This window comes from Pedosphaera parvula Ellin514, from assembly GCF_000172555.1.
Taxonomy (GTDB): domain Bacteria; phylum Verrucomicrobiota; class Verrucomicrobiia; order Limisphaerales; family Pedosphaeraceae; genus Pedosphaera.
Genome location: NZ_ABOX02000019.1, coordinates 57,672 through 115,342 on the forward strand (window position 1 = coordinate 57,672; position 57,671 = coordinate 115,342).

Sequence of the window (57,671 nt, forward strand, 5' to 3'; positions counted from 1 at the left end):
AATGAACGAGTAACGCGCTTGAGTCGAATCAAACAATGCGCTCCGCAGCAGCACAATCCCGGGCTCGCCCTGGAGTTGCTCAACAAGCGACTCCGGCGTATGCGCGGTGGTTATTTCATGGATGAGTGGACGCATTTAACTGGAAATTACATGCTCAGCAATTTGTGAAGCGCCTTGTCATTCTTCAACGGACTTACCAAGGCCAGGTTCAGGTGCTCCGGACGTAAGAACTCGCGGGCAACGGCACGGACTTCCGCTGGTGTGACCTGGCTGACACGACGTTTCATTTCCTGAGGTGACATGATTTTGCCATAACCCAGGAATTGTTCTCCCAGCCACATCATCCGATTATCGGTGCTTTCGAGACCGAGGTCAATTTGGCCAATGATGTAGTCGCGGGCGCGGCGGAACTCGGCCTGACCGGGAGCAGTGTCAGTCAATCGCTTCAGCTCGTGGATAATGAGTTTAAGAGCTTTATTCAGGTTTTTAAGATCCAGTCCCGCAGAGATGGTGATGGTGCCGGTATCCTCGAAATAGCTGGGGGAACTGTAAACGGAGTAGGCAAGGCCGAGATCCTCGCGCAAAACCTGGAAAAGGCGCGAACTCATGTTTTCTCCAAGAATAGTGTTGAGGAGGCGCAAAGCATGGCGTCGAGGGTCATGACGGGAGCAGGTGCTGATGCCGAGCGCAATCTGTGTCTGCTCGGTTTCCTTGGTGTGCAGCCGGATGCGCGGGGCCTGCTGGTCTTCGATGACCGGAACAAATTTGGGATGCGGGCCTTGGGGAAAGCGTGGAGCGATTCGTGAGACGGCTTTAACGATCTGCTTGTGCTTAAGCCGCCCCGCTGCAGCTATAACGGTGCGATTCGCGACGTAATTGCGTTTTAAATAATCAATAACGAGTGGGCGCGAAAGTCCGTCGAGAGTTTTTTCGGTGCCGGTAAGCGGGCGTCCCAACGGTTGACCCGGCCAATGAGTTTCGTTGAGCAATTCCTGGACGAGATGCTGCGGTTGGTCCAAATACATGGCCAACTCCTCCTTGATCACGCCTCGTTCCTTGTTGATATCCTCAGGGTCAAACCTGGAATTGAGGAACATATCGACGAGGACATCCAGCAAATCGTCAAAATGATCGTAACGCGCCCTGGAATGATAGCAGGTGACTTCTTCACTCGTAAACGCGTTCATGTAACCGCCAATTCCCTCGACATCCTCTGAAATATCCCGGGCGGTGCGTTTTTTGGTGCCTTTGAAGAGCAGATGCTCGATGAAATGACAAACACCGTTTAGTTCTGCCGGTTCATAACGCCCACCGACGCCTACCCACAGGCCCAGGCTGACACTGGTCATATAGGGCATTTCGGCGGTGACTACTGTAAGACCATTCTTTAGCTGTGTGACTTGATACATTTTTAAAGCCAATTCTCAAATTTCCAATTTCAAATTATCAGGCCATCACATTCAATGGTGCGGCCAGGATTTGCAAGTGATTGAAATAATAAACACCTCGACCAAACTATGAAAATGCCCTGGGAACGACTTCGGGTGGGCCGACTTGATTTTTGTAATCAAGAATGACATCGATGGCCTCCTGGGGATCGTCGGTGACCCGGAAGAGCTCCATATCGCCTTCGCTGATGAATTTGCCGGCATCCAAAGTGGCTCGCATCCACTTGATGAGCCCGGTCCAATAGGTCTTGCCAAAGAGTATTAGAGGAAAGCGCGGAATGCGCCGGGTTTGTACGAGTGTCAGCACTTCAAAGAATTCGTCGAGGGTGCCAAAGCCTCCGGGCATGAAAACGAAGCCGAGGGAGTACTTCACGAAACAAACTTTGCGTGCGAAGAAGTAATGGAAATTGATGGGAATATTAGTGTAGAGATTACCTTTTTGTTCGAGGGGCAGTTCGATGTTGAGGCCAATGGATTTGCCATGAGCCCTGGATGCGCCTCGGTTGGCGGCTGCCATGATGCCAGGGCCTCCACCGGTGATTACAGCAAGGTTGTGTTTGGCCAATCCCCGAGCCAGGGTGACCGTGGCTTGATAATAAGGATTCCTGGCTGGCGTTCGGGCAGAGCCAAATATGGTTACCCCCGGCCCCACCTGAGAAAGGGTTTCAAATGAATCCACGAACTCCGCCATGATGCGAAAGATGCGCCACGGATCTTCCTTAATAAAGGTAAGGGTCGTACTGTTTTCCATAAGACTACTACATTAGGGATGATGGCGAGTCGTCGCAGCTAAAATGTTGCATGCGAAGCAAATGAACTTCATCTTCACCAAAAAACTGTAACACAGGAACGGCCTTTGAAAGGCGGTCAACCCAGGAATTCCAATGAGCAAACCAGGTGCAAAGGTGGTAGTGGTTGGATCACTTAATGTGGATTATATCGCGTTGGTCGAACAGCTTCCATCTGCTGGCGAAACGGTTCCGGCAACTGAATTGATCAAGCGATTTGGTGGAAAAGGTGCGAACCAGGCCGTGGCGGCTGCGCGACAGGGCGCGAGTGTAAGCCTGATCGGTTGTGTCGGAGAGGACGACGAGGGCAGGGTGTATTGCGAATCTCTGGCAGCAGAAGGAATCGAGGTAACGGGAATTTCAACAACGCTTAAGTCTTTGACTGGCACGGCGCTCATCGCAGTTGATTCAGCTGCAGAGAATACGATCATTGTCGCAGCAGGAGCCAACGGAGAGTTGAAGCGCGCGGCTATAAAAGCACAACAGCAGCGGATTCAATCCGCGAATGCTTTGCTTTTGCAGCAGGAAATTCCGCTGGAGTCAGTCGTTGAAGCCGTACGCATTGCCAATCGTGCCCGTGTTCCCGTGGTGTTCAATCCATCACCTCTGCGCGAAGGTTTTCCCTGGGGCAAATATCACATTGAGACTTTGATTGTGAATGCCGGAGAAGCGGAGTCGATATTCCGGCTAAACATTAAAAATATTGCCAGGAACATTCCTACATGGCGACGTGCGCTGTTGAAACGTGCAGTCGGGCAACTGATCATTACACGCGGGGCGAAAGCCACCCTCTATGTAAACGCGAACGAACTTGAAGAAATTCCAACGCTGCAAGTCAGACCGGTTGATACCGTTGGAGCGGGAGATGCCTTTGCTGGCGCATTTACGGCTCATTCGGCAGGCGGAGCGGAAATAATCAGTGCGATTCAGCGTGCAAATTGTGTCGGTGCTCTCGCAACTTTAAAGCAAGGAGCACAGGAAGCCATTCCAAGCCTGAGAGCAACAGAAATGGCTTTTCGCACAGTGAGGCGGCTCTGCAAGTAGCGGATTAATCAGACTGAAGTGCGAGGATTATTTAAGTCGATAGAATTTACTACTATTTTGAGACACAGGCATGACGACCTCGTTCATCCCGACAATTACGGTTGGGGTCTGAGTGATCGATGTCCAACTCAGTGAATTTAGATCGGAATTTTGCTGCAACCCGAATCCAGTTAAGTAAAGAGGCCACCTTATGAGGACAGTGTTTGTACCAGAAGTGGCGATGGAAAGTGCCGGCTCAGGCGAATATACTTCCAACTCCTGCAATGAGTAGCCCTGGGAGTTGAAACCTTGTGTCGCTGAGATTTGGACGAAACGCCCGGACTCGTTTACGAGGATATCCTCCAAGCCTCCGGGTCCAGTGGTGGTGCTGTAGAGGTTGGTCCAATGGGTGGCATCGATGGAAGAAAGAATCTGATAGCTGGAAGCATAGTTCGATCCCCAACCTAACCGAACACGGGCAAGAGCCCTTACGGCTCCCAGATCCACGGCCATCGATTGTTGGCCGCCTGACAGGGACGACCATTGAGTTGTTGGATCGCCGTCAACGGCAGCAGAGCCGGGGGAATTTGCGCCCAGTATGGATGACACAGTAATCGGCTGGTGGAGAGCAATGTTGGCCACCCCGCTCGGAGGCGGCGGAGACGAAATGGCAAATGAACCCGCCAACCGGATGTCACGGGACGAGGCACCAACCATGACCTGGAAAGTGCCAGGAGGCACCACCCATTGATGCGCGATCGGATCCCAGCAGGCCAGATCCTCCCAAATCAGGGTGAAGCTTACGTGAGTGGATCCGCCGGATGATACAGGCACTTTCCTGAATGCCTTGAGTTGACGTGGCGGTTCGCCAGCACCTGGTGGGAATCCCAGATAGAGCTGAACCACTTCAGCCCCGTTGCGATTGCCGAAGTTCTGTACGTCCAATCCGATCGTTACTTGTCCCGAGGGATTCACCGCACTGATGGCTAAATTGCTGTACGTAAACGTAGTATAGGATAGACCGTGTCCAAATGGAAATTGAGGTGACGCATTGGATGCATCATACCAACGATAGCCGACCTGAAGTTTTTCTGAATAGCTTACATGACCATTGGTGCCGGGAAACTGCGCGATTGTGTTGGCAGGCACCTGGGTGGCATTTGCGGGAAAGGTCACCGGTAATTTGCCGGACGGGTTCACGTCTCCAAAAAGCACCGATGCGAGCGCGTTGCCGTTTTCCTGACCGGGATACCATGCGGCCAGTGCGGCGGGAACTTGACTGGCCCATGGCATGAGCGTCCCAGCGCCAACATACATTACTACGATGGTGCGCGGGTTGGCTGCTGCCACGGCGCTGATCAGGGCATCCTGATCGCCGGGGAGGGAGAGACTGGATCGGTCGGTGCCCTCGCCAGTCTGTTCGCCAACACAAACAATCGCGATATCAGATTGTTGGGCAAGTTGGACGGCTTCAGCTATGTGGCCGCCATCACCCACGCTGTAACTGGTGGTAATGGAGGGACCGGCGCGGTTGGTAATTGCATCGTACGGAAGATTGTAATAAGGCAGATACACTTGCGCTGAGCCACCTCCGACTGAGAGAACGTTGACGCTCGCCGCCGATCCAATTATTGCGATGGAGTGGATTGATGCTGTATTTAGCGGCAGCAGAGATCCAGTATTCTTTAGCAGCACGATTGCCTGGGCAGCCGCATCGTGCGCAAATTGTGTATGCGCGGCGCTGGTCACATCGGAAGCCAGATTGCCGCTCGTTGGATTATCAAAGATACCAAAGCGGAACATGGCGGCGAGAATGCGATGAACCATGTTGTCCAGCTGTGAAAGGGGGACAATGCCGGTTTGTATGGCGGTCTTCAGTGGAGTGCCAAACCGCGTGCCTAATGCCATTTCCATATCCAATCCGTTGATCGCCGCCGCATTCGGACTAAAGCTCGCTCCCCAGTCGGACATAACGAAACCGTCGAAACCCCACTGCTGTTTGAGCACGCCTTTTAGCAACGGGGATTGACAGACGTAATTGCCGTTAATTTGGTTAAACGATCCCATTACGGCACCCAGTCCCGAATGTATGGAGGCGCGAAATGGCGCGCAATAAATCTCCTGCAGGGTGCGCTCATCCACGTCCGAACTTTCTGTGCTGCGATCGGTTTCCTGCTCATTACCCACGAAATGTTTTGCCGTGGCGATTACGCCCTCACTTTGAATGCCTCGGACATCCGCGCCCGCAATGGCTGCAGAAAGGAATGGATCTTCACCGAAGCACTCAAAACTTCGTCCTCCTTGTGGTACACGTGCAAGGTTCATCATTGGCCCGAGCAACACATGTACGCCCTTGCCATGCGCCTCTGCGCCCATAACTGCTCCATATTGCCGGGCGAGGCCTGTATCCCAGCTCGCCGCCAAGGCAATCGGTGCCGGAAGGGCGGTTACGTTCATTGCCCCGTCGCCAACACCGGCTGGACCGTTCTGTAGATGGAGCGCAGGGATGCCAAGCCGGGTGTTGCCGGACACGTTACCGATGTAAGGACCATCCACACCGTGGACCATGCCAATTTTCTCATCCAGCGTCATCTGGGCGACGAGCAAGCTGGCTCTTTGGTCTGGAGATAGGGAAGTATCCATCCACGGAGTTGTTTGTGCTGACAGCGCTTGTGTCAATGCCCAGGTGCTCCCAAGCCAGCAGGCGATCCTTACAAAACGGCGAATACAAGGTACGTGCATTAGTTTCTCCCTCTGATAGTTGCTTGCCAGTTAGGGATGAACTTCTCCGATTCTCACGGAACAGATTGCGAGCGGAGCGGCACATTACGACGCCGCAGTATCTCTGTCAAATTCTCTGCCGGAAATGCAAACCGAGTTTAGAACTCTGAGAGAAGCGTTTGAGTTGGGCGAGTGCAAACTAAACTTATTCAGGATTGCGAACTCACTCGCAGTAATTAAGTTCTTCGCTTGCGAATGAAGAGGGATGAAAAGAACAAAAAAGGCGCGACCAGTTGGTCGCGCCTTTGCGGTTTAAATTAAGGACTAGGAGCAGCCGAGGCTTTCGCCGCAGTTGAGACACTTGTAGCAGGCACCATTGCGAACGGCTACGTGGCCGCAACTGGGACAGGTTGGGGCGTCCTGCTGGAAGTGGGCGACGGAGTCGCTGAGACTGGTGATCGCTTTGGTTCCGTGCTTGTGACCGTGACCATTGCCATTGGTTTCGGCGGGTTTCATATCCAGGATGTCTGTGTCTTCCGAGAGTGGAAGCTCAGGCACTGGCCGATTTATCTTTTTTTTAAGCTCTTCCAGAAGCCCAGGGATGGCGAGTTCCGGCTGGTTGCGAGTGGCGGTGTTCGCTTCGCGATAGCCGGGAATGAACTGGAAGGCCATCCAGCGGAAGACGTAATCGGTGATGGAGGAGGCATTGCGCACTTCCGGATTTTTGGTGAAGCCGGAGGGTTCGAAACGTTGGTGTGCGAATTTGCGAACCAAGGCTTCCAACGGAACGCCGTATTGGAAAGCGATGCTGGTGAGCGTTCCGATGCTATCCATCAAGCCACCGATGGTGGAACCTTCCTTGGCCATGGTGATGAACAGTTCACCCGGTTGGCCATCTTCGAAGAGACCAACAGTGAGGTAACCCTCATGGCCGGCAATGTCGAACTTGTGGGTGAGGGCAGTGCGGGTATCCGGCAAACGGCGGCGGAGCGGCTGGACCGCTTGTTCCCGCAGCTTGTTGACCTCGCTTTCGAGTTCCTGGATGCGATTGGAAAGCGTGGCCGCTTCGGCGGCAGCCTTCTCACCCGCAGTTGGCTCGGTGCTGTTCTTTTTCGTATTGAGCGGTTGAGAACGCTTGGAGCCGTCACGATAGATGGCAACGCATTTCAGGCCCATCTTCCAAGCCTGCACATAGGCATCGCGGATGTCTTCAACAGTGCATTCCTGAGGCAGGTTGACAGTCTTGGAGATGGCGCCACTGATAAATGGTTGGGCGGCGCCCATCATCTTCAAGTGAGCCATGTATTTGATGCTGCGCTTGCCCTGATAGGGCTTAAACGCGCAATCGAATACTTCGAGATGTTCCGGGCGAAGACCACTGCTCACAGCCTGGCCGTTATCCTGAACATCTTCAATGGTGTCGTATTTTTCAACGTGGGCGACAATTTTCTGAATGGCTTCAGTGCCATAGCCGAGGCGACGGAGCCCTTCAGGCACAGTGCGGTTGACGAGCTTGAGAAGACCACCGCCAGCCAGCAATTTGTATTTTACCAGGGCAATGTCGGGTTCGACACCGGTGGTATCGCAATCCATGAGGAAGGCAATGGTGCCGGTCGGCGCGAGCACGGTCACCTGGGCATTGCGATAGCCAGCCTTCTGTCCACGCTCAAGCGCACGGTCCCAGGTTTTGCGAGCTTCTTCCTTCAGGTAGTGGAATTCACGGCTTGGTTGAATTTGTTCGACAGCATCGCGATGGAGCTTAATGACTCCGAGCATCGATTCGACGTTATCCCTGGCGATCGGCTTGGAGACGTGCGCACAACGAGCATCATGATAACCTTTGAAAGCGCCCATGGAGGTGGCGACTTCAGCAGATTGTTCGTAAGCGTGGCCCGTCATAATGGCAGTAATGGCACCGGCCAGTGCGCGACCACCATCAGAATCATACGCCAGGCCGTAGCTCATGATAAGCGAGCCGAGGTTGGCGTAGCCGAGACCGAGGGTGCGGTAGATGTGAGAATTTTCGGCGATTTGCTTGGTTGGATAGCTGGCGTTATCAACGATGATTTCCTGTGCAGTGATATAGATCCGGACAGCAGCTTTGAAGCGTTCGACATCAAACACGCCGTCTTCGCGTTTGAACTTCATCAAGTTCAAGGAGGCGAGATTACAGGCGGTGTTATTCAGGAACACGTATTCCGAACAGGGATTTGTAGAATGAATCGGTTCGGTTCCTTTGCAGGTGTGCCACTTCTGGATGGCGTCGTCGTATTGCAAGCCGGGGTCGCCGCAAATCCAGGTGCCTTCGGCGATTTTGTGCATCAGCTTGTTGGCATCCTTCTTTTCCAAAGGACGGTTGCCGGTTACTGACTTCGTCCACCATTCGGTGCCTGCCTCGGCGGCCGTCATGAAGGCATCGCTAACCCGAACAGAGAGGTTCTCGTTCTGATACATGACGCTGCCGTAGGCTTCGCCATTATAGGAACCGTCAAAACCTTGCTCGATGAGCGCCCAAGCCTTCTTTTCTTCCTTCTGCTTGGCGTCGATGAATTCTTCGATATCGCCATGCCAGTCACGCAGAGTGTTCATTTTGGCAGCGCGACGGGTTTTACCGCCGGACTTCACCACATTGGCGACTTGATCGTAGACCTTCAGGAAGGAGAGGGGACCGCTTGGACGACCGCCGCCGCTGAGCTTTTCACGGCTCGAACGAATCGGTGAAAGATCAGTGCCGGTGCCGGAACCGTATTTGAAGAGCATCGCTTCGCTGTAGGCGAGATGCATGATATCTTCCATGTTGTCCTCAACGGACTGAATAAAGCAGGCACTGCCCTGGGGATATTCGTATTGAGTGACGGCACGTTCAGCTTCACCGGTCTTGCGATTATAAAACCAATTGCCGCGGCCCGAGTTCTTGCCGACGCCATACTGGTGGTACAAACCGACATTGAACCAGACCGGGGAGTTGAAGGCACCGTATTGGTTCACGCAAAGCCAGGTGAGTTCATCAAAGAAAACTTCACCATCAGTTTTGCTAAAGTAGCCGTCCTTGACACCCCAATCCGCAATGGTGCGGCAGATGCGGTGGATGAGTTGGCGGACAGAAGTCTCGCGCTCGGGAGTATGCTGTTCGCCGTAAAAATATTTGGAAACAACCACTTTGGTGGCTAAAACTGACCATGATTTGGGAACTTCAACATTCTCCTGCTTAAAAATTACTTTGCCGGAATCGTCGGTAATTTCCGCCGTCCGTTTATCCCATTCGATTTGATCGAAGGGTTTAACTTTTGCATCACTGAAAACCCGCTGAACGCGTAAAGATTTTTGAGTGCCGGAGGTACCTTTTGAGGTGCGACTGGTGGAAACAGCCGCTTGACGGCGGCGAGCGGACGAGGAGGAGGACGGGAGCAATTGATCACGAGCGTCAATCATGGTTTATTTGCCTTTCGAGTGTATATGTCTGAGACCAAGAACAGCGAATCATTGTATCCGGACAATGACCCGAGAAACTTGCATATTCCGGCCTAAAAATCGAGGTTTTTAGCCGTTTTTGTATCGGCTTGAAACCCCTTTCCGTAGGGGAATACTTTAAAGTTACCACTACCTGTTGTAGGGACAAGAAATTTTTCCAAAAATGTTACGACAACGTTATTTATGGGCTTTTTTGAAAGTTTTTGACCCGGTTTCGGGTGGTTCGGCTCGATTGACGAAGCGGAAATTCCTACCTTCGGGAACGATCCCTTGCGTGGTGCCTTTTTTGTGGATTTTCCCTGAGTTTCTTGAAGCGCCGGACCGGTTCCACGGTTTTGGGGCGGGGTTTGGGGACGAGGATAATAGGGCAGCCTTCGTAGCCAAATGCCTTGCGAAGTTCCCCTGCCAAATATTTTCTATAAGGATCGGAAAACAATTCGTCGCGATTGACGAATAGCAGGAAGGTTGGGGGTGCTTGCCTGACCTGGGTGGCGTAGAAAAACTTGAGGCGATGGCCCGCCGCACTGATAGGCTGACGATTTTCCACGGCATCATTCAGGGCGCGATTTAAAATGGATGTGGGAACTTTCTGCTGAAGCTGGTCAGCGACGTAGCGAACGGCTTCGAGCAGTCGGTCGAGATGGAACCCGGATTTTGCAGAGGTAAAAATGACGGGAGCGTAATCCAGAAAGAAGAGATGTTCCTGCACCCATTGACCGAACTCTCCCAGCGTGGTGAGACGGCGGACTTTGCGTTCGTCACGATCACGGGTTTTCGCATCGCGGCGTTCGATCTCCTGTTCGCGGGACTCACGGACGGACTCCTCCACGAGGTCCCATTTATTAACCACCACGATGCAGGCCCTGCGTTCTTCCACGATTTTATCGGCCACTTTTTTGTCCTGCTCGGTAATCCCTGCTTCAGCGTCCAGAACGAGAACACAAATATCTGCGCGCGCGATGGAATCCTCGGTGCGCTTCACACTATAAAATTCAACGGAGTCATCAACGCGGCGGGATTTGCGAAGTCCGGCAGTATCAATAAGTAAATAGGACTGGCGGATGCCGTCGGCTTCAACTTCAAAAGGAACGTCCACAGCGTCGCGCGTTGTGCCGGGAATAGGGCTGACAATGACGCGTTCAGATTGGGTAAGAGCATTGATGATGGAAGATTTGCCCACATTGGGGCGGCCAACGATGGCGAGTTTGAGCGGACCTTTCAGCTCGCTCTTTGTCTTGCCCTCCACTTCAGGTGTTCCTTCGAAGACATCCTCATCGACTTCCGCTTTCTCCAGGATTTCCCTGGGTGGAAGCAGGGCAGTGGCGGCATTCATCAGATCTACAATGCCTTCACCATGGATGGCACTGACGGGAAAAACCTTATCAAAGCCGAGCTCTGTGAATTCGAGGGCGGCAGCTTCAACCTTTTGCGTGTCAACCTTATTGGCGGCGACTAGGACTGGTTTGCCGGAGCGGCGCAATTTATCAGCGACCTCCTGGTCTAGCGGGACGATGCCTTCCTGAACATTCGCGGCAAGGATGATGACGTGGGCAGCTTCAATGGCCAGATCAACTTGCTCCAAAGCCGCCTTGGTGATGACGTCAGCGGCTTTTTCGCGGCGGAGGAGCCCAATGCCGCCGGTATCGACAAGGGTAAAGGCGTGGCCACCCCATTCGACCTCGGCGCTTACGCGATCACGAGTAACACCGGGCATATCGTGCACAATGGCGATGCGTCGGCCCGCAATACGATTGAACAACGCCGACTTGCCGACATTTGGCCGGCCCACAATGGCTATCAAACCTGACATGAGATAAAGATGGATGAGTATGGGCCAAGGTCAAAGCCAAAACGGTGATGGAACATGCGATTCTCGTGTCTTTACGCTTGCTTCTTCATCGGTTTTTAGGAGAACTTCCTGTCGGATTAACCATTTCGGGAGAAACTCCTTTAAAAACTATGCAACAGGATCATGCGCAGGGACTGGCGGGACTGGGAATAGGCCTGTTTTTCATCTTTTTCGCGATAGCAATTGCGCTGGGGATTTATGTTTTCTATTGCTACTGCTTTAAGCTGATTTGTGAAAAGACAGGCAGGAAACCGGGTGTGCTCATCTGGATTCCCATTGTGCACTATATCCCGTTATTGGAAGTGGCAGGGCTGCCAATTTGGTTGATCGTGCTTCTTTTGATCCCTTTTGTGAACCTAATTGTGTTTATCATTTTATGGGCAAAGGTCTGCGAGGCACGAGGTAAGAGTCCCTGGCTGGTGATTCTGTTTTTTATTCCAGTCGTAAATTTGGTCCTGATTCCTTACCTGGCATTTTCGGAGTAATGCTGCACTAACATTTTTCCAGGAGAGGAACTTTCCATTCTCGTTGGTTACTAACCGGCATGCCTTCGGCGTTTTCACATGCATTTGCAGCGGTAGCGCTGGGAAAGACTTACACTGGCAGCAAGATGAGTTGGCGCTTTTGGGTGCTGGCAGCGGGTTCGGCCGCCATGCCAGACTTCGACGTGCTCGCATTTGGTCTTGGTATTCCGTACGAGAGCATGTTTGGACACAGAGGATTTACCCATTCATTGTTGTTCGCGCTATTTTGGGGATTACTGGTGGTCTGGTGTGAGTTTAAGCAGGTGGTTCGCTTTTCGCGGGAATGGTGGAGCTTGTTCGCATTCTTTTTTGTTGCGACCGCATCACATGGTTTCCTGGATGCTTTTACCGACGGAGGGGAAGGCGTTGGCTTTTTTGTGCCGTTTAACGGCATGCGCTACTTCTTTCCATGGACGCCGATTGAAGTTTCTCCGATTGGGGTGGGAAGCTTCTTCAGTCAACGCGGATGGATAGTGGTGAAGAGTGAGCTCGTCTGCGTAGTCTTGCCATTTGCGGTGTTGTGGCTCGCTGCGACGCTTTGGCGCTGGGCAGTTTGGAGCAGGATTAAGTTAAAACGGGCAGAAGCATTAGAGCCCGGTTCAGAAACCGCCTCAAAGAGCTAGCACCGTTTTCACATGACAGATTTCCTCATCGGCACTGGGATTTCTCAGTGCGACAGGGATGGGCGCTGCTCCAGGTTTTGGTCTACAAGGTGGCCTTGGTGTGACAGAACTGGGCCAAGAGCCCGTGCATCATGCTAATGAGTTCATTCATCGCACTGGTCTTGTTCAGAAATACAGTGCCACCAGCTTCATAAACCAGGATGATCTGGTGCTCATCCAGGGAACCGGAAAGAACCGCGATGTACAAATCTTTGTACCTGGAAGTCTGGCGGATTTTTTGAATGAGTTCCAGGCCGCTGTATGTACCGATGCGTATGTTCAGATCGGTGAGAAACAAGCAAGGGAATGGGTATCGTTCGCGATCGCTGAAGGGACCTTCACCATGAAGATAGGCCAAGGCCTCTGAGGGGGAGTGAACCCAATGCAAAATGACGGGAAGCGCTGTCTTTTTGACAGCAATACTCAGGAGCAAATAATCGTCCACATTGTCTTCAAGCACTAGAACAGATGTGCAGGATTGCAGCATGTACCTCTTAAAATAAGCTCAAATCGTTATTTCGCAAGGGGGTGAAAGTTCAGGATTACTGGAATGAAAAGCCTTTCAATTACCAGCGCAGGTTTTCGTACGACTACGCATGGGATTGGTCCGGAAGAAAACGGGTATGGACTAAATGAACGTCCACCTGATCAATCCTTCCGGCCTTTTTGACCGGAAGGATTGATTGACAAAACCTCATTGTGACTGTTTCAGAGAGGAAACGCTGGCATCGAGCTTATCGAGGGTGGGGCCGATTTTTTCGCCAACGCCGGGCATGGCTCGGACTTTCGCGCTTAGGTCCTGGATTTTGGTCGTGTAGGGTTGCGCAGCATTCATGACCGTTGGTTTGGCAGAAGCTGGCAAAAGGTCCATTTGCGATTTCATGCTGTTTAATTTATCGCTGATTTGATTCAGCTGCGGCACGGCTTGTTGGGCTGAGTTGGCATCAGTAATGCCACCAAGAGTGGACGTGGCGCTTGTGAGTGTGTCTTGCAAGCCAGAACTGAGTGCCGATGCATTTGGCACAGTGGTTCCAGCTGCAGGTAATGTTGTTCTAGTTGCGGGCTCAGTCATCGTGCCCGGTTCCGTGGTGGCAGGTGTCCGGCGACTGCGATTCCACGCATACAATGCCCAGAGCACAATGGCCAGGAGGATCAAAGGAATCAGCCAACGCGTGGGTGAGGTACGCTCGCGACCATGCCCGGTTTCGGCACGGGAACCGCTGGCGCTGCCCGCCGAAGCGCCACTCAGGGATGGACTCGCACCGGCATGCGTCAACTCAGGCTCGACGCGAGTAGTAGGGGTAGCAGGGGTAGTTGGTTGAGTGGCAGCGCCAAAGCCGGGGATGCTGCCAAGAATGGTGGAGAGGCCCGAAGGCATGGCACCCATGATGTTTGATTTTTGACTGTTCAGGTAGCTGGTGATACCCGAGGCGCCACCGCCCATCGACTTGCTTTCCTTGCCTATTAAACCCAGTGCGAGCGGAGCAATTGATCCAAGCAGACCCGACACGGAACTGCTCCTTACGCCGGTAAAACGTCCGAGAATCGCAACCAGATTCGAGGAAAGACCGGCGCCAAAAAGATTGGTGAGCATGTTGGAACTGGCTTCCGGGTTCATGCTTGAGCTTTCAGTCAGACGCGAAGCGAAGTTGGTTTCCTGATCGGGCTCTTGTTCGTTGATGGCGTTCTGGACACGATGAGCGCCCTCGGGGGTGGAGGCGACATGGGTGAGTCCAGCGAGCAGGGTGGGGATTGCAGCGCCAGCCAGGTGTTGAGTTCGCTCGGGAGATTCACCGAGCAATGAACTTAGACGATTGGTGTTCCCACCGATCTGGTGGGAGATAAGTTCTACGATGTTTGCACTCATAAACTATAACATTATGATTTTCCTGTTACTACTGGCGTCCTCCTTGATTGCCTCACACACACCACCAGTTTGGTTTTGGTTTCCATTCCGGGTCAACGAATGGATACGTACTTCCAGTACCACACGGGGTAGGAGGTCGCAAACGGGAATTTACAGGGGCAACTTGATGGGATATGAATCGCGCTACGGAGATTTATGCTAACTGGCCTGTACGAGGCAATTGGAGAGCCACCGAGGATTGATGGTAATGCGAATGAAATCGCAAAAAAGTTCCGTAATTCAGCTTAACGGATGGCTTAAGCGGCTCTCGATTCCACGGCCGCCTTCGGCGAAGCGGCCATGAGGTCCTCGATGGTTTGGATAAGGTTCATCAATTCTTCCTGGCAGTTTGGTTTGTTGAAGAACGCATCAGCCCCCAATTTTTCGGTGGCATCCGCATGATGTTGCAGAGTGGAACCGGTGAGCATCATGACGACGAGGTGAGGAAAGGGGTTATCTATAAGCCATTCCAAAAGATCCAGGCCATCAAAGCCAGGCATCTTCAAATCGGTGACGAGCAAGTTGGGAAAGGGATAAGTGGCACGGTCTGCGTAGGCGCCTTGTCCGCTCAGGTAACGAGCGGCTTCATCGCCGCTGGGGACAGTGTAAACGACGGTAAGTTGATCGCTGGTGCTAAAAGCCCGCACGAGGAGTTTCAGATCGTTTTCACAGTCTTCCGCGATAAGAACTTTCCACGTCATAGGTTGATGTCCATGAGTTTGCTAAAATTCCGTCAACCGAACGAGACAAATTGACTGGGGTCTAATCCTGATAAGTGGCAGGGGGTTTTTGCTAATAGTGCGGGGGCTTCGGGTTGGTGGATTTGATGCGCTCGAGTTCGATGGTTTCAACGGAATCAGAAAGCTTTTGCTGGAGGGATTGCATTTTCGCCAGGCGACGGCCCTGATCAAGGACGACCTGGTTCAGTTGGTCGTATTGGTGCTCCAGATGGGCAAGGTGCATTTCAATCTTTTCCAACCGTTCCGCGAGTTCATTGTCCATGAAATGATTGTAATAGGACTTTGCAGAAAGGCGAAGTGCGATTTTACTGGAGGTGTGTCAGGAAAACAAAATGTGAAGTTGACGGCCCGACTGTTGGATGAGCATGTGCAACGGTTGCGTGCGTGCGTGCTTTGTCCGGCCATGCACAAGCCGGTGGTGAGTGGCGGCGCGGTGATGAGCAAAGTGTTGCTGGTCGGACAGGCTCCGGGAGACAAGGAACCCATTATGGGCCGACCATTCGCCTGGACGGCTGGCAAGACGTTGTTCAAATGGTTCAACGATGTGGCTGGAATGAGTGAGGTGCAATTTCGAGCTTCGATTTACATGGCGGCGGTGTGCCGTTGCTTTCCAGGGAAGAAGCCGACCGGGGGGGATCGCGTGCCTTCGCCGATTGAGGTGCAAACGTGTTCGGGTTGGCTGAAACGTGAAATGGAGATTTTAAAGCCGGAACTGGTGATCCCTGTGGGCAAGTTGGCGATTGAGCAATTCATTCCACCACGAAAGCTGGATGAGATTATTGGCCGGAAAATGCGGGTAACCTATGCCGGACATGAATTTGATCTGATTCCATTGCCGCATCCGTCGGGAGCATCGCCGTGGCATCGCATGGAACCGGGGAAGACGTTGTTGAATCAGGCGTTGAAGAAAATAGCAGAGCATCCGGCATTTAAGGAATTGAGCTGAGCCATCCCGGCGACCTGGTCACCGTGCGGCTTGGCAACCATCTGAAGCTCAAGATTTGTCGACGGTATTTTCCACGGGTTGGGTGGTGCCAGCCCGGCGGACTTTTCGATTTTGGAGAAGCACGCGAAGCAATTGAATGACCGTGATGCCCACGCAGGTCCAACCGAAGAGGTCACCATGTTGGTGGTAAAAAGTGGGGATGCGCTTTTCACCGGGTTCAAGTAATGGAATGCGCGCAAGCATGAAGCCAGGCCCATAAATGCTGCCCTGGGCATCGCGGAAGATTTGGCGCATCCGTCCTGCGGAATCAATCCAGCAAGTCAGGCCGTTGTTGCAGGCGCGAACGAGAGGGACGCCATTTTCCACCGTGCGAAATACCGCTGCGGCGGCGTGTTGCCATTGAGCTGCGCCTTCACCAAACCAGCCATTGTTGGTGAGGTTGACAAGAAAATCGGTATCCTCGGAAACGTATTCCGGCACGAGGTCGGGAAAAACATCTTCGAAACAGATTAGCGGCGATATCCGAGTATGGAGATCCGTCAGGAAGTAAGGCACCACGCGGTCACCAGGAGTGAAGCTGCCGGTAATGATGGTAAGATATTTCATGAACGGGAGCCACTTCGCGAGCGGAATGTATTCGCCAAAAATGACGAGATTACGCTTTCTGTATGAAGCGACAAACTCGCCCTCGGGACTGACCAGAAAACTGCTGTTATAAAAGTCAGAGTCAGAGAGTTTGACAGCACCAGGATGGGGCTTGAAATCGTCCGCACCGATGATAATCCATACCTTGTGTTTTCGGGCGAGATCAAGGATTGGCTGGGAGATGTCATCATCCATGCGAATCAGTCCCGGAACCGCTGCTTCCGGCCAGATCATCAAATCCACTTCATTGGTAAGCGCCTGCCCGGATAACTCGATTAATTGGCGGAAACGGTTGGAGCTTTCCTGTCGGTCCCAGATTTCTGTTTGCGGGATGCTCGGTTGGATCAAGGCGACCTTTAACTCGGGACGTTGGCGTTCCGGTTGGACCAGTTTGTGATAACCGGAACCGTAGAGGGCAAGCAAAACGGCTGCAGGCAAAATGATTTCGCCAATCCACGCCGAACGGATGGTCGGCTTGCGGATGATAACCATTACGGCGCAGAGGATGGAAAGTGAGGTCCAGACTGCGAGAAACGCCACACCGTAGATGCCGGTGATGGAGGCGATTTGAATCAGCGGAGTGATTTTGTACTGGGAGGAGCCAAGCAGATTCCATGGAAAGCCGCTGAATAAACGCGCGATGGTCATCTCCAAAGCGACCCACACCGCTGCGCTGAAAAGACACCAGGCCATACGCCGAGACCAGGGGACTGAGAGGAATTGTTCCGACCACGCCTGGAACGTGGAAGTGCCGGCAGAGGAGTCCATTCTGGCCGGAAACATTCTCCACGAGAGCCAGACCCACAACGCCGGATAGAGGGATAGATAAACCGCCAGTGCGAACCAACCGAGAATGGGAAATCCAGTGACTGGAATCAACAGCAGCCAATAAAGCGAAACCAGATAATGAGCGAAGCCCGCGGCATAGCCAATGCGAAAGGTCTGTTTGGGAGATTTTCCGATGGCTGATAAAAGAATCAGGGCAGGAGCAATCCACGCGAACCCGGCAATTCCTATCTTGGGAAAAGAGGCTGCCAGCACCACTCCGGCACCCATGGCCCACGGATATCTGCTGCGAATAAAAGAGCGTAATCTATTCAACGCAAGGGGAGCTTGCCCCAAACTTTTTGAAACGCAAGCAGGTGTTTACCGTTAAATGCAGGGGGAAACGGCTATAGGAAATGCTTGACCATTCCAAGAACATTCACTCTGACTGGCTCGTGAAGTCGGGGCACCAGGAAAACAATTCAGACTTGGAAGGGTTATTGGACCTTCGGCCGTGCGAATTGCTTTTGACACAATTTGACTACTACAGACGTTATCAAAGAACACTGGAGAATCTCAACAATGATCCCCGGGTGCACCTGGAAATTCTAAACGCCGCCACGAAACCTGCTCCGGATAGCTTCCCGCGCGTGCAAAGATTTGTACAGCATGTTTCGTGGGCTCCTGTGGTTGTAAAATTAACCCGGAACGAAAACAAAATGTAACCAGCGCTGATGTGCTGGCACAATTCTCACAGGATTTCGCTTTGCTACGCCAGCTCGTTGATCTAACTTCCTCAACAAATTATGGAAACAGTATCCTTAGGCATCAGTTCGTTGTTAAGTACTCGGCTTGGTTATGGTTGCTGGCGGTTGGTTGGAACCTGGAATCCGGCTGAGGTAACTCCGGAGGGCAAGACCCAGGGGCGTCGGGCGGTGATTGCCGCTTTTGAAGCGGGATACACACTTTTTGACAATGCGGATATTTATTGTCGCGGAGTTACCGAGGAGGTTTTTGGTGAAGCGCTCAAGATGGTGTCCGGGATGCGCGACAAGGTGATCATCGCAACCAAATGTGGCATACGATTCCCTGGAGATCCTTATCCCGAAGCGCCACAGCGTTACGACTTTTCGGCAGAGTACATCATCTGGTCGTGCGAGCAATCGTTGAAACGGATGGGCGTGGAGACGATTGACTTATACCAATTGCATCGCCCGGATTTGCTGGCTAACCCGGAGGAAGTGGCAATGGCTTTCTCCAAGCTGAAACAATCCGGGAAGGTGCGATATTTCGGAGTCAGCAACTTTCGTCCGACGCTGGTTACGGCCATTCAAGTGGCATGCCCAATGCCCTTGGTGGTTCACCAGGTGGAAATCAGCCTTGCAAAACTGGATACGTTCACAGATGGAACGCTGGACCAATGCATGGTTGAGAAGATGACTCCGCTGGCATGGAGTCCACTGGCGGGCGGCATGTTGGGCAGTTCCAACGGGAACGTTTCCGAGGAGAAGAAGAAAGCGTCTGGCGCGGACCGTATTTTGCCGGTATTGGATGCCGTGGCGAAGGCGCGCGGGACAAGCCGGATGGTGATAGCGCTCGCCTGGTTGCTGAAACATCCAAGCAAAATCGTTCCAATTGTGGGCTCAACCAACGGCGATCGTATTCGCGAAGCCCTGAAGGCGGCGGACTTGGAATTGACACGTGATGAGTGGTATCGACTGTTGCTGGCATCGCGCGGAGAGCCGTTGCCCTAAGGCAGTGATGCGGTTATTTTTTGCTCCAAGTGATTTAGATTGGATGTCGAATTGAATACGGACACACCAGCAAAACTTGGCTATCGGATGCCCGCCGAGTGGGAAACCCACGTAAGTACGTGGTTCACCTGGCCGCGACCTGAGGGAATCAGTTTTCCCGATAAATACGATACTGTGCCGCCGGTTTATGCCGAGCTCATCCGCCATTTGGTCCGGGTGGAAGAAGTGAACATCAATGTCTGGAATCCGGAAATGGAAGCATGGGTAAAGGATCTGTTAAGGAAGGAAAAAACTCCACTGGAGCGGGTGCATTTCCATTATTTTCCGGCGTATGAGCCATGGTGTCGCGATCACGGGCCGATTTTCCTGGTGCGCGAACAAAACGGGCAGCTTGAGCGGGCCATTGTTGACTGGGGTTATAATGCCTGGGGAAACAAATATCCTCCCTTCGATCTTGATGACGCCGTCCCTCAACATGTGGCGAAACTGAGGAGGTTGCCTCTGTTTTCGCCTGGCATAGTCATGGAAGGTGGTTCCATCGAGGTGAATGGGAGAGGTACGGTTTTAACCACCGATGCCTGTCTGTTGAATCCAAATCGAAATCCGCATCTCAATAAGCAACAGATTGAACAATATTTAAAGGATTATCTCGGCGTAACCAACGTGCTTTGGTTGGGCGAGGGAATCGTGGGCGATGATACGGACGGGCATATCGATGATATCACCCGGTTCGTAAATCCGACGACGGTAGTTGCGGTGGTGGAGGAAGATCCAAAGGATGAAAATTACGAGTTGTTGCAGGAGAACTTGAAGCGGTTGCGTGTGATGAAGGATCAGGATGGGAAGTTGCTCAATGTGGTGGAACTACCCATGCCAGGCCTGGTGGAGTATGATGGCCAGCGTTTGCCCGCAAGTTATGCTAACTTTTACATTGCGAACCAAATGGTTTTGGTTCCGACCTATCGCCATGCGAATGACGCAAAGGCCCTGGCGATATTGCAAAAATGTTTTCCTGATCGACGGGTGGTGGGAGTGGATTCGACCGAACTGATTTGGGGCCTTGGTTCCTTCCATTGCATCAGTCAGCAGGAACCAGCTTGAGAATGGATAATGCCGGAGATTGAAAAGATCGTGGAGATCTTTCGATTGTTTATTGCGTTGCCGGTTCCTGAGTTCGTCAAAGAGGAGCTGAAGCGCGTGCAATCGGAACTGCGTCTGAATTTGCCGGGTGGGAGTGTGCGCTGGACCCGGATGGATCAGTGTCATTTGACACTTCGGTTTTTGGGGAATGTTCCCAGCGATGCGGTGTCTGAATTGTCTGCAGCAGTGAAAAGGAGTTGTAGTGAATTTCCTCTGGTTCACCTCAAGGCTGAACGGATTGGATTCTTCCCGAATGAACGGCGTCCACGGGTAATTTGGGTCGGAGTGAGTGATGACAGTGGCAATCTCAGAGCCTTGCAGGCAGTGTTGAGCAAAGCGGTTTCACCTTTTACGACGGAGGTGGATGCAAAGATTTTCAGCGGTCATCTGACCTTGGGACGAATTCAGAATTTGCACGCTCGTGACGTAAAGATGCTTGGCGATTTGGCGCGTGGCTCGACAGATCGAATCTTTGGGGAGTGGACGGCGGACCGCATCGACATCATGCGCAGTGAGCTTGGAGCTCAGGGGAGCAGACATTCGTGTTTGGAGTCCATTACCCTCGGTTCCACTTGCCGCTAAAATGCGGAACAGGTTTGCCACTATACAGCCGGTGATTCATTTGCTAGTGTCTCCTTACTATGGCATTGGACGATATTTTACTGGAGACGGAAGAGAAAATGATTAAGACGGAGGAGGTTGTGCAGCATGAGTTTTCCGGCGTGCGCACCGGCAAGGCATCTCCCTCGCTCGTCGAAAATATTTTAGTGGAAGTTTACGGCTCGCAAATGCGGATTCGCGAGTTGGCAGGTATCACAACACCTGAACCCCGCATGCTTTTAATTCAGCCATGGGACGCCGGGACCGTGCATCCCATTGAGAAAGCCATTCAGAAAAGCAATCTCGGATTAAATCCAGCCGTGGATAAAAAATTCATCCGGATTGTTTTGCCTGATCTGAGCCAGGAGCGCCGCCAGGAGTTTATCAAGGTGGTGAAAAAGATGGCGGAGGATGGGCGTGTGGCCATTCGCCATGTGCGCCGCGACGGTATGGAAGCATTGAAGAAAGAAGAGAAAGCCGGCGGTGTGACCGAGGATTTGGTCGAAGGGGCGGAAAAGGAAATCCAGAAGCTGACGGATAGTTATATTGCCAAGATTGACGGTCACCTGGCGCAAAAGGAAAAAGAAATTCTTACCGTTTGAGCCGGCCCAGTGACTGAAAGTTCAGTGTTGAGCCACGTTGCCCTGCACCGGTTCTTCAAAACGGATGACGGTCTCTCCAGTTTTGGCATAACCCAGGCGCTCACGGGCAAGGCGTTCCACAGTTCTGGGATCACGCTGCGATTCGAGGGATGTCTTGATTTTCCTGGAGTTCTCCTCCTCCTGGTGCAACTGGGTGTCTAACCGCAAAATTTCCTTCCGGAGACGCTCGTTTTGATTAACGAGCGGCATATACCAGATACCGACGCCAATAAGGAAGGCCAGCATCACCAGGAAAATAACCGCCTGGGTAAGTTTATCCCAGATGCCTAAATTGACTTTCATCGTAATCAGTAAAGCTTTTTACGATACAGAAGAAAAGGAGATATTTATTGGTGGATAGTTTTCCGGGCAAGCCGATCGACGTCAGGCTCGAAGCTTGGGCGTAAATGAGGGTTGGGTTGGGTTCGAGCAATCGTGAGAGTGGTTAAGCAGCCGATCAAACCGGCCGCAAGCAGATGAAGTCGCAACATTACTCTTAAATGATCCGCGCACAAAGAATCCTTCAAATTTGGTATTCTAATAACATCGATTGTCGCGAGTCTGGCCGTGGTTTTTATCGGAGCGCAACTGGTCAAATCAGCGGGGGAAACTTTTCGCGGCCGGAACACCTATACTCAATGCTTCACATTGATAGCATATACGATAGGTCCGATGCTCCCGGTACGAATGCTTGACGCTCTGCCGGCCATGAATCCATGGATTACCCTGTGTATGGGAATGGTGCTTTCCCTCTCGGTGCTGTACCATCGATTTCCCAGGCTGCTTGATCCAGATCCGCCGCAGTCGCAGTCCTTCGGCCTTTATCGCATAGGCGGGGTATTGCTGATTATCAGCAGCGGATTGGCGAGGGTGCTTACCGAGCTGGTCTCGATGCAAGGTAAGCTCACTCTCTTCCCTTAAACCGGGGGTGCTAACTGGATTTTGATTTGGCCCTTCGATCGAGCGTCGCCACGGCTTTCTTTATTACCCATTCGGACTTTTCCAATGCTGTCTGGGCGGTGGCATAATCCACGCCTTTCAATTCTTGAATAATTCTTACGGCGCGGTCACGCAGCTTGGTGTTTGAAGGATTCAGGTCTACCATCAAATTGCTGACGACTTTGCCGATACGAACCATGGCCAGCGTGGTGAAAATATTCAGGATGAGCTTGGTGGCCGTGCCGGCTTTGAGACGAGTGGAGCCGGTGAGCAGTTCGGGTCCCACATTGGGAGTGATCACAATATCGGGCCGGGCATCCCCCGGAATGTTTAAGAAAGGATTAAAGCCGACGAGTATTGTCCTGGCTCCGCGACCTTTTGCTTCACCCAACGCACCCCAAACGAACGGGGTGCGACCACTGGCCGCGATTCCGACCACCACGTCCTTGCTGGTTACGGAACGAAATTCTATGGCTCTGGCACCGGCAACCGGATCATCTTCGGCTCCTTCAACAGAACGCCAAAGGGCACCCTGGCCACCGGCAATAATTCCCTGAACCATCTCAGGATCGCTACGAAAAGTGGGGGGACATTCGCTGGCATCGAGCACTCCCAGGCGACCGCTGGTGCCTGCGCCAACATAGAAAAGTCTGCCACCTTTTTTGAATGCCTGGGAAATGTATTTTACCGCCTGCTCGATGTGATCGCGCTCCTGCAGAATTGCCTGGGGAATCGCGGCGTCTTCCGACAACATCAGTTCGATGGACTGAGAGAGCGGCAGTTTATCCAGGTTCAGGGAGCGTGGATTGCGCTGTTCCGTGGGAGAAAGTTTTGCCATCTGGGACAAGGGCAATTCGGGAACGTGCGACTTAACAATTGTTTTCCTGGTGGACCGGACTGGCTTCAGCGATGCCGAGTGGCCACTCCAAATCTTTTGGGCCAGAATGACAGCGCCCCAGACACTCTCCCGCTCAAGAGGGGTAACCTGCGCGCCAGGCCAGAGCTTTTTGAGTTTATTGGAAATGCCCCTGGTAAATTGCGGCTGCTTCAAAAGAACGCTGCCCGAGAGAATAAAATGAACCGGCGCTTTCGGATTCGCCAATTGCCTAGCACAAGCAACTGCGTCTTCCACCAAGCTGGACTCGGCACTGGCAAGAATATCAGCCGCAATCTTATCGCCTTTTTTCCAGGCGACAAAAACCTCCGTGGCCAGGCTGGCGATGGTGGTTTTGTTGGCTGCCTGAGCCCAGGCAATCAGTTCATTAGGCTCGTTTAGTTCCAGTCGATGCAAAAGCTGCTGACCGAGCCGGGCCCAGGCGCCGTCGCGGTCATAGTAGAATACGACTGCCTTCAGGGCACGGAGACCAATTTCGTAACCACTCCCTTTATCGCCTAGAATATGTCCCCAGCCGCCGATCTTGCCGGTCTTGCCCGCCCGATTGCGGCCATAGCAGCAGGAGCCAGTTCCGCTAAGCATCAATATTCGTGCTTCAGCGTCTTCAACGTCCTTTTCGTCCGTGGCAGTCAGCGCTGTTTCCAGATCGTTGGTCGCGTACGCGGGGATTTGAGTCCAGACCTTGGAGGCAGCGTTGCGAATGCGTTCCCAATCGTTCTCAGTGCGTGCACCAGCCATGCCGATCGCCAAAGCATCGGGCTGCGGAAAAGCCTCAGCGATGGAGCGCAGGAGGCGAACCAGTTGAGCATCGTTGAGGAGTTTTACATTTGCTGGCCCGGCTTCAAATCGATGAAGAAAATGCCTGCGGGCGTCGGCAAGCAGGGCCACGGTACGAGTGCCGCCCCCTTCGATACCTAGGAACAACGGTCTGGCAGGCTGTTTTGTACTACTAATTGTCATTGACGCGGATTATCTTTAAATCCTTATTTTTTCAAAGCAATAAAGTGCTCAGTAATGTAAGTATTTGATGTAATATTGAATGTAATCGGGAAACCTGTATCCTGATGGGTGGTGCCCGTCCGGTCGGTCTAAAATGTTTTGAGTAAAGGAGGATACGAGGTTAATACTTAATTATGACTGGAACGGAACAGAGTATTTTGCAAACCCTGGTTGAGCTGGATGAAAAGGTGAAAGCCATGCCCACAACCAATCCCAAGCCAAATCTGCTGCCGGTTTTTGCCAGGCTGGATGAGCTGACGCGCCAATTACCAGTTCAGACTGCACCCGAGTTGCTCCATTATCTTCATAAAAAGAGTTATCAGAAGGCTCGTCTATTTCTTGAAGGTCAGGATGCTGAAAATGCACGTGGCAATTGCCATGGACATCAATAACTGAGCCGCGGCCACAATGCTACTCGATGACACCATTGCCGCCATCGCAACTCCTTTGGGTGAAGGTGGGTTGGCCGTTATTCGTCTTTCAGGGCGGGAAGCGTTAAGCATTGCGGACAAGAGCTTTCAACCCGTTGGCAAGTCTTCAATAAATCCGTCTGCTGCGCCGACTCACACGATCCATTATGGAAGAATCATTCGTCACGGACAGAGCGTGGACGAGGTCTTGTTGGCGGTCATGCGTGCACCAAGGACGTTGACCCGTGAAGATGTGGTGGAGATTACCTGCCACGGAGGTTTGCTGCCGGCGAAGCTGGTTTTGGACACCGTGTTGGAAAATGGCGCGAGGCTGGCGGAGCCCGGCGAATTTACGAAGCGGGCTTTTCTGAATGGCCGTATCGACCTGGCTCAAGCCGAAGCGGTGGCTGATTTAATTCACGCCCGGACGGAATTGGCCCTTACTGCCGCGAATGAACAACTCGCAGGGAAGCTTTCCCAAAGGATTAATGCTCTGCGGGATGACATGGTAAAAACGCTCGCGCATGTGGAAGCTCATATCGATTTTCCAGACGAGGACATCTCACCCGACACAAAGGTTAAATTAATTGGAAGATTGGAGCGGGGCCTGGAGTTTATGGAGGAACTGCTTCGCACTTCCAATGAGGGGCAGATTTTACGCCGGGGCATTCGTGCTGCGATCATAGGGCGTCCGAACGCGGGGAAATCGAGTTTGCTCAATCAACTGTTGGGGCGAGACCGCGCGATTGTTTCTCACATACCTGGGACAACCCGGGATACGATTGAAGAGACGGCCAATGTGCGTGGATTGCCGATTGTTTTTGTCGATACAGCGGGATTGCGCGAAGCGGGAGATGAAATCGAGGTTGAAGGAATCCGACGCAGCCGTGAGACATTGTCGAAGGCGGAGTTTATTTTGCACGTGTTGGATGCGTCCGAGCCGCTGACGATGGCGGATGAGAATTACCTGGCAGAGTTCAGCGACAAGAAGCGAATCCTTGTTCGCAACAAAATGGATTTACCGGCGAAGCTGGATTTGCAAACGGGAATTCATGCTCCTGTGGTTGAGGTGTGTTGCCTGAGCGGGAAGGGGATTGAAACTCTAAAGGATGCCATCAAATCAATGGTGTGGGCAGGAGAAATCCGGGCGGAAATGTTGCAAGTGATGATTAATTCGCGTCACCAGGAGGCACTGAATCGCGCCCGGTCAGCCACACAGCGAACCATCACGGCGCTCAAGGGGGATGAGACGTTGGAGTTGGTCGCAATGGATTTACGGATTGCGGTGAATGCGGTCGGCGAAATTGTAGGCAAGACCACGACCGAGGATATATTGGATTCGATTTTCAGTCAGTTTTGTATCGGGAAGTGAGCCGGAGCGGAAAAATAGATAAAGTCAAATGCGTTCCTCACAACAATTGCAGTTCTCCAAGCATTGTTGGGATGAGTTCTGAAACCGTGGGGTGTATGTGCATAGCCCGTTGCAAAACAGAGAAGGGGGCCTTGGCATACATGGTGTCCAGGATGCAATGAATGACTTCGTCGCCGCCAGTGCCCAGTATTGCCGCGCCGAGGATTTGCTTCGTTTCATTGTCGATTACAACCTGCATGAGACCCAGAGTCTCACCCTTTTCCACCGCACGCATGACGTGCGTCATGGGGCGGGTGCCAATCAGCGCCGGGCGCCCGGATTTTCGGACTTGATCCACCGTCATGCCCGCTCTGCCGAGTGGCGGATCGATGTAGAGTGCATAGGCGGGAATACGGTCGCTCACTTTGCGCGATTCCTTATCCAATAAGTTGGCCGCCACGATTTCAAAGTCATTGTACGCCGTGTGAGTGAAAGCGCCCTTCCCATTGCAATCGCCCAAAGCCCAGACACCGGGAACGTTGGTTTTAAGTTCATCATCCACCACGAGGTAGCCATGCTTGTCCACGCGGATGCCTGCCTTGTCCAAGCCAAGATCATCTGTATTTGGCTGACGCCCGACCGCCAGCAACAGGTGCGACCCGGTTACCTCCGGCGGGCCCTCTGCACAATCGAGCCCGGCTGTGATTTGTCCTCCTTTTCTTCCAAAGCTGATGCAGGTGGCGTTCAGACGTATGTCAATTCCCTCATGTTCCAAAATGTCTTTGATGGCGGCGGAAACATTTTCATCTTCATGTTGAATCAAACGGGGCGCCATTTCGACTATGGTCACGCGGCTTCCAAAACGGCGGAACATTTGTCCAAACTCCAACCCGATATAACTGCCTCCGATTGTGATGAGATGCTCGGGAACCAAATCGATGTTTAACAGCGATGAGTTTGTGGTAAAGGGAACCTGGTCGATTCCCGGCAAAGCCGGTATGCGTGCCCGTGTGCCCACATTGATAAAAGTCCGCTCTGCACCAAGCACTGTGTCACCCACTCTCACGGTGTGAGCCGATTCGAATCGCGCCGATCCCAGGTAGACCGTGCAGTTGCGCATGTTTCGAAGCCATGATTCAACTGATTTGCTTGAATTATTTACGATCTCATCCTTCCGGGCCTTGACCCGTTTCATGTCCACGCTGACTTGCCCATTAATGACAACTCCAAAATCGCCAGCGCGTCGTGCGAGATGTGCGGCATAGGCACTTGCCACCATTGTTTTTGTGGGGGTGCAGCCCGTGTTGACACAGGTACCGCCGAACCGTTCCCGTTCGATAATTGCGACCTTCATGCCAGCCTGGCTCAAACGCTCTGCCAGAGATGGTCCTGCCTGGCCGGTGCCGATGATGATTGCGTCGTAAGTAACTGTCATAACCCCTCGCAGGCGTAACGTTCCCCAGTCGTAATGCGCATTCAACTATATTGTTTCAAGAATGTTGTCTTCTGAACTTTGTGAAATCCCAATCTGGCTCATCAATGATGTCATCAAACTCCTGGTTTCATTCTGGTTACAATTGCCTGCTTGGCGTTTCTTGAGGCAAGCTGCTAGGCTGTCTTCATGAGTGATTTGTTGATCGGCCTTCTTGGCGTTCTGGTAGCCACTAACCAGCCGGCAGCCATCAGCAATCTTGCCAATCAAACTGTTGGCATTTCTGTCGCGGTTCCGAACGACCCAGTTGAAAAGGAATTCCAGAAAGTGATGCAGGAAGATGATGCCGCCCAGGCCGAAGTGGATAAATGGCGTCAAGAAAGTAAAACCGTCAGCAAGAAAACCGGAGAGGCATCCAGCTCTGATCTTGGCGAACGGATACGAAAGCGTTTGGTCCCAGTCAGAAAATCGTATGATGAATTAATTCACCGCTACCCTGATTATGCTCCTGCCCGCCTGACCTATGGCAGTTTCCTGAATCAGACGGGCGATGAACATGCTGCCTCCCAACAATGGGAGAAAGCCCGCGAACTGGATCCAAAGAATGGCGCTTCCTGGAATAATCTGGCCAATTATTACGGTGAACACGGCCCCGTAAAGAAGGCTTTCGAGTATTACTCCAAAGCGATCGAAATCGATCCGGTTGAACCTCTTTACCTGAGCAACTTTGCCGACACCGTCTCCCTCTTTCGCAAGGAAGCGATGGTTTATTACCACCTGGATGAACAACAAGTGTTTATAAAGGCACTGGGACTTTACCAGCAGGCTTTGAAGCTCGACCCGAAGAACTTCAAATTAGCCCAGGATCTGGCACAAACATATTATGGGATTAAACCAACTCCGACTGATGCCGCCCTGAACGCCTGGACCAATGTTTTAAATCTTGCTGCCAGTGATTTCGAAAAGCAGGGGGTTTATCTTCATCTTGCCCGTTTCAAACTCAACGCAAACCGATTTGATGAAGCTCGCGAACAGCTTAAGGACGTCACTGATGAAAGTTACCAGGAGCGGAAGCGGAGTCTTTTGAAGAATATTGAAGCCAGGCAGCCCAAATCGAATTAACTGGATAGGCAACAGACTCTGCACTTCCTTCCTGTAAACTGAGCCATCCAATTCTCCCAAAAGCTGCCAGACAATGTAGCTTTTGCCGCTATGCCATGATTTGGTGCCGCTGATTTTCAAGGTTGGACATTGGCAAAAGCTTGCCTTGGCCTCTCCACGTATTACTTTATGCGGAGGTGAAGATTCTGTTTATTGGAGATATTGTGGGCGAACCAGGGCGGCGGGCGGTGAAAGAACTCCTCCCTCGTTTGCGTCGGCAGCATGAATTGGATGTTATCATAGCCAACGGAGAAAACTCCGCGGGTGGTTCCGGTATTACTCCCAAGACTGCGGAGGAAATTTTTGCTGCTGGCGTCCACATTATAACCAGCGGTGACCATCTCTGGGATCAAAAGGAAGTCATTGGTTTGCTCCAAAATGAATCCCGTTTTATCCGCCCGCTCAATTATCCTCAGGGGACGCCTGGCCAGGGCAGTTACATCTTTCAACCTCCCAGCCAGGCACCCGTGGCCATTCTTAACCTGCAAGGCCGCACCTTCATGCCACCTCTGGAGAATCCCTTCACCTACGCACGAGCAGAAGTCGAGAAGTTGCGCCAAAAAGCGAAGATCATTTTTGTCGATTTCCATGCGGAAGCAACCTCTGAGAAAATTGCACTGGCCCGCATGCTGGATGGCCAGGTCAGTGCAGTCGTCGGCACCCATACCCATGTCCAGACGGCGGATGAACAAGTCTTTCCCGGAGGCACAGCTTATTTAACCGATGCCGGCTTCACCGGTCCGCACGATAGCGTCATTGGCCGTGACATTGATGCCGTCGTCAAGCGCTTTTTAACACTCCAGCCGCAACGTTTCACGGTCGCCGAAAATGGAGTGAAGCTGCAAGGCGCGGTTGTGGATATCGAAGAAACCACCGGTCGTGCCCGCAGCATTATTCGTATTTCAGAATCCATTCCCAATCGTCCCGTCGAACAACAATCTTGAGCCTCAGCCATATAAATGGAGCTCATGGTGGCGGTTGTATGGCAAAAGAAGTAAATTAAGGTCGTAACATGGCCAAGCCAGTCAAATCACAATGGGATTTTGGTGAGTTGTTTCCCCGGGAAGCAACCCGCACTGTGCTCACCGTTTCCGAAGTGACTTCCAAGGTAAAGGGATTGCTTGAACGCCAGATTGGCCAGGTTTGGGTGACTGGTGAAGTGACCAACTTTCGCGCGCAAAGTTCCGGCCACTTTTATTTCACCATCAAGGATGTTGAATCGCAACTCAGTTGTGTTTTGTTTCGCAATGATGCCCGGGACAGCCGCAATTTCATTCAAGACGGCCGCAAAGTCATCCTGCAAGGTGAGCTCACGGTTTATGTTCCCCGTGGTCAGTATCAAATGCGGGTCACCGCCGTCGAACTGCAGGGTGTTGGGGCATTGCAAGCCGCGTTCGAGAAGCTGAAACAAAAACTGAACACGGAAGGGTTATTCGCCCAGGAACGCAAGCGCGCCCTGCCACGTTTCCCGCAGTGTATCGGCATCGTTACTTCCCCGACCGGCGCGGCTATTCGCGATGTCCTGCACGTCATTCAACGCCGCAATCCGGCGTTGGAAATAATTCTCGCTCCTTGCCGCGTGCAAGGGCAGGGGGCGGCTGAGGAAATCGCCGCTTCGATCCGGCTACTCAATGAATGGAATTCGAAAATGTCTCCTGCGTCAGGCCAGCCACTTGACCTCATACTGATTACCCGCGGTGGCGGCAGTCTCGAAGATCTTTGGGCGTTTAACGAAGAAGTTGTCGCCCGCGCCATTTTTGAATCACAACTCCCCGTGGTCTCCGCCGTCGGCCATGAAATTGATTTCACAATCAGTGATTTTGTTGCTGATTTCCGGGCCGCCACTCCCAGCGCGGCTGCTGAAATCATCACTCAGGACGTGGTTGCCAGTTGTCAGTTCCTTTCCGCAGTGAACGCCCGCATGCGCGAACTTTTCCGCCAGCGCCTCGAGGATAAGGAGTACGAGATGGTGCATCTTTTGCAACGACTCCAGCGCACGCATCCCAGTCGTCGCGTTAACGAATTCCTGCAACACCTTGATGACCTGAGATCCAGTCTGCTGCGCTGCGCCAAGCACGGTGTTCGCAATCAGCAAACGGACTGGCGAAACCTTTTTGAGCGACTCCAACGCGTGCGTCCACGTCAGTTGCTCAAGCAGCGCCGGGAATTGCTCAATCAAGCGCAAAATCGCTTGCATGAACAGGCGGGCCACCACTTGCAGAATTGCCAGAGCCGCTTGGCCACCCTTAACGCACGGTTGCGCCTGCTAGGCCCTGAACAAGTTCTCGCGCGTGGCTATTCCATTACCCTGGATGCGGAAACTGGCGCACTCATCTACTCTGACAAGCAAGTAAGAGCGGGGCAAAAACTCAAGACGCGGTTAAAGACCGGCGAGGTTCGCAGCACAGTAGATGATGGGTAACTGCGTAACGCAGTTCTGTGGCAAAGTACGATCCGCGATCTTGATTAGCTTCCCGTTAAAAAAGACCTTGTGATTTGCGCGAATTATTTGGATTGTGATGGCTTACTTACATGATGAAGCCAATTGTTCGATCAGCCGCTCTCTTGATTCTCCTGGCTTCCTTGCTCGGTTGCGATTCCAACACTTCGACGTATGTCCGCGTCCGAAACGAATCGGGCGCAGACTTTTCGAACGTGGTGGTGAATGAAAACAAGTTCGGCGATATCAAGAGTGGGGAAGCAACGGAATATCAAATTCTAGCCATGGCGTATCCGGATCCTTACCTGAGCCTCTCCATTGGCACCAATCGACTGAAGGCCGAGCCTGCGAAGTATCAAGGTGAGCAGGCACTTGGGCCTGGACGTTTCACTTATGTTGTGAATGCAAAGGATTTAAAGCTCAGCGTCAGTTCGCAAAAGGATAAATAGAGCTGTCGGCCTGCAGGGCTTTAATTTTGAGTAAGCATGCCTAAGGACGCTTTTCAAAAGAATTTTGTTACCGCTCACACTTCTTAATCTCGACTCCGACAAGTCGGGCAGATAAAGTTGCTGTTGAACCAGGGGGCAATCAATTGCATTAAGGTTAATGGAAATGGTTCCTTCGATGTATTATGGATGTACCTGATTGGAATGACGAAACGGAAATCTCTCGCGAAGGTGGACTCCCTGCCAAATTCTCCTATGCAGAAGAATTTGCAAAGCGGCAGCACCGGGGTCCATGGGTTTACGCTGTAGGTCTTGGACTTTTCCTTCTAACGATCGCTCCGGTCATTCTGGCCTATGTAAACCACGGAGCGCCTGCGATCCTATGGTTCGTTCCAGCCAGTGCCGGTTTAATTATTTTGCGGTTGTTTTTATCCTGGACCAAAGGCTCTCCCCATTGCCCGTGCTGCAAAAAGAACATCAAGGTTTGTGTCGTTCGGCATTGTTATGGCTGTGGCGAAGATTTGGAAAATGGCCGTTGCGAACGCTGTGGCGTGGACTTAACCATCGGCAGTGCTTTCCGTTCTTCTGGAGACACTTCGGGAAACAAGCAGCCAATCACCTACTGTCCGGGTTGCGGTGTTTGGTTGAAAAGCAATTTTCATAGGCGCCGTAAAGCTTCTTTGCCCTAAAAAATCGCTTTTCTGTCATCACCCCTGTTTTTTCTCAGCTTGTAAATCCTTTCATGAGGAATGGTGTTGCTAAAGAATTCCCGATGACACCGGCCTCCAAGGCTCAATTCATGGGGTCGGGAGATTTAAGGAAACCATGCGCAGTGGAAAGGCCTGAGAGACGTTGCTCAGCCAAAAAAACAGCAATTAGAGATTTTTACACGAGTTATGGCTTGTCGTTTTGAGAAAAGGGGCAGTTTACAGTTACTTCTGCAGCAAGTAGATTTGCTAATGGCCGCCGATAACATGCTAGACGAAAAGCCTCTCTTATCTTAATTTTTCAAATATGCCAAAGGCATTAAAGACCGCAGATGCGGCGAGTTTGGAAAATTTGCCCTTTGAAGAGGCGCTGAAAAAGCTTGAGTCCATCGTTGACGCGATGGAATCGGGCGACCTACCTTTGGAAGCATTGTTGTCTAAATTTGAAGAGGGCACACGTTTGGCAAAGGCGTGCCAGACAAAGTTGGCTGATGCAGAATTGAAAATTCAGAAACTGGAAAAGAGTTCCTCGGGTGAGACGACCCTCACCCCGCTTTCCAACGATTTATCAGAAGAAGAGCAACCAAAATATGAGTAGATACCTGGACATGATCGACGGCCCGGCGCACGTCAAAAAACTGACCCTCCCACAATTGCATCAACTGGCGGAAGAAATTCGCTATGAGCTGATCACCAAACTTTCCAAGAATGGTGGTCACTTGGGACCCAACCTGGGAGTTGTTGAACTGACAATGGCTTTGCACTATGTGTTTACCACTCCCAAGGACAAATTTGTCTGGGATGTCAGCCATCAGATTTATGTCCACAAAATTCTTACCGGCCGTAAAGATCGCTTTCATACCATTCGCACCACCGATGGTCTCAATGGCTTTGCGTTGCGGACGGAGAGTGAGCACGATTGCTATGGTGCGGGTCACGCGGGCACTGCGCTCTCGGCCGCGCTGGGAATGTGCGCCGCTCGCGATCAACGCGGGACTGATGAACAGATAATTTCCATCTTCGGCGATGCCGCACTGACCAACGGCATTTCTTTTGAAGGTCTGAACAACATTTCCACCACGACCAAGAAGTTCATCGGCATCCTCAACGACAATGAGTGGAGCATTGCCAAGAACGTGGGTGCCATTGCCAGCTACCTCAACAAGCTGATCACCAATCCGCGATACAACCGGTTGCAGAAGGATTTTGAGCGCTGGTTGCGCCGTATGCCCAAAGGCGATCTTGCGATTAAACTTGGTCATAAGGCCGAAGAAGCGTTCAAGGGAGCTGTCAATGACATTACCCTCCAGCAGAATCCCGCCAGCACCGAATCCGATGGGCGTGGCGGCTTTGGCAGCAGCCTGATCTTCGAAGAAATGGGCTTGCGTTACCTGGGACCGATCGATGGTCATGATCTGCCATTGCTCATCAACTGCCTGGAGTTTGCAAAGACCTGCGATCATCCCGTCGTTCTCCATGTCTTGACCAAAAAAGGGAAGGGCTATGATGTCGCCATTCAACAACCTGAAAAGTTTCACGGCACCGGACCATACGACGTTCAAACGGGTGCGTCTCCCGCAGCCAAGCCTGGAGTTGCTCCCGCCTGGCAGGATGTGTTTGGCCAAACCATGGTCAAACTTTGTCAGAACAACAACAATATCGTAGGCATCACAGCGGCCATGCCGAGCGGAACAGGATTGAAGTTCCTGGAGAAGGCCATGCCGCAAAAGTATTACGACGTTGGCATTGCTGAAGAGCATGCTGTTCTGTTTGCCGCGGGTATGGCCACGATGGGATTCCATCCTGTGTGCGCCATCTATTCCACTTTCCTCCAACGCTCTTATGACATCATCATTCATGATGTGGCTTTGCAGGATCTGCCCGTTATTTTCTGCATGGATCGCGCCGGTCTTTCTCCTCAGGACGGTCCGACCCACCATGGTCTGTTTGATATTTCTTATCTCCGTTGCGTGCCCAACATCATTGCCATGGCGCCCAAGGATGAAGATGAACTGGTGGATATGATGTTTACTGCCACGCATCAAAACCATCCTACCTTCATTCGTTATCCTCGTGGTGCGGGTGAAGGTGTGCCCATCAAGGATCAGCCCAGGATGTTGGAGATTGGCAAAGCCGAAGTCATCCAGAATTTCTTTAACACTGGCGGACGCAAGGTCGCCCTGTTTGGTCTCGGTAATATGATGAGTGTCGCGCGCAAGGCGGCGATGGAACTGACGGCTGAAGGTTTTGACGTAGCCATTGTCAATCCACGGTTTACCAAACCGATTGATGCCGGTACCACGGAATTCTACGGTCGCGCTGCCGATTTGGTGGTCACGCTGGAAGATCACGTACTGCCTGGCGGTTACGGCAGCAGCGTCCTTGAGCTCTTCAGTGAAAAGCAAATCCAGACACCGGTAGTGCGGATTGGCTGGCCTGATAAGTTTATTGAACATGCCTCCTCGGTGGAATACCTCCGTGAAAAGCATGGTCTCACCGTTCCAAGCACTGTCGCCCAGGTCAAAGCTCATTTCGCCACGGCGGTGGAGGTTTCGGCGACCAAGTTCCCGGTCGTCGCCTGATGACATTTCAAATCCCATAACTCAACAGCAACATGCCCTATAAAGACATTACGCCGCCTGCAGGCGGCAAGATCTCGATTCAGAACGGGAAGCTCAATGTTCCCGAAAATCCAATCATCCCTTTCATTCGCGGCGACGGCACAGGTCCCGACATTTGGGCTGCCAGCCAGCGCGTGTTTGATGCGGCGGTGCAAAAAGCCTATGGCGGCAAGCGCAAGGTTTCATGGTTCGAAGTCTTCGCCGGCGAAGCTTCCAAAAATAAGTTTGATAATTGGTTGCCGGATGACACCGTGGATGCTTTCAAGGAATTCCTGGTCGGTATCAAAGGTCCGCTTACCACTCCGGTTGGCGGCGGAATCCGTTCGCTGAATGTCGCACTGCGGCAGATGCTGGACCTTTATGTTTGCCTGCGTCCGGTTCAATACTTTACTGGTGTGCCTTCCCCGGTGAAGCATCCGGAAAAAGTGGAGATGGTAATCTTCCGTGAAAACACTGAGGACATCTACGCCGGCATTGAGTACGCTGGCGGCACGCCGGAAGCCCAAAAAGTTCTCGAATTTCTTGCCCAAAATTTTCCAAAAGATTTTGCCAAGATTCGTTTCGGGACCAAGCAAGCCATTGCTGATTACATGAAGCTTGCATCACCTGACCACGATGCCTCGCACATTCCCGTGCAGGTGGGATTGGGCATCAAGCCGGTCTCGAATGTCGGCACGATCCGGTTGATCAAATCGGCCATCGAATATGCCATCCGCGAGAAGCGCAAGAGCGTTACGATTGTTCACAAGGGTAACATCATGAAGTTTACTGAGGGTGCCTTCCGCGATTGGGGTTACTCCGCAGCGGAACGTATTTTCGGCGACAAGGTTTACACCTGGGCCAAGTGGGAGAAAACCAAGAAGGAAAAAGGTGAAGCGGCTGCCAATGAAGAGCAGAAGGCTGCCCTCAAGGGCGGTGCCATTCTCATCAAGGATGCGATTGCTGACATTGCCCTGCAACAGGTGCTGACCCGGCCGGAAGACTTCGATGTCATCGCCACGCTCAATTTGAACGGCGATTATCTATCCGACGCCCTGGCGGCTCAAGTGGGTGGCATCGGTATCGCTCCCGGTGGAAATATTAATTTCGTCACCGGTCACGCCATCTTTGAAGCCACGCACGGTACGGCTCCAAAGTATGCGAACCAGGACAAGGTCAATCCGGGTAGCGTCGTTCTCAGCGGTGAAATGATGTTCCGCTATCTCGGCTGGACAGAAGTTGCCGACCTGATCATCAAGGGCCTCAATGGCGCGATTGGATCGAAGCGCGTCACGTATGACTTTGCGCGCATGATGGAAGGCGCCACCGAAATCAAGTGTTCCGAATTCGGTGAGAACATGATCGCTCATATGTAACTTGAGTGCGATTATCGCACTGGGAGTGATTTAAACCCACGGTCGCAAGGCCGTGGGTTGCTTATTTTTAGAGTTTGAGGTAAGACATGTGTCCATGCATCGGGTTTTACTCTCCATCATTGCGCTAGTGCTTGGTTGTTCCTCGCTCAAGGCTCAAACAAATACTTCTTATTCGGAGCTCTGCCAAAGTCTTATCGAGAATAAGTCCCACAAGGCAGACACAGAACGAATCCAGGAACTTTACCAGATTCATTGGGAGTACCTGATGCATGAGTATCCCGAGTGGGCGACTTACGTGGGTTATCCCGGCCAAAATGACCGCTGGACTGATAATTCACTGAAAGCCATTGAACACCGAAAGAAACTGCTTCAAATTCCGCTTAAGGCTCTTCAATCCATCGACCGCACGAAACTGGACCAGGCGAATCAACTCAATTATGACCTTTTAAAAGAGCGAATTAAACATGAGATCGAAGGAACCCGGTTCAAAGGCGAATATCTTGCCATTAATCAACTGGGAGGGGTGCAGCAGGATGTGCCTCAATTGCTGGAAGTCATGCCGCGCAAGACGGTGAAGGACTATGAGAATATTCTGACACGGCTCAAGGGGGTGCCAACAGTTGTAAATCAAACCATGGTTCTGCTCAAAAAAGGATTGGAAAGCAAAATTACCGAGCCTCGAATCACCTTGCGCGATGTGCCGGACCAAATCCAAAGTCAGATGGTGGCAGAACCTCTGAAAAATCCCATTCTCCTGGCTTTCACCAGTTTTCCTGCCGATGTGCCAAAGGCTGATCAGGATCGTTTGCTGGCCGAGGCTGGCATGATGCTCACCAATCAGATTATTCCTGCCTTCGCCGAGCTCAAAAAATTCATGGTGGATAGTTATATTCCCGGGGCACGCGAAACTGTTGGTCTAAGCGATCTGCCTGATGGCAGCGCGTGGTATCAAATGAATATCCGCAACATCACCACCACGTCACTTACTCCCGAGCAAATCCACCAGATAGGGTTATCCGAAGTGAAGCGAATTCACAAAGAGATGGAAACGGTGATGAAGGAAAGCGGATTCAAAGGCGGTCTGGATGAATTCTTTGTTTATTTGCGAACAGACCCAAAATTTTACTTCGACGATGCTGAAAGTCTTTTGAGTGCCTATCGGGATATTGCCAAACGCGCCGACCCGGAACTCTGCAAGATCATTGGCAAGTTGCCACGTCTTACCTATGGAGTGACGCCTGTCCCCAGCTACTCCGAGAAGTCGCAGACGACAGCTTACTATCAACCAGGTTCTCCCAAGGCACATCGACCCGGCTATTTTTATGCCAATACCTATGACCTGAAGACACGCCCAAAATGGGAAATGGAACCGCTTTCCTTGCATGAATCCGTTCCCGGCCATCACATCCAACTGGCGTTGGCACAGGAAATGGAGAACGTGCCAGAGTTGCGGAAGGAAGAGAGTTACACAGCCTTTGTTGAGGGTTGGGGACTTTATGCCGAAAGTCTTGGTGGAGAAATGGGATTTTACAAGGACCCGTATGCGAAGTTCGGCCGCCTGACTTACGAAATGTGGCGTGCCATTCGTTTGGTGGTCGACACGGGAATGCACGCGAAGGGCTGGAGCCGTCAGCAGGCCATTGATTACTTCAAAGCCAATGCGAGCAAGAACGAGCATGACATCACGGTGGAAGTAGATCGATATATCGTCTGGCCCGGACAAGCTCTTGCTTACAAAATCGGTGAACTCAAGATAAAGGAGCTTCGTGCCTATTCCAAAAAGGAACTGGGTGATAAATTCGATATCCGTAGCTTCCACGACGAAGTGCTAGACAATGGCGCTCTACCGCTGAATGTCCTTGAGAAGCATATCAAGGAGTGGGTGGCCACGCAAAAAGTAGAAGGGAAGTCGGTAGCCTCCGGAAAGTAAACTCTTACCAGTTCGCACGTATCTGTTCTGGCTTTAGTCCCCGGGCGCGCAACGCCCTCAGGCTAAGCGCATCGTTACGTTTCGCCAGGCGCACGCCTTTTTCATCGGTCAGCAACGGGCAATGATAAAAGGCTGGCGGTTGAAAACCCAGGGCCCGATAGAGGAGTAATTGGCGGGCTGTCGAGGAAAGCAAATCCGCACCGCGCACGACTTCGGTTATCTGCATGGCGGCATCATCCGCCACGACGGCGAGTTGATAAGCCGGTACATCGTCATTGCGCCAAACCACAAAATCACCAAAGTCTTCTCCTGCCACAAATTTCTGTGAACCAAAACATCCGTCTGTAAACGAAATGATTTCGCCAACCGGAACACGAAACCTCCAATGTACACCCGCAGGCGTAACAACCTCATCGGTCTTTGCTCCTGCCGTGGGGCGGCAAGTCCCGGGATAAACCGGCTCGTCTTCACCTTGATGGGGTGCATGAAGCGCCTGCTGGATATCCTTGCGCGAACATTTGCAGGGATAAATGAAGCCTCCAGCGAGCAGCTTTCGCCATGCCTCAAGATAGACGGATTTTCTTTCGCCCTGATTATATGGCCCGAAAGGTCCACCGGCGTCTGGGCCTTCCTGCCACCGCAAACCAAACCAGTGCATGTCCTCCAACATCGCGGCGACAAACTCTGGTTTTGAACGGCCTGGGTCCAGGTCTTCATTTCGCAGAACAAGAGTTCCGCCCTGAGCTTCAGCCCGCTCCTGCGCTGTCCAAAAAGTTCGCGCATGGCCGAGATGCAAATAGCCCGTTGGAGATGGTGCCAGGCGTCCGCGATAATTGGTTTTGTTGTCTTCAGGGCTCACAATGAAGAGTCTAAAAAGGGTTCTCTTTAAAAGGCTTCATCGGGATAGGCTGCCAGCCAGTCGTTTAGACCGGGCAGGGGAAAGCTGAGCAAGGCCTGGGCTTTTGCGCAGTTCAATGACGCATCAGGTGCACGAGGCGCGCCCTGATAATCCCGGAGGGAGCCTGGTTGGATTTTCGGATGAAGATGGGGCCAACGAGCAGCCATAACTTCGCCGATCTGCCAGCGGGACATCCGTTCGCTGCCGGCGATGTGATATAATCCCGGTTTCTGCGCGGAGACTAATTCCCACACCGCGCGTGCTGTGATTATCGCGGGGATTGGTGAGCGCAACTCGTCGGTAAACAAATTCAATGTTTTGCCTGCCTGCCATGCGCGTCGCATTTCTTCGTTAAATCCGCGGTCGCCAGTGGGAGAGGTGCCGCCGTTCAATGAAGTGCGTATGACGGTGTGATTGGGATTTCCGAGCACAAATTCCTCGGCGGCAACCTTGGTTTCGGCATAAACGCTGAGTGGATTTACGGCGGCAGCCTCATCGTAATTGCCTGCACGACCGTCAAAAACCAAATCCGTGGAGAAGAATAGGAACGGGATATTCTCAGCCAATCCAGCCAGGTGCTTCGTAACCTCGATGTTGACTTTCCGTGCGAGTAAGGGATTCGCCTGGCAGGCTGGGCTCTTGCTCAGTGCGGCACAGTGAATGACGAGTTGCGGCTTTTGCTCCGTGAAGGCCCTTTTTACAGCCTCAAATTCGCATAGATCAAAGTCAGGCCGGGTAATTCCGCGAGCATCCCACCCTTTGGCGTACAGGGCCGAAGTGCGAAGGATATAGTTTCCAATCAAACCATTCGCACCGGTGATCCATGCCAATGCCATGTCGGGGAGGACTGAAGCTAAATCAGTCGAGCAGCCGTTTGGTCAAGCCATCGTAGGCATCGATTCGACGGTCGCGCAGGAATGGCCAATGCGTCCGGGTGACATCCACCTTGCTGAGATCGACAGGCACAGTGAGAATTTCTTCCTTATCGACGCTGGCCTTGGAAATGATTTGGCCGGAAGTTCCGGCAACAAAGCTTTGCCCCCAGAATTCCAAGCCATCGCCGCCGATCGGTTGTTCCAAACCAATACGGTTCGCCACGGCTACATAGCAACCATTGGCCACGGCATGACTGCGTTGGATCAGTTCCCAGGCCCCGTGCTGGTTCGTGCCGTATTCGGTTTTTTCCTTGGGATGCCAACCGATGGCCGTTGGATAAAATAGAATTTCCGCGCCCTGCATGGCGGTGAGACGAGCTCCTTCAGGGTACCACTGATCCCAACAAATCAATACACCGATTTTTCCGAATTTGGTCTGCCAGGCTTTGAAGCCCAAATCACCCGGGGTGAAATAAAACTTTTCATAGAAGAGCGGATCATCCGGAATATGCATCTTGCGGTAGATGCCAAGGAGGGAACCATCTGCATCGATGATGGCGGCGGTGTTGTGGTACACGCCGGATGCACGCCTTTCAAAAAGCGAAGCCACGATTACAACACCGTGCTTTTTGGCTATTTTTTGGAACGCTTGAGTGCTGGGGCCAGGAATCGGTTCGGCGAGCTTGAAATATTCGTGATCCTCACTCTGGCAAAAATATTGTGAGCGAAATAACTCCTGGGTGCAGATAATTTGCGCACCTTGTTTGGCCGCTTTTTCGGTGAAGGCCAAAGTCTTTTTGAGGTTCTCCGAAGGGTTCGAAGAACAGGCTGTCTGGATCAGGCCAAGATTTACAACCGATGATGACAACTTACTTTTCATGCTGCTTTAAACTTTGTTGCGGATACGAGCGGTACGTTCCAAAATTTGGGTGCTGCCCTTGCTTTCGGCGAAAACTGGAGGCATCGACTGCACAAACAGTTCCCGCATGAACTTGCCCAACGTCTCATTGGTTGGGCCGTATCCCTGATGATAGATATAATGTTCCAAGTCGTACAATATTTCGTCTGCAGTAGAATAACGGGCTTCGACCTTTCGCGCCAGTGCCCGATGCAAAATTTCATTCAGGCGGTCATCGATGCGCATGTCCAAACTCCGAAAATCCGGGATGCTGTGACTCATGATCCGCTGCCTTGACTCTTCGGCCGTGGCTCCCTTGAAAATGTTGTAGCCCAGGAGCAGGTGAGCCAGCACCACACCGGTCGAGAAAAGATCGGACCGACAGTCAGTGATTTGAAAATCAGCCTGTTCGGGGCTCATGTAATCGGCTTTGCCGGCGACCACTTCACCTTCATTGTCCTGTAAAAATCCACGCGCCTTGGCAATGCCGAAATCGGTAAGTTTCACATCGCCTTCGAAGGCAACCATGATGTTCTTGAAACTCACATCGCGATGGACGATTCCCAGCGGCTTTCCATCCTTGTCGGTTTTGGAATGGGCGTAGGCCAGGCCACGTGCCACCCGGCTGGTGATGAAGACGGCTAATTCCTTGGGTAATTGGCAGCGTTTATCCGTCAATTGCTGGGCAAATTGCTCGAGGTTTACGCCGCGTATCAACTCCATTGCAATAAAGAGCATGCCGCGAACCTCGCCAAGATGGTAGGTCTGAACAATGTTTGTGTGGATAAGGTCGGCTACCAATTTTGCCTCGCCGACGAAATTATTCACGAAGTTATTTTGATCGGTGTAATTTTGACGAACCACCTTGATGGCCACGCGCTTCACGAAGTTGCGGGCACCGTGTTGCTCGGCTTCATACACGACACCCATGCCGCCTTCGATTATCTTGCGTACAATTTCGTAGCGAAATTCGCTTTCGATGGTGAAGAGAGCCATGTTCCGGCAATGTTGAGAGAACGGCATTTGAAGGTCAAGCTTGGGCTGCATCCAAGAATTGGGAAACCCCGGTTTCTTAAGAAATAGCACAACTTTCTGCTTGCACGGTCAATCAGTACGGCTTTAATACGGCCAAGTCTGTTGACTTTTAAATCAATCAATAACCAAAAACACACACTATGGCTAAAGCACTGTCTAAGTCCCAGTTGGCGGCAGCGATCGCTGACAAGAATGGTATTACCAAGAAGCAAGCTGTTGAGATTCTCGATCATATCGCTGAGCTGGCTTATAAGAATGCCAAGAATACTTTCACCTTGCCTGGTTTGGGCAAGCTCGTGTTGGTGAATCGCAAGGCCCGTGTCGGTCGCAATCCTGCCACTGGCGAACAAATCAACATTCCAGCCAAGCGCGTGGTTAAGTTCCGCGTGGCCAAGGCTGCCAAGGACTCAATCCTCGGCGCCAAGTAATATTCTTACTTTTAATACCAGGCACCCTGATTTTTCAGGGTGCCTTTTTTGTTGCTCCTTTTCCAGGCATGTTGAAAATCCACACGTTTACTTTAACATTGGATGCCTATGAAGATTGGTGTGGTTGGATGCGGTGCCTTGGGAAGTTATTACGGGGCGAAGCTCGGTTACGCCGGGCAGGAGGTGCACTTTCTCCTGCGGTCTGACTATGACGTCGTCAAGCGTAAGGGCGTTCTCATCCGTAGTCCGGAAGGCGATTTACGTTTCCAGCCCAAGTGTGCGAAAACGCCTGAAGCCATTGGAGTTTGTGATCTGGTCATTATCGGCCTAAAGGCCACGGCCAATAACGATTTTGAAAGCCTGGTTAAACCCCTGGTCGGTCCTGCAACCGCGATTCTTACCCTGCAAAACGGCTTGGGAAATGAGGCGCAGCTCGCAAATCTTTTTGGGGAGGAGAAGATTTTAGGCGGGCTCTGTTTCGTTTGTCTCAACCGGACTGAGCCGGGAGTCGTGCAACACATGGCACACGGCAACATTGTCATGGGTGAATATCATCGCTGGCCGGAACCGCGGACGCATGACATCGCCTCGATGTTTCGCAATGCCGGGATCACCTGCAAAGTGACGGACAACCTTGAAGCAGCGCATTGGGAGAAACTGGTGTGGAACATTCCATTTAATGGGCTTGGAGTGGCAGGGGCGGCGGGATATGAAGCGGTTGTGAATGGCACGATTCCGGAAACGCCCGGTTTAGGCGCGTGTCCCACCACCGATGTTTTGCTGGCTGATCCGCGCTGGGAACAATTGGTTCGTGAGTTAATGTTGGAGGTAATCACCACCGCGAATGCGAAGGGTTTGAAGGTACCTATTGAATCGGCGGAGAAACAAATCACCCGCACCCGCAACATGGGTGCCTACAAAGCTTCCACCCTGATTGATTTCGAGCGACGACAGCCCCTGGAACTGGAGAGTTTGTTCCTGGAACCGTTGCGGCAGGCAGGCACGGCCGGTGTTTCCACCCCCCGGTTGGCAAACCTTTGCAAGCTATTGGTGCGGTTGGATCCCAAATAGGAACGCTTGCCAGCAGGGGCAGGACGACATTACCTTCTGGAAGCTTTGGGAAACATAAATTTGAATTCAAATAGGGACATGAAAGTTCGCGTTCGTTTCGCACCAAGTCCGACCGGATTCCTTCACATCGGAGGAGCCCGCACGGCATTATTTAACTGGCTTTACGCCCGCCATACGGGCGGCACCTTTATTTTGCGCATCGAAGATACCGATGCGGCTCGTAATACCCAGGAAGCCGTGGAGGTGATCCTGAACGGTTTGCGTTGGCTGGGATTGGATTGGGACGAAGGTCCCATCAGCGGCGATGCCACTGGAGCCAGCAAGGGCGATCGGGGGCCTTATTTTCAAAGCCAGCGGAGTGAGAATTATAAGCGCAGGGTTGATGCGTTGCTTTCACGTGGGCTGGCGTACGAGCATGAAGGCGCGGTGAAATTCAAGATGCAGCGCGAGCCGGTGGTTATTCCGGACCTGGTGGTCGGCAACGTGACACGTGAGCTAACTGATCGAGAAAAGCTTGATCCAGATTTTGTGATTGTTCGTTCGGATGGACAGCCGGTATTTCATTTCGTCAACGTCATTGACGACTTGGAGATGGGGATTACCCATGTGATCCGTGGCGAAGATCATCTAAGCAATACGGCGAAGCATATCGCCCTGTTTAAAGCATTCGGAGTTGAGCCGCCCAAGTACGCTCACATCCCCCTGATCTTGAATATTGACGGCACCAAGATGAGTAAGCGCGATAAGGGCGCTTCCTTGATGACGTATGTTGAAGAAGGATACGCACCGGAAGCAGTCATCAATTATCTCTGTTTGCTCGGATGGTCACCCAAGGGGAACAGGGAAAAAGTTCCACTTAAGGAAGTGACTGAACTTTTTGATCTGCCTCAAATCCTGCGGCATAATGCCCGGTTCGACCTGAACAAGCTCCATTGGCTGAATGGGGAATATATCAAGGACATGAGCTCGGATCGTTTCCACGAACTGGCCGTGCATGCGCTGGCGCGGATTGGAATCGATACCAATAGATTTGATTTGGAATATGTCAAGGCGGGTTTGGACACCGCCAAGCAAAAGGTGAAGCTTTTCTCTGAAGTGCCGACCTTTACTGACTTTTATTTTAAGGATGAAGTGGAACTGCCGGCAGAAATGATTCAAAAGGATTTTCCTCCGACGTTGAAGCCGAGCCTGCAGAAGTTGCGGGATGTTTATGCTCAACTTCCTTCTTTTGATCCGGATACTTTAAACACCACGTTGAAGGCTGTGGCAGTCGAGTTGGGTGTTTCAGTGGGTGTGCTGGTGCATCCTCTGCGCCTGGCGGCTACCGGTCGTACGATAGGGCCAAGCTTGTATCACCTGTTGGAAGTACTTGGCAAAGAGCGGGTGCTGCATCGGATCGATCAGGCTCTGGCGAAAATGGGTTGATGCAGGCAGGTTTGCTGACACGGAGGAACAAGGGAACGGATGTTTAATTCCGTTCCGCCGTTTTATGCAATCTGGTGCGGCGAGTGCATTGTGAAATCGCTGTACAATTCTTAAGCTAATCACAGCTTAAGGCTGACAAGCCTTGGCCCAAACGTTTAAGCGGCCGTTTCTGGCTTCTGCAATGGAACGAATTGCGTTTGGGCAGGATCGTAGGCGAATAATTCACCCGTTGCTATTTTGAAGAACCATCCGTGAATGTGCAAAGTGCCCTTTTCAAAGCGATCCTGCACTGACGGGTAGGTATGGAGATTTTCCAGGCTGAAAAGCACGTTTTCTTCAGCCGCGGCATCCAGTAGTTCTTCACCATGCGACAAGTGGGAGTAGTTCGTCGCGATGACTTTCTGAACGGGAGCAGCCAGGGAAAGCCACTCGGTGAGATGAGGCATGGCAGATGGATTCTTGATCCCCTCAATCAACGCAGTAATGGCGCCGCACTGAGAATGGCCGCAGACCACGATATCATTCACCTCAAGGTTTTGAACTGCGAATTCGATGGCTGCGGCAGTGGAATTGGGGCTGCCGGTCGCATCTGCCGGGGGAACGATGTTGCCGATGTTTTTAACGACGAAGAGATCTCCCGGCTGACTTTGGGTGATCAGTTCCGCCAACACCCTGGAATCGCAGCAGGTAATGAAAAGCGTGTGGGGATTTTGGCCGTTCTTTGAAAGTTTACGGAACAAACTTTTATATTTGCCGAACTTTTCAGTTTGAAAACGGTGGACACCCTCAAAAAGTCTTTGCATGGATTATTACAGATCAGGAAACCAGGTTTTTGTTTTTGGCCCGGGATTCTTCAGCCATTCGTTTTTTAAAGGAAACTATTTTTTCCTGCAATTTGGAATCGCTGGTTGCCAGGATTTTTACGGCCAGCAGGCCGGCGTTACGGCCATTGCCAATGGCAACTGTGGCCACGGGGACGCCGGCTGGCATCTGAACAATTGAAAGCAGTGAATCCATGCCTTTCAAGGCCTTTGATTCTATTGGCACGCCGATTACAGGCAAAGGAGTGAGACTCGCTACCATGCCCGGGAGATGCGCTGCCCCGCCGGCACCCGCAATGATTACCTTCAATCCGCGCTTTTGGGCATTGCTGGCATAGCGTGCCATATCCATCGGGGTGCGATGAGCGGAGACGACGCGCACTTCATGTGGCACACCGAATTCGGCGCAGGCTTCAGCAGCAGCTTTCAGCGTGGGCCAGTCGGAATCGCTGCCCATGATGATGCCTACCAACGGTTTTGCGGATTTCTTCATGCTACTTCTCCAAATTCAATAAGCTCGGCTGCCCGGCGCGAAATTCCGAGGGCCTCTTCCATGGTTTTACCCAACGCCGTTACGTGGCCCATCTTGCGCCCGGGGACACTTACCGACTTGCCATAAACGTGTATGTGGGCACCGGGAATTGCGAGCGCCTTGTCAATGCCTTGAGGCGCGCCCGAACCCTTGCCAGAGCCGAGCAGATTAACCATCACGGCTGCCGGTGCCAGCATGGCAGTGGAACCAAGGGGCCATCCCATAACTGCCCGGACATGATTCTCGAACTGCGAACAAACGCAGCCTTCGATGGAATAGTGTCCTGAATTGTGAACGCGAGGTGCCATTTCATTCACCAACACCTGGCCATCCCTGCCGAGGAAAAGTTCCACACCGATACTGCCCACACCGCCCACCGTTTCCACCGCTTTGCGAGCGATCTCCACCGCGCGGGCGGCTATTCCTGCGGGCACGATGGCAGGAGCTTTGACCACGTGACATATATGGTTATGCTGCACGGTTTCAACCAATGGATAGTTTGCCATCTCGCCGGTCTGGCTTCGGGTAATCATGATGGCGAGTTCCATTGTGAATGGGCAGAAAGCTTCGACGTATAAGCCATTGGAATCGCCGCCAAGCTGCCGCCACGCTTCATCAACGTCCGTGGTTGCGCGCAGAGTGAAATTTCCCTTGCCATCATAGCCGTTCCGGCGCTTCTTCAGAACCAATGGCCAGCCGAATTCCTTGGCCGCTTCCAGGATTTCGTTCTTTTCCGAAACGGCTTTGAACTTTGGAAGTGGAAGACCGGCTTTTTCCAAGGCTTGCTTCTGAAGCAATTTATCCTGAACGAGGCGGATCGTGGCCGACGACGGCCAGAGCCTGTGCCCAAACTTTTCAAGCGCGGCAAGGCTGTCAGCATCGACGAATTCATTTTCGAGCGTGACGACATCCACCATTGAGCCGAGGCGCAGCAGGGATTCGGGATTGTCCCAGTCGCCAATGACAGTTTCACGAGCCAGAGTGGCGGCAGGACTATGGTCATTACGCTCAAGGACCACCACCTCGCAACCAAATTGCAGGGCCGATTGCGTGATCATTTTGGCAAGTTGTCCGCCACCGACTATGCCGAGAGTGCAGGCAGCCTTTGGCCGCCGGTTAGGCAGTTGGTCTAAAACTGGCTGAGGTTGTGCAATATTTTGCATTTATCTCGCGATCCACCCGCATTCTGTCGCGGGATGGAAGAGGTTACGCATCGCTGCTGAATCTGCAATCCGTTTTATAAGCTTAATATATAAATTGAGGGGGAACAATCAGACAACAAAAACATGCATCTGGTGAAACACCCGGCTGGGTTATGGTCGATCACGCTGGAAGTCTCGCGATCGCCAGAGTAGGGTCTGGCGGAGAATTGGTTTGCGGCGTGGCAGCAAAGACAGTGAAACGATAGTGTGGCGATGAAAGTCCCTTTCAAAGAAGCATTTTTATTCTGGCTTAAGCTTGGGTTCATCAGTTTTGGTGGGCCCAGCGGGCAAATCGCCATCATGCACCATGAACTGGTGGAAAAAAGAAAATGGATCAGTGAATCCCGTTTTTTACATGCGCTGAATTATTGCATGCTCCTGCCGGGACCGGAGGCAACGCAACTGGCCATTTACGTAGGTTGGTTGCTGCACAGAACGTGGGGCGGAATTGTGGCCGGGGTTTTGTTTGTTCTGCCAGCTGCTTTTATTCTTTGGGCGCTCAGCCTGGTTTATGTCACCTACGGGCATGTCCCGGCGGTGGTTGCCGTATTCCATGGATTAAAACCGGCGGTGCTGGCCATTGTGACAGCCGCGGTGATTCGTATTGGCCGAAAAGCGCTGAAGAATTCCGTGATGTGGACATTGGCAGGGGTGGCGTTTATCGCGCTTTTCTTTTTTAAAGTTCCATTTCCGATAATCATCCTGTGTGCCGGATTACTGGGGTTTATTGGCGGGAAGTTATGGCCGAAGCGTTTTCTTGTTTTTAGCGCTCATGGCCCGGCTAAAGGCGCAGGGGATGTAACAGTAATTGATGATCACAGCGAATCTCCAGCACACGCCAAACCTTCGCTGAGCCGGGCACTGAAAGTTTGCACGGTATGCCTTTTGTTGTGGTGGACTCCAGTGTTGATGGTTGGAGGTGCTTTGGGATGGAATCATGTGTTGTTTAAGGAAGGCCTCTTTTTCAGCAAGGCGGCCATGGTCACGTTTGGCGGGGCTTATGCTGTGCTGCCTTATGTCAGCCAACAGGCGGTTGATAATTATCATTGGCTGGAAACCTCGCAGATGATGGATGGCCTTGGTCTGGCGGAAACCACGCCTGGTCCTTTAATCATGGTGTTGCAGTATGTCGGATTCCTCGGTGGGTGGAAATTTCATGGAAACCTCCCGCCATTGGTTTCTGCGAGCCTCGGCGCGTTTATCACCACCTGGACGACGTTCGTGCCGTGTTTTCTTTGGATTTTTTTAGGTGCTCCCCACATTGAGCAGTTACGAGGCAATGTGAAGCTATCGGCTGCTCTTTCCACGATTACGGCAGCGGTGGTGGGAGTCATTTTGAACCTGGCGGTTTGGTTCGGTATCCAGGTACTGTTTCCGCAAGCCGGGCCGGTGGACTGGTTCGCAGTGTTCGTCTGTGTGATCGCGTTTATCGGTTTCATTCGTTGGAAGTGGGATGTCATGTGGGTGGTAATTGGGAGTGGCTTGCTGGGGTTGATTTATTGGCAATTGTTACAGGCTTGAAGGCGATCTGGGACTCTTGAAGAAGGTTTGACATCAGTTGGGAATTGGGGAGTATCCGTCCGGCAGCGCGTATGACAACCGCCAACAAAGTCACAATCCTACGGATTCTGTTGATCCCTTTTTTTGTTGTCCAAATACTTTACTATTTTCGGACCGGGGATGAGTTACATCGGACGCTGGGACTTCTTTCGTTTGCGGTAGCTGCCATTCTGGATGGTGTGGATGGTTATATAGCGCGCCATTACAATCAGAAGAGTGAACTGGGGGCGATGTTGGATCCGCTGGGCGATAAGCTTCTGCTCGTTTCAGGCATCGTGCTGTTGAGCTTCACCAACCAGACCAGGCTTAGGACTATGCCGTTGTGGTTAACCGCTACGATCATCAGTCGGGATGTGTTGCTGGTTTTGGGCTGGGCCGTGATCCATCTCATGTGTGGCAAGGTGACGGTGCGCCCACGCATGCTTGGGAAGATTGCCACCGTTTTTCAGATGGCGACGGTGCTCTGGATACTTTTGAAATGGAAAGAGGCTTTCCTGCCATATTTGATTTGGGGAGCGTTGTTTTCCACGGCTGGTTCGGGATTGCTTTATATTTGGGATGGCATGAGACAACTGAGTGCGAGTCCGTCCAGTTCGCCACATTCCCAGCAGTAACAGCTTTTGTTTCGGACTGAGTTGCAAAATGTGTCCGGATGATACACATTTGCGGCCAACTATGGCCAAAGAAGTTGAATTGAGTTTGAAGGAAGGGGACAAAGCGCCCGAGTTTACGGTTTCCACGAATGGCGGAGGAAGGATTTCTCTCGCCGATTATAAAGGGAAGAACGTCATACTTTATTTCTACCCCAAGGATGATACCCCGGGATGCACCAAGGAAGCGTGTGCCTTCCGTGATTCCTATGCGGATTTTAAAAAGAAGGATGCGGTGGTTTTTGGCGTGAGCACTGATCCGGTGAAATCGCACGACAAATTTGTGGAGAAGTTTAAGCTGCCATTTACGTTGTTGGCGGATGAGGACAAGAAAATCGTGGAAGCTTACGGTGTGTGGGGGCAGAAAAGTTTTATGGGGCGAAAATATATGGGCACGCATCGGGTGACTTTTCTGATTGGACCGGATGGCAAGATAAAGAAGATTTGGCCAGCCGTAAAACCCGAAGAACATGCCGAAGAGGTCTTGGCAACGCTCTGAGTATCGGATGTTGGCGGTTGCTAACTTATAATCGCCATTTGACACTCCTTTGTGTGGCAACTATAAACGCAGCCATTGAAGTGACTTTAACCTTAAAAGAAAATTAATTATGCCATTATCTGTTGGGACAAAAGCTCCTGATTTTACTCTGAAATCGAAACAAGCCACCGGTCTGGTGGATGTGAAGTTGAGCAACAACTTCGGCAAGAAGAATACTGTGCTGTTGTTCTTCCCAGCCGCCTTCACCGGTGTTTGCACCTCTGAGTTGTGCGATATCACTGCGGGTCTCTCCTCGTACAGCGGCTTGAATGCCGACGTTATCGCTGTGAGCGTGGACACTCCGTTTGCGCAGGAAGCATGGGCGCAGAAGGAAAAGATCGGCATCACCCTGGCCAGCGATTTGAACAAGGAAGTCACCAAGCAGTACGACGTCCTTTTCCCGATGTTGGCTGGAGCGGGCGACACTGCTGCGCGCGCTGCTTTCGTCATCGATAAGGGCGGAGTTATCCAATACAGCGAAAAGACTCCGACACCGAAGGATTTGCCGAACTTCCAGGCGGTCAAGGATACTTTGGCGAAGCTGAAGTAAGCTTTCTGTAAATTTCAAAAAGGATGGAAGGTGACTTCCATCCTTTTTGATTTTTGGGTGTTCAAGGCACTGCTGATTATGTTGGTTTTTCCGAATTGACGGTGAGAGGGTTGAGGCGAAGAATGCTGGAATGGACCAGGATCACGCAACATTTTGCATGAGGCAGAAGGCTGCCAGGAAGCATTTTCCCGCGGGAATGCTGCTGAGGCTCGTTGCCTGTTTCTGGCTTTGCTGCGGTTTTCCAAATTGTGCAGGGGCGTGGGATGCGGAGGGGCATATGGTGGTGGCGCAGATTGGGTATAATCACCTGGACCCAGCGGTAAAAGCGAAATGTGACGCGCTTATTTCGGTGGCGCTGACGAATGTGAGTTCCCAAAACAACACCTTCGTGACGGCAGCTTGCTGGGCGGATGATAATAAAGCAGCATTGGGTACAGCAATATGGCACTACATCGATTTACCTTTCAGCCTGGATGGCACGCCGACCAATGGAGTCGCGCCTGCTTCAACTAATGTGGTATTCGCAATTCGGCAGTGCGTGGCCACGTTGCAAAGTACCAATGCGACTCAGATCGATCAGGCAATAAGTTTGCGATATTTGATTCACTTTGTCGGGGATATTCAACAGCCGTTGCATGCTTCGACGGCGGTGTCGGCTTCGTCTCCGGGAGGCGATGCAGGTGGGAACAGTTTCAGCTTGAGCGGCTATTGGAACAATTTGCACTCACTTTGGGATGCCGGTGGTGGTTATTTAACGAACTCCATTTCGCGCCCGCTTACGGCCGGTGGTCAGTCAATCATCGATGGCAAAGTTTCCGCGATTGAAGTGGCGTATCCTTTTACGTCAAATATTGGTGTGATACCAAATCCGATGGACTGGGCGAATGAGAGCTGGGGGCTTGCGCAGAACGTGGCTTACGCAGGCCTCACTCGCAGTTCCACACCCTCGGTTGGTTATCTTACAACTGTTCAGAATACGACCCAGCAAAGGATGTCTCAGGGGGGACATCGGTTGGCGAACTTGCTGAACACAATCTACTCAACCAGCCCGTTCAGTCTGAGCTTGCTGTCTCATGCGAATGGCAACTTCAGTTTTACGTGGAGCGCGATTCAGGGGCGGACGTATCGCGTGCAATGGAAGTCGCAATTGGATGGGGCAGGGTGGAATAATCTCGCGGATATTGTTGCAGCAACCAACTCGGTTTCATTCACGAACACAGTTACGCAAACCGGGCGGTTTTACAGAGTTATGGCGGTGGAATAAACCGGACCGCTCGTTTCTCACTTCCCCTCGACATGCTCGACGATGAGCATCTCGAGCTGTTCACGGGAGGGTTGCAGTTCGAGGCCGAGTTGGTTGAGTACGGCTTCGGTGAGCGCCTGTTCCTCGGTTTGGCCGGCGCGGACCTGCCATTGAAGTTGGATATCGAAGCGGTTCGTCATTCCGGTTTCATCCAGAATCTGCTTTTTCAGCCTGCTTTCCAGCGAGCGCTTCAGGGTGGAGATTGGCTGGCCCTTGATGTTTATGTTCTGGGTGTTGGCAGCAGGAGAATTGCCGGAGGACATTCCGGAAGACATGAAGCCTTGAGTGGCGCGACTGGGTTTAAGTCCTGGTGCATTGGAAGTTTTTATTTTCAATAATAAAATATCCACATCGCGGGTTTCGGGCCGAGCCACGAGGCCAAACTTCTGTTTGAGTTCCTTCTGGAGCTTTTCCTTTGGATGGTCAGGGAGAGTAAGCATGAGGTCGAAACGTTCCTTCGTGGTATCGGCGGGAAGTATGACGCGCGCCTCGGGAAAATCGTAGGCTGCACCCAGTAGTCCGCTGAGCGGAACATTCATCAGCAGCGCTTTATTGCCCAGGTTGAGGGTGCCTCCGCCTCCGAGAGACTTGGCCAGTCGAATGATAAGCACCGGCGGCGCCTGTTGCAAAGTGCGCGTGTCGGTTTTCCAGAATGATTCGTCAATTTCCCCGCTGGATTGTGCCAGAACTTTCGTCATGACAATCCGGGTTGAACCACCAGCCAGAATAAGTCCGGCGCCCACTACGACTGCTATTTTCAGTTTTGTCCATGCCATAAGTTTCAATGCTCCTTTTACGAATGTTAAGGTTGTACTGTTTGCGGCGACTCCTTTGCCAATTGCAACTGCACTGACAGAGGCCGACAGGCTCATAGGTGCAGCCTGAACGGAATTGGCGGAGATTGCGGCGGCGATAGTTGCGGTAGTCAAAACCACGCCGCGTTTTATGAAAAATTTCCGGAGCCGTTCCAACGCCCGGCTCACGCGCTTCTGGGCCGTGTCAGCATTCAGCCCGAGGACCCGACCCACTTCATCCAGTGAACGCTGTTGGTAAAAACGCAACACCACAGCATTGCGGTCGGCCTCACCCAGTTGCGCCACGGCTTCATCCAGCAATGGCGCCAGTTGTGGCCAGAAATCGGGCTCGGGTTCGTTCAGGTGTGAATTCATATGAGCCTCCTGTTCGCGATGTTGCCGACGATGTTCGGCCTTGAGCGCGTTGCAGGCTGCGAAGTGGGCGGTGCGACAAAGCCAGCCGGCCAGAACAGTTTCCCGGCTCAGACTGGCGGCTTTGCGCGCAAGAATGATAAAAACGGACTGGGTGATTTCCTCAGCCAAATGCGGGTCACGGACCTGCCGCAGGGCGGAGGAATAGACCAGTGATATATGACGTTCCACCAGCGTCGCAAAAGCTTCCTCCGAGTGTTGCGTCGCGTAGGCAGAAATCAATTCACTGTCATTCAACAAGTGCATTTATTAATTAATGTCCGCCGAACAAGGAATCCGACAGCAATTTTAAGTTGAAAGAATCCGGTCAGGATTTGAAGCAACCCACGAGCCATAGGATAAACCATGGCCAAAACCAGATTACGACGCCGGTGGCACTCCAGGCGCACCAGAGGGAGATGGCAGCCAAGGCGGTGAGTTTCATTCGCTCAAGCCATCGCGTTTGTATCAGCAAGCTGCGAATAAGAAAATAGGCGCAAGGCCAGGCAATCAATCCGATATGGCAATTAAATATCCCGAAGCCGATTCTGATTTTGCCAGACAGACTCTCCCTTGGTGTCCAAGACCAGGGGACAAACCCTAGTAACGGCCCGGCGATCCAAAGCACTATGATCAAAAGCAGGATGATGTTGATGATTTGCATAGCCAGTGAATCAGGGGTCTTGTCATCGTCCACGCGGTTGGACTCGTACCAGACTTTTTTCACCGACGAACGCTGTCTCAGCATGGAAGGGAAAAAAGCCATGCGGAGTAGCGCCATCAACATTTGCAGTCCGCGCATTCCCCGCACCCGGCGACCGGAGGTAAGCACGTGTCCCCACAGCACAACGAAACGGCCTTCGCGTTTCAACGCCCACGACATTGCGGCATCTTCAGCACCGAAGAGACGTTCATCAAAGCCGCCGACAGCGTTAAAAGCCTTGCGCGTACAAAACATGAAAGCCCCGCCGCAAATTCCTCCCAATCTCATGAACCAACCGAGCCACCAGATCAACAGTCGCATGTAGAGAGGCACCTTGCCTTCGAATTGTGCCGGAGCACCGCCGCCAGCTGCGCCTTTTTCCATGGCTCGTAATGCCGAGGCCAGGACGCGTGGATTGATCGTTGTGTCTGCGTCTACAAAAAGCAATCGATCGCCTCCAGCGGCGCGGCCGCCGGAGTTGCGCGTGGCGGCGATTTGGCGGTGGTTGACGGAGACTATAATGGCATTATGCTGGCGGGCGACTTCTGCTGTGGCATCAGTGGAGGCATCATCTACCACGATGATTTCATATGGCTGGCCCACGATACGAGCGGAGTCATGAATCGCCTGCAAGGTCCGGCCGAGGACTGCCTGTTCATTGTGCGCTGGAACGATGAATGAGATCATGGTCACGGCTTCAACTCGTACGTCATGATATCAGTTCCCTTCATGTCCTTGATGGTCTTTTTGACGTGCACGGCTTTGAGTGTTTCGCTGCCAGCTTTGGAAACGGCGAGGAAATCGCCATCGGCATCCTCGTCATAAATTACCCACATATGCCAGCCTGAACTGGAAACGAGTGAAACAATCACGAAGCGACCGGCTTTCAGTTCGTGATCGATTGTTTCGAACAGTTTCGTCAGCGGAAACTTGTCATTGCGAGCGAGTCCGTACTGCTTGTGAAAAGTGACGCCTTCGATGGTCTTGCTGTCAAAATTGCTGAAGTTTCCATCCATCTTGTTCTTCCAGGGATTCTGCAGATCGTAATAGGAACCGGGTACACGATCCAAAAGCTTTAGAACCATTTCGATGGACATGGGGATGCAGGACATGTCGTAGATCTGTTTGTGATCGTCAACGATTTGCGCATTGAACTTGGTGAGACAGGTCTTTTTTTGTTGAGTTGCAGATTTGGTTTCCTGTGCGTTGATCACTGACAGGAGTGAACAGAACATGCATATCAGAATCAGGTTGACCGTGGGAGTTCTCATGCGCCGATACTGCCAATGACCAGGAAAATTGGAAGTTGGAATTTCCGTTGTCTGGGCACGCGGACGAGGTCGTAAGTGGTCGTTGCCAATTATTTTGATTTCAGTCCAGGGGCTTACGCCCCTGGCTGATGACGGGCGTGCCTTTGGCACTTCTGAACTGGAGCAAAAGTTATCTTGCCACGAGTATTTTTAATATCTGGCGGCTGTGTCGACCGGGACGAAGCGATAGAAGAGGCTGGGGCCGGTGCCGCCGTTGGGGTCTACGAATGCGGCGGAGCCTTTAAGCACGGTGTTGGTGCAAACCGGGAGCCAGTTCACGAGATTGGTGGAAACTTGCAGGCAGAAATTCATGCCGTTGGTCGCGGGCTGTGACACGAAGATGGAGTTGTCGGCGAGTGCGTTTGCCGTGGGGTGGATGATGGGCAAGGCGGTTTCTTCCAGGATGATGGCTCCGGCTTTTCGGGGTGACCCGACGAAGTAGGAAGGTGGCAGATTGCCTGGTGGTAAAAGCGCGAGCAGTTCGAGCACCACGGTATCATAGGGGCGGGAGGCCGAATCGGCATCGGCCAATGGCACAATGGTTATAGGTGTGTAGGTCTGGCCGGCCGGGATGGTGACGGAGTATGGTATCGCGACATAATCCACACCGTTCGTGGCCGTGCCACCGATGGAGTAGTAAACCGTAAGCGAGACGTTGGTTGCGCCGTCGCGTCGGACCAGGAAAGTGGCGGTGTTGGTGCCGCCAGCGTAGGCGTTGGTGCCTTCGATAGCGACGGGGTCGGGCGCATAGATGGAGACGGTGGCTGGGAGGTTGGTCACAACCATGATTGTCACTGGCGCGGAGGTGGCGGTGATGCCAGCGCTATCCGTTGCCACGGCTGTCAGTGTGTAATTGCCAGCGAGGACGTTGCTCCAGGCCAGGAAGAAGGGAGCAATGGAACTGGTATTCGTGAGCATGAGGCCGCTCGCGTTCGTGACGATGCCGATGCTGGCATTGTTGGCAAAGTACTGGACCGTGGTCACTAGGTTTGAATCCGTCACACGGGCATGAATGCCGACGGTGGCGGGAGCAAGGAAGTATTGGCCATTAGTTGGGTAATAGAAACCGACGGTGAAAGGAACAGGTGGTGGAGGCGGCGATTTTACAATGATTGAGATTGGCGCGGAAGTGGCGGTGAGGCCGGCGGAGTCGGTGGCGACGGCGGTGAGTATGTAGGTGCCGGCTGCGACATTGCTCCAGGAGAGGAAGAAGGGATTACTCTCAGTTGAATTGGTGAGCAGGAGGCCCGGAGTGTTGGTGATGATGCCGAGGCTGCTGGAGCCTGCAAAGTATTGGACAGTGGTTACGAGGTTGGAATCCGTCACGCGGGCATGAATGCCGATGGTGGCTGGAGCGGTGAAAGTTTGGCCGTTGGTCGGGTACCAGAAGCTGACCAAGAACGGTATGGGAGGTGGCGGTGGTGGTGATTTTACGATGATGGCGACCGGTGCGGAAGTGGCGGTGAGTCCGGCGGAGTCGGTGGCGATCGCGGTCAGTGTGTAAGAACCAGCGAGAACGTTGCTCCAGGTAAAGTAGAAAGGACTGCTGGAGGTTGAATTGGTGAGCATCAAACCGTGGAGGTTGGTGACGGTGCCGAGGCTGTTGGTGCCAGCAAAGAATTGCACCGTGTTTACCAAATTTGAATCCGTTATACGGGTGTAAATATTTATGTTGGTCGGAGCAGTGAAGGCCTGGTTATTGGTGGGATACAGGATGCTGACGATGAACGGCGCGGGCGGCGGTGGAGGTGGTGCGTTCACGATGATGCTGATCGGCGCAGAGGTGGCCATGAGTCCGGCGGAGTCGGTGGCAATGGCGGTGAGCGTGTAGGTGCCAGCCAGGACATTGCTCCATGTCAGCTCGAAGGGGTTGCCCTGGGTTGAATTGGTGAGCAGGACTCCTGGGTTGTTGGTGACAGTGCCTATGCTGGAACTGCCGGCAAAATACTGGACCTTGGTCACCAGGTTTGAATCGGTCACGCGGGCATGGACTCCGATGTTGGCGGGCGCAGTGAAGATCTGGCCGTTGGTGGGGTAGAAGAAGCTGACCAGGAATGGCACGGGTGGCGGTGGAGCAGGCGATTTTACGACGATGGAGATTGGGGCAGAGGTGGCGGTGTGTCCGGTGGAGTCAGTGGCGATGGCGGTGAGGGTGTAAGTGCCGGCCAAAACATTGCTCCAGATTTTGTAGAAGGTAATGCTTGAGGTTGCATTCGTGGGGGGAGCGCTTTGGGTATTGGTAACTGTGCCGAGGTTGTTGGTGCCGGCAAAGAATTGCACGGTGGTTACCAGGTTTGAATCCGTCACGCTGGCATAAAGAGTAACGTTGGTTGGAGCAGTAAAAGTCTGGTTATTGGT

The 57,671-nt window shown here is 52.3% G+C and carries 52 protein-coding genes (2 of these 52 cut by a window edge); 27 read left to right on the forward strand and 25 right to left on the reverse strand.

Annotation, left to right across the window (positions count from 1 at the left end; genetic code table 11):
• The 3 genes from pabB to CFLAV_RS15775 form a co-directional block, all read right to left on the reverse strand.
• Positions 1 to 135: the start of an aminodeoxychorismate synthase component I gene (gene pabB, locus CFLAV_RS15765; RefSeq protein WP_007415766.1), read on the reverse strand. It extends 1,302 nt beyond the left edge of the window; the window shows 135 of its 1,437 coding nt (coding positions 1-135); the start codon lies at positions 133 to 135; its stop codon lies beyond the left edge, outside the window.
• A gap of 11 nt (positions 136 to 146) precedes the next feature.
• On the reverse strand, positions 147 to 1,409 hold the full coding sequence (locus CFLAV_RS15770) for a M16 family metallopeptidase (RefSeq protein WP_007415767.1): 1,263 nt from the start codon (positions 1,407 to 1,409) through the stop codon (positions 147 to 149).
• 106 nt (positions 1,410 to 1,515) lie between these two features.
• Positions 1,516 to 2,199 carry an LOG family protein gene (locus CFLAV_RS15775; RefSeq protein WP_007415768.1) on the reverse strand — a complete coding sequence of 228 codons (684 nt, stop codon included), beginning with the start codon at positions 2,197 to 2,199 and terminating at the stop codon, positions 1,516 to 1,518.
• Positions 2,200 to 2,332: 133 nt separating this feature from the next.
• On the opposite strand from CFLAV_RS15775, the gene CFLAV_RS15780 reads away from it, so the two are divergent.
• Positions 2,333 to 3,280, forward strand: a complete 948-nt coding sequence (locus CFLAV_RS15780; protein ID WP_007415769.1) for a ribokinase — start codon at positions 2,333 to 2,335, stop codon at positions 3,278 to 3,280.
• A 27-nt stretch (positions 3,281 to 3,307) separates the two neighbouring features.
• Here the strand turns inward: CFLAV_RS15780 and CFLAV_RS15785 are convergent, their stop codons facing one another.
• From CFLAV_RS15785 to der, 3 genes are all read right to left on the reverse strand, one after another.
• Positions 3,308 to 6,001, reverse strand: coding sequence for a beta-glucosidase (locus tag CFLAV_RS15785; protein WP_083808964.1), 2,694 nt, complete (start codon positions 5,999 to 6,001; stop codon positions 3,308 to 3,310).
• A gap of 303 nt (positions 6,002 to 6,304) precedes the next feature.
• Entirely contained in the window at positions 6,305 to 9,412 is a 3,108-nt protein-coding gene (locus tag CFLAV_RS15790; RefSeq protein WP_007415771.1) for a vitamin B12-dependent ribonucleotide reductase, read from the reverse strand.
• Between the two features lie 289 nt (positions 9,413 to 9,701).
• Positions 9,702 to 11,261 carry a ribosome biogenesis GTPase Der gene (der, locus tag CFLAV_RS15795; RefSeq protein WP_007415772.1) on the reverse strand — a complete coding sequence of 520 codons (1,560 nt, stop codon included), beginning with the start codon at positions 11,259 to 11,261 and terminating at the stop codon, positions 9,702 to 9,704.
• A 47-nt stretch (positions 11,262 to 11,308) separates the two neighbouring features.
• Here der and CFLAV_RS32440 point away from each other — a divergent pair, with 47 nt between their 5' ends.
• Both CFLAV_RS32440 and CFLAV_RS15805 read left to right on the forward strand, forming a co-directional pair.
• Complete coding sequence (locus tag CFLAV_RS32440) at positions 11,309 to 11,785, forward strand: DUF5684 domain-containing protein (RefSeq protein ID WP_007415773.1); 477 nt, start codon at positions 11,309 to 11,311, stop codon at positions 11,783 to 11,785.
• Between the two features lie 59 nt (positions 11,786 to 11,844).
• Positions 11,845 to 12,447, forward strand: coding sequence for a metal-dependent hydrolase (locus CFLAV_RS15805; protein ID WP_007415774.1), 603 nt, complete (start codon positions 11,845 to 11,847; stop codon positions 12,445 to 12,447).
• Positions 12,448 to 12,529: 82 nt separating this feature from the next.
• On the opposite strand, the gene CFLAV_RS15810 is transcribed toward CFLAV_RS15805, so the two are convergent.
• The 4 genes from CFLAV_RS15810 to CFLAV_RS34175 form a co-directional block, all read right to left on the reverse strand.
• Positions 12,530 to 12,973, reverse strand: coding sequence for a response regulator (locus CFLAV_RS15810; RefSeq protein ID WP_007415775.1), 444 nt, complete (start codon positions 12,971 to 12,973; stop codon positions 12,530 to 12,532).
• Positions 12,974 to 13,180: 207 nt separating this feature from the next.
• Positions 13,181 to 14,353 carry a DUF937 domain-containing protein gene (locus CFLAV_RS15815; RefSeq protein ID WP_007415776.1) on the reverse strand — a complete coding sequence of 391 codons (1,173 nt, stop codon included), beginning with the start codon at positions 14,351 to 14,353 and terminating at the stop codon, positions 13,181 to 13,183.
• Positions 14,354 to 14,649: 296 nt separating this feature from the next.
• A complete protein-coding gene (locus tag CFLAV_RS15820) occupies positions 14,650 to 15,093 on the reverse strand; it encodes a response regulator (protein WP_007415777.1) in 444 nt (147 codons plus the stop codon).
• A 91-nt stretch (positions 15,094 to 15,184) separates the two neighbouring features.
• Positions 15,185 to 15,394 (reverse strand): SlyX family protein, encoded by a 210-nt coding sequence (locus CFLAV_RS34175; RefSeq protein WP_083808966.1) that lies wholly within the window; start codon positions 15,392 to 15,394, stop codon positions 15,185 to 15,187.
• Between the two features lie 72 nt (positions 15,395 to 15,466).
• Here CFLAV_RS34175 and CFLAV_RS15825 point away from each other — a divergent pair, with 72 nt between their 5' ends.
• Complete coding sequence (locus tag CFLAV_RS15825; RefSeq protein ID WP_040549069.1) at positions 15,467 to 16,078, forward strand: uracil-DNA glycosylase family protein; 612 nt, start codon at positions 15,467 to 15,469, stop codon at positions 16,076 to 16,078.
• A gap of 48 nt (positions 16,079 to 16,126) precedes the next feature.
• Here the strand turns inward: CFLAV_RS15825 and lnt are convergent, their stop codons facing one another.
• Complete coding sequence (gene lnt / locus CFLAV_RS15830; protein WP_160164595.1) at positions 16,127 to 17,824, reverse strand: apolipoprotein N-acyltransferase; 1,698 nt, start codon at positions 17,822 to 17,824, stop codon at positions 16,127 to 16,129.
• A 470-nt stretch (positions 17,825 to 18,294) separates the two neighbouring features.
• On the opposite strand from lnt, the gene CFLAV_RS15840 reads away from it, so the two are divergent.
• The 4 genes from CFLAV_RS15840 (at position 18,295) to frr (ending at position 21,584) form a co-directional block, all read left to right on the forward strand.
• A complete protein-coding gene (locus tag CFLAV_RS15840) occupies positions 18,295 to 19,242 on the forward strand; it encodes an aldo/keto reductase (RefSeq protein ID WP_007415781.1) in 948 nt (315 codons plus the stop codon).
• An 87-nt stretch (positions 19,243 to 19,329) separates the two neighbouring features.
• Positions 19,330 to 20,343 carry an agmatine deiminase family protein gene (locus CFLAV_RS15845; RefSeq protein ID WP_007415782.1) on the forward strand — a complete coding sequence of 338 codons (1,014 nt, stop codon included), beginning with the start codon at positions 19,330 to 19,332 and terminating at the stop codon, positions 20,341 to 20,343.
• Positions 20,344 to 20,352: 9 nt separating this feature from the next.
• Positions 20,353 to 20,964, forward strand: coding sequence for an RNA 2',3'-cyclic phosphodiesterase (gene thpR, locus CFLAV_RS15850; RefSeq protein ID WP_007415783.1), 612 nt, complete (start codon positions 20,353 to 20,355; stop codon positions 20,962 to 20,964).
• A gap of 59 nt (positions 20,965 to 21,023) precedes the next feature.
• On the forward strand, positions 21,024 to 21,584 hold the full coding sequence (frr, locus tag CFLAV_RS15855; protein WP_007415784.1) for a ribosome recycling factor: 561 nt from the start codon (positions 21,024 to 21,026) through the stop codon (positions 21,582 to 21,584).
• A gap of 21 nt (positions 21,585 to 21,605) precedes the next feature.
• Here the strand turns inward: frr and CFLAV_RS15860 are convergent, their stop codons facing one another.
• Positions 21,606 to 21,926 carry an FtsB family cell division protein gene (locus CFLAV_RS15860; RefSeq protein ID WP_007415785.1) on the reverse strand — a complete coding sequence of 107 codons (321 nt, stop codon included), beginning with the start codon at positions 21,924 to 21,926 and terminating at the stop codon, positions 21,606 to 21,608.
• 237 nt (positions 21,927 to 22,163) lie between these two features.
• Between CFLAV_RS15860 and CFLAV_RS15865 the strand changes: the two genes are divergently transcribed.
• Positions 22,164 to 22,544, forward strand: coding sequence for a YIP1 family protein (locus tag CFLAV_RS15865; protein WP_341849387.1), 381 nt, complete (start codon positions 22,164 to 22,166; stop codon positions 22,542 to 22,544).
• A gap of 10 nt (positions 22,545 to 22,554) precedes the next feature.
• Here the strand turns inward: CFLAV_RS15865 and murQ are convergent, their stop codons facing one another.
• Complete coding sequence (murQ, locus tag CFLAV_RS32445; protein ID WP_007415787.1) at positions 22,555 to 24,417, reverse strand: N-acetylmuramic acid 6-phosphate etherase; 1,863 nt, start codon at positions 24,415 to 24,417, stop codon at positions 22,555 to 22,557.
• 173 nt (positions 24,418 to 24,590) lie between these two features.
• Here murQ and CFLAV_RS15875 point away from each other — a divergent pair, with 173 nt between their 5' ends.
• Together CFLAV_RS15875 and mnmE are read left to right on the forward strand one after the other, a co-directional pair.
• Positions 24,591 to 24,848 carry a hypothetical protein gene (locus tag CFLAV_RS15875; RefSeq protein WP_007415788.1) on the forward strand — a complete coding sequence of 86 codons (258 nt, stop codon included), beginning with the start codon at positions 24,591 to 24,593 and terminating at the stop codon, positions 24,846 to 24,848.
• A 16-nt stretch (positions 24,849 to 24,864) separates the two neighbouring features.
• On the forward strand, positions 24,865 to 26,238 hold the full coding sequence (gene mnmE / locus CFLAV_RS15880) for a tRNA uridine-5-carboxymethylaminomethyl(34) synthesis GTPase MnmE (RefSeq protein WP_007415789.1): 1,374 nt from the start codon (positions 24,865 to 24,867) through the stop codon (positions 26,236 to 26,238).
• Between the two features lie 37 nt (positions 26,239 to 26,275).
• On the opposite strand, the gene CFLAV_RS15885 is transcribed toward mnmE, so the two are convergent.
• On the reverse strand, positions 26,276 to 27,652 hold the full coding sequence (locus CFLAV_RS15885; protein WP_007415790.1) for an FAD-containing oxidoreductase: 1,377 nt from the start codon (positions 27,650 to 27,652) through the stop codon (positions 26,276 to 26,278).
• A gap of 186 nt (positions 27,653 to 27,838) precedes the next feature.
• On the opposite strand from CFLAV_RS15885, the gene CFLAV_RS15890 reads away from it, so the two are divergent.
• The 8 genes from CFLAV_RS15890 to CFLAV_RS15930 all read left to right on the forward strand — a co-directional run bounded on the left by CFLAV_RS15890 (position 27,839) and on the right by CFLAV_RS15930 (position 38,309).
• Positions 27,839 to 28,771, forward strand: coding sequence for a tetratricopeptide repeat protein (locus tag CFLAV_RS15890; protein WP_007415791.1), 933 nt, complete (start codon positions 27,839 to 27,841; stop codon positions 28,769 to 28,771).
• Positions 28,772 to 28,947: 176 nt separating this feature from the next.
• Positions 28,948 to 29,754, forward strand: coding sequence for a TIGR00282 family metallophosphoesterase (locus CFLAV_RS15895; protein WP_007415792.1), 807 nt, complete (start codon positions 28,948 to 28,950; stop codon positions 29,752 to 29,754).
• 68 nt (positions 29,755 to 29,822) lie between these two features.
• Entirely contained in the window at positions 29,823 to 31,232 is a 1,410-nt protein-coding gene (gene xseA / locus CFLAV_RS15900; RefSeq protein ID WP_007415793.1) for an exodeoxyribonuclease VII large subunit, read from the forward strand.
• Positions 31,233 to 31,342: 110 nt separating this feature from the next.
• Positions 31,343 to 31,699, forward strand: coding sequence for a hypothetical protein (locus CFLAV_RS15905; RefSeq protein ID WP_007415794.1), 357 nt, complete (start codon positions 31,343 to 31,345; stop codon positions 31,697 to 31,699).
• Positions 31,700 to 32,755: 1,056 nt separating this feature from the next.
• A complete protein-coding gene (gene xseB / locus CFLAV_RS15915) occupies positions 32,756 to 33,001 on the forward strand; it encodes an exodeoxyribonuclease VII small subunit (protein WP_237712407.1) in 246 nt (81 codons plus the stop codon).
• A complete protein-coding gene (dxs, locus tag CFLAV_RS15920; protein WP_007415797.1) occupies positions 32,994 to 34,985 on the forward strand; it encodes a 1-deoxy-D-xylulose-5-phosphate synthase in 1,992 nt (663 codons plus the stop codon). Before xseB ends, dxs begins: the two co-directional genes overlap by 8 nt.
• A gap of 47 nt (positions 34,986 to 35,032) precedes the next feature.
• Positions 35,033 to 36,379, forward strand: coding sequence for an isocitrate dehydrogenase (NADP(+)) (gene icd, locus CFLAV_RS15925; RefSeq protein ID WP_040549074.1), 1,347 nt, complete (start codon positions 35,033 to 35,035; stop codon positions 36,377 to 36,379).
• A gap of 94 nt (positions 36,380 to 36,473) precedes the next feature.
• Positions 36,474 to 38,309, forward strand: a complete 1,836-nt coding sequence (locus CFLAV_RS15930) for a DUF885 domain-containing protein (protein ID WP_007415799.1) — start codon at positions 36,474 to 36,476, stop codon at positions 38,307 to 38,309.
• A gap of 4 nt (positions 38,310 to 38,313) precedes the next feature.
• On the opposite strand, the gene gluQRS is transcribed toward CFLAV_RS15930, so the two are convergent.
• Genes gluQRS through CFLAV_RS15950 form a run of 4 tightly spaced genes read right to left on the reverse strand, consistent with a single transcriptional unit; the run spans position 38,314 to position 41,976 of the window.
• On the reverse strand, positions 38,314 to 39,168 hold the full coding sequence (gene gluQRS, locus CFLAV_RS15935; RefSeq protein ID WP_007415800.1) for a tRNA glutamyl-Q(34) synthetase GluQRS: 855 nt from the start codon (positions 39,166 to 39,168) through the stop codon (positions 38,314 to 38,316).
• 26 nt (positions 39,169 to 39,194) lie between these two features.
• A complete protein-coding gene (locus CFLAV_RS15940) occupies positions 39,195 to 40,043 on the reverse strand; it encodes an SDR family oxidoreductase (protein WP_007415801.1) in 849 nt (282 codons plus the stop codon).
• 22 nt (positions 40,044 to 40,065) lie between these two features.
• Positions 40,066 to 40,962: a carbon-nitrogen hydrolase gene (locus CFLAV_RS15945; RefSeq protein WP_007415802.1), complete on the reverse strand. Its 897-nt coding sequence runs from the start codon at positions 40,960 to 40,962 to the stop codon at positions 40,066 to 40,068.
• Between the two features lie 6 nt (positions 40,963 to 40,968).
• Positions 40,969 to 41,976, reverse strand: coding sequence for a serine/threonine protein kinase (locus CFLAV_RS15950; protein ID WP_150107450.1), 1,008 nt, complete (start codon positions 41,974 to 41,976; stop codon positions 40,969 to 40,971).
• 179 nt (positions 41,977 to 42,155) lie between these two features.
• Between CFLAV_RS15950 and CFLAV_RS15955 the strand changes: the two genes are divergently transcribed.
• The 3 genes from CFLAV_RS15955 to CFLAV_RS15965 all read left to right on the forward strand — a co-directional run bounded on the left by CFLAV_RS15955 (position 42,156) and on the right by CFLAV_RS15965 (position 44,939).
• The gene (locus tag CFLAV_RS15955; RefSeq protein WP_007415804.1) at positions 42,156 to 42,443 is read left to right on the forward strand and encodes an HU family DNA-binding protein; all 288 of its coding nucleotides are present in this window, start codon (positions 42,156 to 42,158) and stop codon (positions 42,441 to 42,443) included.
• 102 nt (positions 42,444 to 42,545) lie between these two features.
• Entirely contained in the window at positions 42,546 to 43,514 is a 969-nt protein-coding gene (locus CFLAV_RS15960) for a 2-dehydropantoate 2-reductase (protein WP_150107451.1), read from the forward strand.
• 78 nt (positions 43,515 to 43,592) lie between these two features.
• A complete protein-coding gene (locus CFLAV_RS15965) occupies positions 43,593 to 44,939 on the forward strand; it encodes a glutamate--tRNA ligase (protein ID WP_007415806.1) in 1,347 nt (448 codons plus the stop codon).
• Between the two features lie 155 nt (positions 44,940 to 45,094).
• Here CFLAV_RS15965 and CFLAV_RS15970 read toward each other — a convergent pair whose 3' ends face one another.
• The 3 genes from CFLAV_RS15970 to CFLAV_RS15980 are packed head-to-tail and all read right to left on the reverse strand — an operon-like array spanning position 45,095 to position 47,455.
• The gene (locus CFLAV_RS15970; RefSeq protein WP_007415807.1) at positions 45,095 to 45,742 is read right to left on the reverse strand and encodes a carbonic anhydrase; all 648 of its coding nucleotides are present in this window, start codon (positions 45,740 to 45,742) and stop codon (positions 45,095 to 45,097) included.
• 13 nt (positions 45,743 to 45,755) lie between these two features.
• Positions 45,756 to 46,253, reverse strand: coding sequence for a 5-(carboxyamino)imidazole ribonucleotide mutase (gene purE / locus CFLAV_RS15975; RefSeq protein ID WP_007415808.1), 498 nt, complete (start codon positions 46,251 to 46,253; stop codon positions 45,756 to 45,758).
• On the reverse strand, positions 46,250 to 47,455 hold the full coding sequence (locus tag CFLAV_RS15980) for a 5-(carboxyamino)imidazole ribonucleotide synthase (protein ID WP_007415809.1): 1,206 nt from the start codon (positions 47,453 to 47,455) through the stop codon (positions 46,250 to 46,252). Before CFLAV_RS15980 ends, purE begins: the two co-directional genes overlap by 4 nt.
• 252 nt (positions 47,456 to 47,707) lie before the next feature.
• Here CFLAV_RS15980 and chrA point away from each other — a divergent pair, with 252 nt between their 5' ends.
• The 5 genes from chrA (at position 47,708) to CFLAV_RS32450 (ending at position 52,056) form a co-directional block, all read left to right on the forward strand.
• Positions 47,708 to 49,015: a chromate efflux transporter gene (gene chrA, locus CFLAV_RS15985; protein ID WP_007415810.1), complete on the forward strand. Its 1,308-nt coding sequence runs from the start codon at positions 47,708 to 47,710 to the stop codon at positions 49,013 to 49,015.
• Positions 49,016 to 49,086: 71 nt separating this feature from the next.
• Entirely contained in the window at positions 49,087 to 49,668 is a 582-nt protein-coding gene (locus tag CFLAV_RS15990) for a CDP-alcohol phosphatidyltransferase family protein (protein WP_007415811.1), read from the forward strand.
• 61 nt (positions 49,669 to 49,729) lie between these two features.
• Positions 49,730 to 50,203 carry a thioredoxin-dependent thiol peroxidase gene (gene bcp / locus CFLAV_RS15995; protein ID WP_007415812.1) on the forward strand — a complete coding sequence of 158 codons (474 nt, stop codon included), beginning with the start codon at positions 49,730 to 49,732 and terminating at the stop codon, positions 50,201 to 50,203.
• A gap of 109 nt (positions 50,204 to 50,312) precedes the next feature.
• Positions 50,313 to 50,792: a redoxin domain-containing protein gene (locus CFLAV_RS16000; protein ID WP_007415813.1), complete on the forward strand. Its 480-nt coding sequence runs from the start codon at positions 50,313 to 50,315 to the stop codon at positions 50,790 to 50,792.
• Positions 50,793 to 50,949: 157 nt separating this feature from the next.
• Positions 50,950 to 52,056 (forward strand): S1/P1 nuclease, encoded by a 1,107-nt coding sequence (locus CFLAV_RS32450; RefSeq protein ID WP_050785806.1) that lies wholly within the window; start codon positions 50,950 to 50,952, stop codon positions 52,054 to 52,056.
• Between the two features lie 17 nt (positions 52,057 to 52,073).
• On the opposite strand, the gene CFLAV_RS16010 is transcribed toward CFLAV_RS32450, so the two are convergent.
• The 4 genes from CFLAV_RS16010 to CFLAV_RS16025 form a co-directional block, all read right to left on the reverse strand.
• Complete coding sequence (locus tag CFLAV_RS16010; RefSeq protein ID WP_007415815.1) at positions 52,074 to 53,567, reverse strand: TIGR03435 family protein; 1,494 nt, start codon at positions 53,565 to 53,567, stop codon at positions 52,074 to 52,076.
• 61 nt (positions 53,568 to 53,628) lie between these two features.
• Positions 53,629 to 54,690 (reverse strand): glycosyltransferase, encoded by a 1,062-nt coding sequence (locus CFLAV_RS32455; RefSeq protein ID WP_007415816.1) that lies wholly within the window; start codon positions 54,688 to 54,690, stop codon positions 53,629 to 53,631.
• Between the two features lie 2 nt (positions 54,691 to 54,692).
• Positions 54,693 to 55,274, reverse strand: coding sequence for a hypothetical protein (locus CFLAV_RS16020; protein ID WP_007415817.1), 582 nt, complete (start codon positions 55,272 to 55,274; stop codon positions 54,693 to 54,695).
• Positions 55,275 to 55,463: 189 nt separating this feature from the next.
• On the reverse strand, positions 55,464 to 57,671 hold the 3' portion of the coding sequence (locus CFLAV_RS16025; protein WP_007415818.1) for an Ig-like domain-containing protein. It continues 459 nt past the right edge of the window; the window shows 2,208 of its 2,667 coding nt (coding positions 460-2,667); the start codon falls outside the window, past its right edge; the stop codon is at positions 55,464 to 55,466.

Bases quoted from the DNA above. Each gene is read 5' to 3' on its own strand.
- CFLAV_RS15770 (WP_007415767.1), bottom strand. From the start codon at position 1,409: ATGTATCAAGTCACACAGCTAAAGAATGGTCTTACAGTAGTCACCGCC.
- CFLAV_RS15775 (WP_007415768.1), bottom strand. From the start codon at position 2,199: ATGGAAAACAGTACGACCCTTACCTTTATTAAGGAAGATCCGTGGCGC.
- CFLAV_RS15780 (WP_007415769.1), top strand. From the start codon at position 2,333: ATGAGCAAACCAGGTGCAAAGGTGGTAGTGGTTGGATCACTTAATGTG.
- CFLAV_RS15785 (WP_083808964.1), bottom strand. From the start codon at position 6,001: ATGCACGTACCTTGTATTCGCCGTTTTGTAAGGATCGCCTGCTGGCTT.
- CFLAV_RS15790 (WP_007415771.1), bottom strand. From the start codon at position 9,412: ATGATTGACGCTCGTGATCAATTGCTCCCGTCCTCCTCCTCGTCCGCT.
- der (WP_007415772.1), bottom strand. From the start codon at position 11,261: ATGTCAGGTTTGATAGCCATTGTGGGCCGGCCAAATGTCGGCAAGTCG.
- CFLAV_RS32440 (WP_007415773.1), top strand. From the start codon at position 11,309: ATGGAACATGCGATTCTCGTGTCTTTACGCTTGCTTCTTCATCGGTTT.
- CFLAV_RS15805 (WP_007415774.1), top strand. From the start codon at position 11,845: ATGCCTTCGGCGTTTTCACATGCATTTGCAGCGGTAGCGCTGGGAAAG.
- CFLAV_RS15810 (WP_007415775.1), bottom strand. From the start codon at position 12,973: ATGCTGCAATCCTGCACATCTGTTCTAGTGCTTGAAGACAATGTGGAC.
- CFLAV_RS15815 (WP_007415776.1), bottom strand. From the start codon at position 14,353: ATGAGTGCAAACATCGTAGAACTTATCTCCCACCAGATCGGTGGGAAC.
- CFLAV_RS15820 (WP_007415777.1), bottom strand. From the start codon at position 15,093: ATGACGTGGAAAGTTCTTATCGCGGAAGACTGTGAAAACGATCTGAAA.
- CFLAV_RS34175 (WP_083808966.1), bottom strand. From the start codon at position 15,394: ATGGACAATGAACTCGCGGAACGGTTGGAAAAGATTGAAATGCACCTT.
- CFLAV_RS15840 (WP_007415781.1), top strand. From the start codon at position 18,295: ATGGAAACAGTATCCTTAGGCATCAGTTCGTTGTTAAGTACTCGGCTT.
- CFLAV_RS15845 (WP_007415782.1), top strand. From the start codon at position 19,330: ATGCCCGCCGAGTGGGAAACCCACGTAAGTACGTGGTTCACCTGGCCG.
- thpR (WP_007415783.1), top strand. From the start codon at position 20,353: ATGCCGGAGATTGAAAAGATCGTGGAGATCTTTCGATTGTTTATTGCG.
- frr (WP_007415784.1), top strand. From the start codon at position 21,024: ATGGCATTGGACGATATTTTACTGGAGACGGAAGAGAAAATGATTAAG.
- CFLAV_RS15860 (WP_007415785.1), bottom strand. From the start codon at position 21,926: ATGAAAGTCAATTTAGGCATCTGGGATAAACTTACCCAGGCGGTTATT.
- murQ (WP_007415787.1), bottom strand. From the start codon at position 24,417: ATGACAATTAGTAGTACAAAACAGCCTGCCAGACCGTTGTTCCTAGGT.
- CFLAV_RS15875 (WP_007415788.1), top strand. From the start codon at position 24,591: ATGACTGGAACGGAACAGAGTATTTTGCAAACCCTGGTTGAGCTGGAT.
- mnmE (WP_007415789.1), top strand. From the start codon at position 24,865: ATGCTACTCGATGACACCATTGCCGCCATCGCAACTCCTTTGGGTGAA.
- CFLAV_RS15885 (WP_007415790.1), bottom strand. From the start codon at position 27,652: ATGACAGTTACTTACGACGCAATCATCATCGGCACCGGCCAGGCAGGA.
- CFLAV_RS15890 (WP_007415791.1), top strand. From the start codon at position 27,839: ATGAGTGATTTGTTGATCGGCCTTCTTGGCGTTCTGGTAGCCACTAAC.
- xseA (WP_007415793.1), top strand. From the start codon at position 29,823: ATGGCCAAGCCAGTCAAATCACAATGGGATTTTGGTGAGTTGTTTCCC.
- CFLAV_RS15905 (WP_007415794.1), top strand. From the start codon at position 31,343: ATGATGAAGCCAATTGTTCGATCAGCCGCTCTCTTGATTCTCCTGGCT.
- dxs (WP_007415797.1), top strand. From the start codon at position 32,994: ATGAGTAGATACCTGGACATGATCGACGGCCCGGCGCACGTCAAAAAA.
- CFLAV_RS15930 (WP_007415799.1), top strand. From the start codon at position 36,474: ATGCATCGGGTTTTACTCTCCATCATTGCGCTAGTGCTTGGTTGTTCC.
- CFLAV_RS15940 (WP_007415801.1), bottom strand. From the start codon at position 40,043: ATGGCATTGGCATGGATCACCGGTGCGAATGGTTTGATTGGAAACTAT.
- CFLAV_RS15945 (WP_007415802.1), bottom strand. From the start codon at position 40,962: ATGAAAAGTAAGTTGTCATCATCGGTTGTAAATCTTGGCCTGATCCAG.
- CFLAV_RS15950 (WP_150107450.1), bottom strand. From the start codon at position 41,976: ATGGCTCTCTTCACCATCGAAAGCGAATTTCGCTACGAAATTGTACGC.
- CFLAV_RS15955 (WP_007415804.1), top strand. From the start codon at position 42,156: ATGGCTAAAGCACTGTCTAAGTCCCAGTTGGCGGCAGCGATCGCTGAC.
- CFLAV_RS15960 (WP_150107451.1), top strand. From the start codon at position 42,546: ATGCCTATGAAGATTGGTGTGGTTGGATGCGGTGCCTTGGGAAGTTAT.
- CFLAV_RS15965 (WP_007415806.1), top strand. From the start codon at position 43,593: ATGAAAGTTCGCGTTCGTTTCGCACCAAGTCCGACCGGATTCCTTCAC.
- CFLAV_RS15970 (WP_007415807.1), bottom strand. From the start codon at position 45,742: ATGCAAAGACTTTTTGAGGGTGTCCACCGTTTTCAAACTGAAAAGTTC.
- purE (WP_007415808.1), bottom strand. From the start codon at position 46,253: ATGAAGAAATCCGCAAAACCGTTGGTAGGCATCATCATGGGCAGCGAT.
- CFLAV_RS15980 (WP_007415809.1), bottom strand. From the start codon at position 47,455: ATGCAAAATATTGCACAACCTCAGCCAGTTTTAGACCAACTGCCTAAC.
- chrA (WP_007415810.1), top strand. From the start codon at position 47,708: ATGAAAGTCCCTTTCAAAGAAGCATTTTTATTCTGGCTTAAGCTTGGG.
- CFLAV_RS15990 (WP_007415811.1), top strand. From the start codon at position 49,087: ATGACAACCGCCAACAAAGTCACAATCCTACGGATTCTGTTGATCCCT.
- bcp (WP_007415812.1), top strand. From the start codon at position 49,730: ATGGCCAAAGAAGTTGAATTGAGTTTGAAGGAAGGGGACAAAGCGCCC.
- CFLAV_RS16000 (WP_007415813.1), top strand. From the start codon at position 50,313: ATGCCATTATCTGTTGGGACAAAAGCTCCTGATTTTACTCTGAAATCG.
- CFLAV_RS32450 (WP_050785806.1), top strand. From the start codon at position 50,950: ATGAGGCAGAAGGCTGCCAGGAAGCATTTTCCCGCGGGAATGCTGCTG.
- CFLAV_RS16010 (WP_007415815.1), bottom strand. From the start codon at position 53,567: ATGCACTTGTTGAATGACAGTGAATTGATTTCTGCCTACGCGACGCAA.
- CFLAV_RS32455 (WP_007415816.1), bottom strand. From the start codon at position 54,690: ATGATCTCATTCATCGTTCCAGCGCACAATGAACAGGCAGTCCTCGGC.
- CFLAV_RS16020 (WP_007415817.1), bottom strand. From the start codon at position 55,274: ATGAGAACTCCCACGGTCAACCTGATTCTGATATGCATGTTCTGTTCA.